This is a genomic window from Modestobacter altitudinis (assembly GCF_005930475.1).
Classification (GTDB): domain Bacteria; phylum Actinomycetota; class Actinomycetes; order Mycobacteriales; family Geodermatophilaceae; genus Modestobacter; species Modestobacter altitudinis.
Genome location: NZ_SJEW01000016.1, coordinates 1 through 55,312 on the forward strand (window position 1 = coordinate 1; position 55,312 = coordinate 55,312).

The following is a 55,312-nucleotide window of genomic DNA, read 5'->3' on the forward strand; positions in this document are numbered from 1 at the left end:
CACCCCGACCGCCCCGGCCACGACCTCGGCGCCGGCCGCCACCACACCGGCCACGACGACCACCCGCCCGAGCCGCACCAGCGCCACCCCGACCGCCCCGGCGGAGGACGAGGAGACCTCCGCGCCGGCGACGACCACCCGGGCGCCGAGCTCGACCAGCGCGCCGTCCTCCTCCCGCGCTCCGGTGAACAGCGGCGCCCCGGCGAGCAGCCGCGCCCCCTCGTCCAGCGCGGAACCGTCGGCGACCAGGCAGCCGTCGGGCACCTCGAGCGCGCCGACCAGCTGAGCTCGGCTCAGAACGAGGTGACGACGGCGATCCCCGGCTCCCGGCCGACCGCGGCCAGCGCTGCACCGGCGTCGTCCAGCCCCAGCCGGCGGGTCACCAGCAGCTCGGGGTGCAGCCGCCCGGCCTCGATCAGCGAGAGCATCGCCGGGTAGTCGGCGGCGGCCATGCCGTGGCTGCCCAGCACCGCCAGCTCGCCGGCGATGACGACCTCCATCGGCACCTCCGGGCGGCCCACCGCGGGTGGCAGCAGCCCCACCTGCACGTGCCGGCCGCGCCGGCGCAGGCTGCGGATGGAGTTGACGCAGGTCACGGCCGCGCCGAGGGCGTCCAGGGAGACGTGCGCGCCCCCGCCGGTGAGCTCGGCGACCGCGGCCGGGACGTCGTCCGCCGTTCCGTCGACGAGGTGCTCCGCGCCGCACGCGGCGGCCAGCTCCAGCGCTCCCGGTGACACGTCGACGGCCACCACCCGGGCGCCGGCCGCGACCGCGACCTGGACGGCGGACAACCCCACCCCGCCGCAGCCGTGCACGGCGACCCACTCCCCCGGGGCCACCCGCCCGACGCCGGTGACCGCGCGGAACGCGGTCGCGAACCGGCAGCCCAGGCCGGCGGCGGTGGCGAACGGCATCCCGTCGGGCAGCGCGACCAGGTTCACGTCGGCGGCGTCCACTGCGACGTGCTCCGCGAGCGACCCCCAGTGGGTGAAGCCCGGCTGGGTCTGGTGGAGGCACACCTGGCCGGCACCCTCCCGGCACGGCGGGCAGTGACCGCACGCGCAGACGAACGGCACGGTCACCCGGTCGCCGACCGACCAGTTCCGCACCCGGTCCCCGACCGCGGCGACGGTGCCGGCCAGCTCGTGCCCGGGGACGTGCGGCAGGACGACGTCGGGGTCGTGGCCGGACCAGCCGTGCCAGTCGCTGCGGCAGATGCCGCTGGCGCCCACCTGGACGACCACGCCGTCCGGGGCGGGGCCCGGCTCCGGTACCGAGCGGACCGTCAGGGGACCGCCGAACTCCTCGAACACCAGCGCGCGCACGCCGAGAGCCTGCCTGGTGCCGCTCCGGGGGCGGCAGGCAGGCTGGGCCCGTGGACGACCTCGCTGCGTTGCGCCAGTCCTGCGACCGGGCCCTGGCCGGGCACGGCCCGCAGACCGCCGCCGACCTGCTCGCGACCGTCCCGCCGGACACCGCGGTGGACCGCTACGGCGACGGCGGGGTGGTCACCGAGCTCGAGGAGGAGGTCGCCGACGTCCTCGGGCAGCCGGCGGCGGTCTACCTGCCCAGCGGGATCATGGCCCAGCAGGCAGCGCTGCGGGTGCACGCCGAGCACCGGGGACGGCGCGCGGTGGTCTACCACCCGCAGTGCCACCTCGAGGTGCACGAGGGGCGGGCGCTGGAGCGGTTGCAGGGCCTGGTCGGTCGCCCGGCCGGCGACCGCGACCGGCTGCTGCTCCGGACCGACCTCGACGCCGTCGCCGAGCACCCGGCGGCGCTGCTGGTCGAGCTGCCGCAGCGGGACCTGGGCGGGCAGCTGCCGCCGTGGGACGACCTGGTCGCCCAGGCGACCTGGGCCCGTGAGCGCGGCGCCGCCGCCCACCTGGACGGCGCACGGCTGTGGGAGGCCGCCGCCGGCTACGGGCGTCCGCCGGCCGAGATCGCCGCGCTGTTCGACACCACCTACGTCAGCTTCTACAAGGGCATCGGCGCGCTGGCCGGCAGCGCACTGGCCGGGTCGGCCGAGGTCGTCGCCGAGGCGCGCGAGTGGCGGCGCCGGCTGGGCGGCACGCTGTTCGGGCTGTGGCCAGGTGCGGCGTCCGCGCTGACCTGCCTGCGCCGCCGGCTGCCGCTGTTCCCCGGCTACCTGGAGCAGGCCCGCGCGGTTGCCGCCGCCGTGGCGGACCTCCCCGGCGTCACCGTCGTCCCGGACCCGCCGCAGACCCCGATGCTGCACCTGCTGCTCCGCACCGACGCCGCCCGGTTCACCGCGGCGGCCCGCACGCTGGCCGCGGGCGGGCTGTGGACCTGGGAGCGCGCCGCCCCGACGGCCGACCCGGGTGTGCAGCGGGTCGAGCTCCCGGTCGGCGACGCGACGACCGCGCTGACGATCGGGGAGATCCGCGAGGCGATCGCCGCACTGGCCGGCTGACCCCTCGGCCCGACCCGGCAGCCCGACCGGCATTGCGGTACACAATCGACCGTGGACCTGCTCGCCGGCACAGGCGTCGAGGAGCGGTTCCCTGCCGGCCGTTGCCCGGCCTGCTCAGACGTCAGCCGCGCTCCACGTGCCTGATCTCGTCACCGAGGGCCGCTGCGGGGAGTCCACGCTGCACCGGTGCCTGCGGCCACGGACCAGCGACCACTGGACCCGGATCGACCTCAGGGCACTCACCTTCGCCGAACCCGTCGGGTTGACCGCGCTGGCGACCTTCGCCGAGGAGCAGCTCCGAGCCGGTCACCGGGTGCTGGTCCAGCGCCCCGAGGACGCCAGCGTGGCCCGGTACCTGGCCCGGATGCGGCTGGACGAGACGCTCACGGCCCTCGGTGCCGAGGTGGACCTCCCCCACGTACGGGCTCGGCCCCTGGGCAACGTGCTGCTGGAGCTGACCAGGTTCGACGGCCACCGGGGCGCGGGCGCGTTGGCGCAGATGGTCCACGCACTGATCGCCCCGTACGACGCCGAGGCGGCGAACGCCCTGCACAACGGCCTGTGCGAGGCGGGCATCAACGTCGTCGACCACGCACGGCGGGACGGCGGCTTCCTGGCGGCCCAGATCACCCACAACGGCCGGCGGTTGAGCTTCGCGGTGTCCGACTCGGGCATCGGACTCCTGCGATCACTGAGCCGCAAGGGGGCCCGGACCGACGCGGACGCGCTCCGGATGGCCATCCGGCCGGGCATCTCCGAGCACGACGACCCCGGGCGGGGCGTCGGGCTCTCGGACATGGTCCGCGAGCTGTCCCGCCTAGGGGGACACCTGCACCTGACCTCGGGACGCTCCTCGCTCCTGGCCCCGGACACCTCGGAGGAGACGCATGTGTGGCCGCAGGGCATCACGGGCACGCACCTGCAAGGTGTCATACCACTACGACACGCCGTCCCCCTGGGGTGACGTACCGGCCCCTGGGTGGGCGAGGTGCTGACCGGCGTGATGGGATCAGCGGGCGTGGTCCGACGCGATCGCTGGTCCCGGGACGAGGGCGAGGTCCTCGGGACCAGGCCGACGTCCTCCGAGCGAGGACAGAGTGCGGGGGTTGAGGAGCCGGGTGTTCGTGCTGAGACTCCCTCGACTGGTGGGGACACGGGAGGCCGCGGTCGACCTCCTGGACGAGCAGGCCGTCCCCCGCGACCTCCGGCACGCTGACGTCATCGTGTTCTGCGACGACCTGGCCACCGGCTCGGCCTCCTTCGCCGACGAACTGGTCCGGCAGGTGCTCGCCGAACGCCACGGGGGTCACCTCGTCCTCGTGGGCGCCCCCCAGCTGTTCTGGGCGCGGGTGTGCGAGTCGGCAGAGCGCCGAGGGGTCCCGCACCGGGTCACGCAGAAGTCGGCCGCCGAGGTGACCCGGTAGGGGGTCACCCGTAGGCCTGCCGCAGGCAGCGCTCGATCTCATCGGCGAGGGCCTGGAAGGCCGCCGCCTCCTCCTCGACGTTCACGTCGGGGTCCTTCGCGGCGTAGGACCCGCCGACGTCCTGGTAGGCAGCAGCCAGCGGCCGCAGGGCCTCGCCGTGCAGCGACTGGGCGATGGCCTCGTCCAGGGCCATCACCTGGTCCTCCAGCGCGTCGTCCCGCACCCGGCGCTGCAGGCGACCGGTGCGCCGCTTCCGCTGGTACAGCCGTCGCAGCCGGAGCAGCGCCGACTGCGCGTCCTTGAGCGATCGAGCGGCGCTGTCGTCGCGACGGGTACGACGCTTCTCCCTGAGCTGCAGCCAGGTGCCGATGTTGGACGCGCTCAGCACGGCCGTCACGGCCCAGTGCAGCCAGTCCGCCCAGGTCATGAAGATGACGTTACGTGTCCCCACCGTCACAAAATCGCTCCGCCGACGAGCGAGCGGTGGTCCACCTGTCGCTGGACGACCTGCTCACCGCGCTGCTGCCGGGGGCCCGGCCCGCGTCCGACCGGGCGACGTCCTAGGATGGGCGTGGCTCACGAGAGGCAGCGACAAGCACCTGGCTGGCTGCCCGGCAACCTCAACTCCGTCTGAGGTGCTCCAGGGGAAGAGCTGGCCGGACAGCACCCGCCGCCCGGCAAGGACGGAGCCCTCCGCGCTGTGGGTGCTCCGGCGACCCAGGAGGTGCTCAGCGCATGACCGAACCCAGCGGCTGGAGCTTCGAGACCCGGCAGATCCACGCCGGAGCCGCTCCCGACCCGACCACCGGCGCCCGGGCGCTGCCGATCTACGCCACCACCAGCTACCAGTTCCGGGACAGCCAGCACGCCGCGGACCTGTTCGCGCTGGCCGAGATGGGCAACATCTACACCCGGATCATGAACCCGACGCAGGACGCGCTCGAGCAGCGGGTGGCCTCGCTCGAGGGTGGCGTCGCGGCGCTCGCGGTGGCCAGCGGCCAGGCCGCCGAGACCCTGGCGATCCTGAACATCGCCGAGGCCGGCAGCCACGTCGTCGCCTCGGCCTCGCTGTACGGCGGCACCTACAACCTGCTGCACCACTCGCTGCCCAAGCTGGGCGTCCAGGTCTCCTTCGTCGAGGACCCCGACGACCCGGAGAACTGGCAGTCCCTGGTGCAGGAGAACACCAAGGCCTTCTACGCCGAGACCATCGGCAACCCCAAGGGCGACGTCCTGGACATCTCGGCGGTGTCGGAGGTCGCGCACCGCAACGGCGTCCCGCTGATCGTGGACAACACGATCGCCACGCCGTTCCTGATCCGGCCGATCGAGCACGGCGCCGACATCGTCGTCCACTCCGCCACCAAGTACCTCGGGGGGCACGGCACCGCGATCGCCGGGCTCATCGTCGACTCCGGCAACTTCGCCTGGACCGGCGGGAAGTTCCCCGGCTTCACCACTCCCGACCCGACCTACCACGGCGTCGTCTACGCCGACCTCGGTGCGCCGGCGTACGCGCTCAAGGCCCGGGTGCAGCTGCTCCGCGACCTCGGCCCGGCGATCTCCCCGTTCAACGCCTGGCTCATCGTGCAGGGCATCGAGACGCTGTCGCTGCGCATGGAGCGGCACGTGGCCAACACCCAGCGGGTCGCCGAGTGGCTGGAGTCCCGCGACGAGGTCGAGTCGGTGCACTACGCCGGCCTGGCGTCCTCGCCCTGGCACGCCGCGCAGCTGAAGTACGCCCCGAAGGGCGCCGGTGCGGTGCTGGCCTTCGAGATCCGCGGCGGCATCGAGGCCGGCAAGCGCTTCGTCGAGGGGCTGGAGCTGCACAGCCACGTGGCCAACATCGGTGACGTGCGCAGCCTGGTCATCCACCCGGCGTCCACCACGCACTCGCAGCTGACCGCCGACGAGCAGCGGACCACCGGCGTCACCCCCGGCCTGGTCCGGCTGGCGGTGGGCCTGGAGGGGATCGAGGACATCCTGGCCGACCTTGAGTCCGGGTTCCGGGCCGCCAAGGGGTCCTGACGTTGTCCGGGTCCCGGGGGGCGGCACCGTCCGTCTCCGGGGCCCGGACCGGCGGCTGGGTCGAGGGCGACCCGGTCGGGATGCGGCAGTTCCTCGACCTCGCCGGTCCGGTCGAGCTCGAACGCGGCGACGTGCTGCCGGCGGTGCGGGTCGCCTACGAGACGTGGGGGACGCTCGCGCCCGACGCGGGCAACGCGGTGCTGGTGGAGCACGCGCTCACCGGCGACAGCCACGTCGTCGGCCCGGCCGGGCCGGGGCACGCGACGGCCGGCTGGTGGCCGTCGCTGATCGGTGCGGCCGCCCCGCTGGACACCGACCGGCTGTTCGTCGTCTGCGCCAACGTCCTCGGCGGCTGCCAGGGGACGACCGGGCCCTCCTCGAACGCACCGGACGGCGCCCCGTGGGGCTCTCGGTTCCCCGAGGTCACCATCGCCGACCAGGTGGCGGTCGAGGCGGCGCTGGCCGACGCCCTGGGCATCGGCACCTGGCAGGCGGTGCTCGGCGGCTCGATGGGCGGGATGCGGGCGCTGGAGTGGGCGGTCTCCCGACCCGAGCGGGTCGCCGGGTTGTTCTTCCTGGCCTCGGGGGCGGTGGCCAGCGCCGACCAGATCGGCACCCAGACCACCCAGCAGACCGCCGTGCGCAGCGACCCGGCGTGGTCCGGCGGCGACTACGCCCCCGGACCGGGACCGGTGACCGGGCTCGGGGTCGCCCGCCGGATCGCGCACCTCACCTACCGCAGCGGCCTCGAGCTCGACGCCCGGTTCGGCACGACGGTGCAGGACGACGGCCGGTTCGCCGTCGCCTCCTACCTCGACCACCACGCCGCCAAGCTGGCCGCACGGTTCGACGCCGGCAGCTACGTCGTGCTCACCGAGGCGATGAACAGCTGGGACGTCGGCCGCGGCCGAGGGGGCGTGGAGGCGGCGCTGTCCCGGGTCACCGCGCGGGCCGTCGTCGCCGGCATCGACTCCGACCGGCTCTACCCACCGGCGCAGCAGCAGCGGGTGGCGGCGGGCCTCGGCGTCCCGCTGCGGCTCATCACCTCGCCCTACGGCCACGACGGCTTCCTGGTGGAGACCGCCGAGGTCGGCGCGCTGGTCCGGGAGCTGCTGACGGGCTGAGCGGGTCCGCGCCGGGGGCCTCGCGTGGCAGGCCGGTGCCACGTCGCATACCGTCGGCCGCACGCGGTGCTCGATCCCGATGCAGCGCGGTCCCCGTCGTCGCCGGCCCGCCGGCCCCACCCGGCGTGCCCCGGAGCAGCCCGGAGCCGGCCAGAGAGAGCAGATGACCGCATCCACCCTGGAGGGCTCCACGCCTCCGCCCGCCCGCGGACCCCGTCCCGAGCGAGCCCGTGACCGGTCGGTCAGCGTCTACGCCGAGCTGTCCCAGCAGGTCAAGGACGCCGGGCTGCTGAACCGCCGCCGCCCGTACTACGTCGTGTCGATCGCGCTGACCGTCGCCGCGTTCGCCGGCGTCTGGGTCGCCATCGTCGCCGTCGGGGACTCGTGGTGGCAGCTGGCCCTCGCCGTCCTGCTCTCGCTGGTCTGCACCCAGTTCGGCTTCTTGGGACACGACACCGCGCACCGTCAGGCGTTCGGCTCGCACCGGGTCAACGAGTGGTCGGCGCGGGTGCTGTCCTGCGGCTTCGCCGGCATCGGCTACGGCTGGTGGATGCAGAAGCACAACCGGCACCACAACGCCCCGAACCAGATGGGCAAGGACCCCGACATCGTGTCGGAGGTGCTCGCCTTCACCCCGGACGACGCCGCCGAGCGGACCACCGGCCTGCGTGGCTGGTTCACCCGCCACCAGGGCTGGGCGTTCTTCCCGCTGCTGTGCTTCGAGGGCGCGGCGCTGCACGCCAACAGCATCGCCACGCTGGTCCGGGACAAGTCGATGCCGCACCGCCGGCTCGAGGTCGCCATCATCGCGCTGCGGCTCGGGCTCTTCGTCGCCGCGGTGTTCCTGGTCATGCCGCCGCTGCTGGCCGTGGGCTTCATCGTCGTCCAGCAGGCGGTCTTCGGTCTGCTCCTGGGTGGGTCCTTCGCGCCCAACCACAAGGGCATGCCGGTCGTCCCGAAGAACGCCAAGGTCGACTTCCTGCGCCGCCAGGTCCTCATGTCCCGCAACATCCGGGGTGGCCTGCTGACCGACTTCATGATGGGCGGGCTGAACTACCAGATCGAGCACCACCTGTTCCCCAGCATGCCGCGGCCGAACCTGCGCAAGGTCCAGCCGATGGTGCGCGCGCACTGCGAGAAGCACGGGATCAGCTACACCGAGACGTCGCTGGTCGGGTCCTACCGGATGGTCGTCCGGTACCTGAACCGGGTGGGCCTGGGCGAGCGCGACCCGTTCGTCTGCCCGCTGGTGCAGTCCGTCCGCAACTGAGAGGACCCCGCTGCCCCCCACCACTCACACGCTCGCGGCGGGGCCCTGCAACGGGGCCGCTACAAGCTCAGCGCGACCAGCACGACGATCGCGACCAGCACCGCGGCCAGGGCGAGCAGGCCGAGCCGGTGGCTGCGCCGGTCGCGGGCGCCCTCCCGGACCCAGCGGAGGGCGTCGTCCGGGGTGGTGACCTGCTCCGCCCGCAGGGCCAGGCTACTGGCCAGCCGGGGACCGTCGGTGCCGAGGGCGTCGAGGCCGCGGGCGATGGCGCCGGTGACCGTGTCGACCGGGGAGCCGAGCGCGTCGGCGGTGTCGGCCACCGACAGCCCCGTCCCGTACCGGAGCACCAGGGTGGCCCGCAGCTGGGGCGCGAGCCGCGCCAGCGCGGTCGACACCTCGTCCGGCGGGCCGGGGTCGGTGGGGCGCCGGGCGAAGCCGGGGAAGCCGACGGCGTTCGCCAGGACCGGGCTGTCCCCGAGCAGGTCCCCCACCCGGGACACCCGCCGCCAGCTGGTGTGCGCGGCCACCAGCTGCCGCCGGGCGGAGGCGGTGGCGGCGTCCTGGTCGTCGAACCGGCCCCAGGCCTGCTCGGTGGTGATCAGCGCGCCCTGCAGCAGATCGCGCGCCTCCACCCGGTCGCCGGTCAGCAGGTACGCCGTCCGCAGCAGCCCGGCCGACCGGTCGGTCACGAACTCCTCGAACGACCCCGCGCTCACCCGCCCGACCCGGTCCCCGCCGGTTCGGGCCAGCCGGCCAGCGAGCCGATCCAGGCCAGCGCCAGCCACGCACCGGTCAGCTGCCCGGTGCCCCTCCCGTCGGTGACGTCCAGCCGCCACGGCGCCGAGGCGTGCCGCGGCCGGCGTGACCCGCTGCCCGGCACCGCTGCGACCACCCGCCACGTCTGGACCGGCAGTCGCCGGGGCGGCCGCTCGGCGCGCCCGGACGTCGCCCAGACGCCCTCGCGGCTGGCCTGCACCTGCTCGGCGGGCGCGTCAGCCGGCCAGTGCAGCCGGACGACGCCCAGGTCCAGGTAGGCCGCTGGGTCGGCGGGCAGCGTCCAGGTCGCGGGTCGGGCGCCGGTGGACGCATCAGCGCCCAGCGTGACCACGGTCGAGACGCCCTTCAGCAACGCACCCAGCGCCCGCCCGACCCGGACCTCCGGCGGCGCGTCGTCCACGGTCCAGCCGACCAGCCGGCGCAGGTCCTCGTCGCTCACCCGGCCAGCCTGCCGCACGGGCTACTGCTGCACGCGGCGGACCGCGCGGTGGGCGTCGAGGCGGTCGGTGTAGCTGGTCGCGTTGGCCCGGATCGCGGCCCGGTCGCCCTCGGTGGTCTCCCGGCGCACCTTGGCCGGCACCCCGGCGACCAGTGAGTTCGGCGGGACCTCCGCGCCCTGCATGACCACGGCCCCGGCGGCGACGATCGAGCCGGAGCCGATGTGCGCGCCGTTGAGCACGGTGCTGCCCATCCCGATGAGCACGTCGTCGTCCACCCGGGCGCCGTGCAGCACCACGTTGTGGCCCACGGTGACCCCACGCCCGATGACCAGCGGGGCGCCGGGGTCGCTGTGCAGGGTCGAGCCGTCCTGCACGTTGGAGTCCGCGCCGATCTCGATGACCTCGGCGTCGGCACGGGCGATCGCGCCGTACCAGATGCTCGACCGCGGCCCCATCGTCACCTTGCCCACGACGACCGCCGTCGGTGCCACGAACGCCTGCTCGTCGATCTCCGGGGCGCCGAAGTCGAGCTCTCCGATGTAGCTGTCAGCCACGCTGCTGCACTCCTCGCCGAGGTCGCGGGCGGGTCCCGCTGCTCGGGAGCAGCAGATCACACCCCGCCGTCGGCACCCCACTCGGCGAGGAAGGCGGCCGGGGTGAGCTCGGCGAGGTGGCGCTGCACCAGAGCGAGCATCTCCCCGGGCACGTTGGGGTCCCCGGCCGGCACCCGCACCACCTCGGCGCCGCCGGCGCGGCGGGTCACCACCACGTCGCTGAGCGAGGGCTGCGGGAGCAGCCCCCAGGCGAGCTCGGCGGCGAACGCGGCCAGGAACCGGGCGCTCCGGGCCAGCCGGCCACCGCGGCGCGGCTGCAGCGTCGCCTCGTACACGTCGCTGGTCCGCTGGTCCGCTGCTCCGGTCACCGGGCCAGCCTGGCCGACGCAGGGGTCAGAGGTCGACCTCGGCCAGCACCCGGGGGATCTGCGCAGGCAGCTCGCGGGCCAGGAAGCCGAGCCGGCCGACCGTGGCGGCCAGCCGCTCCCCTGCCCGGCCGTGCAGGTAGGAGGCCCACACCGCGGCCTGGTCGGGCTCGGCCCCGCGGGCCAGCAGGCCGGCCACCACCCCGGCCCGCACGTCGCCGGAGCCGGAGACGCCCAGCCCCGCGCCGCCGCTCTCGTCCTCCCACAGCCGGCCGTCCGGACCGGCGATCCAGCTCGTCGCCCCGCCCAGGCCCACGGTGGCGTGCGCCTGCTCGGCCAGCCGCCGGGCCGCACCGGCCGGGTCGTCGTCGACCTCGTCGGGCTCCACGTGCAGCGTCAGCCCCAGCTCGGTGGGGTTGGGGGTGAGCACCACGCGGCCGGCGAGGTGGTGCAGGCACTGCGGGTCGGCGGTGACGGCGGCCAGGCCGAGGGCGTCGAGCGCGACCGGCCCCTCCAGCTCCGGCAGCAGCGCCTCGACCAGGCCCCGGGTCTCCGGCTCGTCGGCCATGCCGGGGCCGATGAGCACGGCCGAGGCGCGCTGGGCCAGGTCGAGCAGCAGCTCCGCCGAGTCGGCGCGGATGGCACCGGCCTCGGTCGACGGGACGCCGCGGACCAGCGCCTCGGGGAGCGCGATGGACACGTGCGGGGCGACCTTCGACGGGACGACGACCTGCAGCTTCCCCGCGCCGGAGCGCAGTGCCGCCTCGGCGGCCAGGGTCACCGCGCCGAGGGTCTCCGTGCTGCCGCCGATGACCAGGATCGAGCCGCGGGACTCCTTGCCCCCGGTCGGCTCGGGCAGCCGCCAGCCCCGCAGCACCTGCGGGGTGACCAGGGTGGCGTCAGGCTGGGGACGGGACATCGTTCTCCTCGGTCACGGGGGCCTCGTCGTCCGGGTGGTCGTCGAGGTGCTCGACACCGTTGAAGGTGACGAGCCGGAAGCGCCCGTCGGACGCCTCGTAGCGGGTCACCGAGGTGTTGGCGATCTGGTCGCCCCGGTCGATCTCCAGCAGCTGGCTCTCGGTGAGCTCCTCCAGCACGTACCGGAAGACCATGACCACGGCCTGGTGCGAGACGCACAGCAGCCGCTCGCCGTCGTGCCGCAGCGCCTCGGTGGCCAGCAGGCTGCGCACCCGCAGGGCGACGTCGGCCCAGCTCTCGCCGCCCGGCGGCCGGTAGTAGAACTTGCCGAGCAGGTCGCGGCGGCGCGCCTCGTCGGGGTACTCCTCGCGGATCCCCTCCCGGGTCATCCCGTCGAAGGCGCCGAAGTCCCGCTCCCGCAGCCGTTCGTCGTACCGGATGGTCAGCTCCGCCCCGCTGGCCGCCACCGCCCGCTGCGCCGTGGCCGCCGCCCGGGCGAACGGGGAGCTGAGCACGGTGGTCGGCCGGTCGCCGGCGGGCAGCCCCGCCAGCCACGCGCCGAGCGCGTCGGCCTGGGACTCACCGGTGGGCGACAGCGGGACGTCGGGGTCCCGGACGTCGAGCTCGAGCCGGCCCGAGCCCTGCTCGTGGGCCTGGGCATCGGCCAGGTTGCCCATGCTCTCGCCGTGGCGGACCAGCCACAGCGCGGTGGGGCCCGGTGACTGCGCCATGGAGAGTCCCCGTCCGTCGTCGCGGCGCCGCTGCTCGGCCCGTCCGCTGGGCCGTAGCCGAGGGGGACGGCGGTCAAACCGCCGGGTGCTGGACGGCGGCGGGCGCGGTCACCACGATGGGGCCGTGGCCGACGACACGACCTTCGAGACGCGCGCGTTCCCCAGCGCGGCCGACTTCGACGCCTGGCTGGCCACCGAGCACGACCGAGCGCCCGGCCTCTTCGTCAAGATCGCGAAGAAGTCCGCGGGGATCCCCTCGCTCACCGCGGCCGAGGCGGTCGAGGTGGCGCTGTGCCACGGCTGGATCGACGGCCGCGGCAACCGGGTGGACGACGACTGGTTCACCGTCCGGTACACCCCGCGGCGGCCCAGGAGCGTCTGGTCGCAGAAGAACGTGGAGACGGTGGCCCGGCTGATCGCCGACGGGCGGATGCGACCGGCCGGGCTGGCGGCGGTGGAGGCCGCGCAGGCCGACGGGCGCTGGGACCGCGCCTACGCGGGGCCCGCGACGATCACCGTGCCCGACGACCTGGTCGCCGCACTGGCCGCCGAGCCCGCGGCGGAGTCGTTCTTCGCCGGGCTGGACAGGACGAGCCGGTACGCCGTCCTGTGGCGGGTGCACACCGCCGCCACCCCGCAGACCCGGGCGAACCGCATCGCTGCCTGCGTCCAGATGCTCGCGGAGGGTCGCCGCTTCCACGGTTGAGGCGCGTGTCGCGCCCGCGAGGTCGTTCCGGACGACGACGACCACCTCACCTGCAGGTCCGCTCCGCTAGGAACGCCCAGGACCCGTGCCCGGCGGGACGGCAGTGGGACGACCCAGGAGGCTCCTCCGTGACCAGCACGCTCGACCAGCTCACCGGCACCGTGCACCGCCCCGGCGACCCGGGGTACCCGGCCGCGGTGACCGGGTACAACCTCGCCGTCGTGCACGCGCCCGCCCTCGTCGTGGAGGCGCAGACGGTCGACGACGTCGTCACCGCCGTCCGGTACGCCGCCGCCGAGGGTCTCGCGGTGACGGTGCAGAACACCGGTCACGGCGCCCGCCACCCCGTCGGCCCGGACACCCTGCTGCTGCGCACCGGCGCGCTGGACGGCGTGGCGGTGGACCCCGTCGGCCGCACCGTGACCGTCGGCGCCGGCGTCACCAGCGGCCAGGTCGTGGCCGCCGCCGCGCCGCACGGGCTGGCGCTGGTGGCCGGCGCCGCACCCTCGGTCGGCGTGGTCGGGATGGCCACCGGGGGCGGCATGGGCCCGCTGGCCCGGGCGCTGGGCTTCGCCGCGGACCGGGTCCGCAGCTTCGAGGTGGTGACCGCGGACGGCGAGCAGCGGCACGTGGCCGCCGACAGCGAGCCTGACCTCTTCTTCGCCCTGCGGGGCGGCGGTGGCGGTGTCGCCGTGATCACCGCGCTGACCGCGGACCTGGTCGAGCTGCCCGGCTTCTGGGGCGGTGCGGTGTTCTTCCCCGGCGCGCACGCGGCCGCCGTCCTGCACGCCTGGCGGACCTGGGCGCCCACGCTGCCCACCGAGGTGACCACCTCGATCGCGCTGCTCCGGCTGCCGGACCTGCCCGACCTCCCCCCTCCGCTGCGCGGGCAGTTCCTGGTCCACCTGCGGATCGCCTCGACCGGATCGCCGGACGACGGCGCGGCCCTGCTCGCGCCGATGCGGGCGGTGGCCCCGGTGGTGGTCGACACCGTCGGCCCGAGGCCGTACACCGAGATCGGTGCCGTCCACCTCGACCCCGAGCAACCAGCCCCGACCGCCGATTCCGGCTGCCTGCTCGGCGGGCTGCCCGCCGCGGCGGTCGACGCGCTGCTCGCCGTGGCCGGGCCGGGGGTCGAGACCCCGCTGCTGGCGGTGGAGCTGCGTCAGCTCGGTGGCGCGCTGGCGGTGCGCCCGGAGGTGCCGGACGCGGTGAGCGGCCGGGACGCCGCCTTCTCGCTGTTCGCGGTCGGCGTGCTGGCCCCACCGGTCGCCGCGCAGGTGCCGGCCGCCGTCCGCGCTGCGGTGGCCGCGCTGGCGCCGTGGCGCTCCGGTCTGCAGTACGGCTTCGCAGCCGGCCAGGACCTCACCGAGGCGTGGACCCCCTCGGTCCTGGCGCGGCTGCGTCGGGTCACCCGCGACCGCGACCCGGACGGCCTGTTCCGCGCCGCCCAGCAGCTCCCGGCCTAGCCCGTGCCGTCCGGGATCAGGTCACCTGATCATGTGTGCTCCTGGCTCACCGCACACCGTGAGCCAGGAGCAAGCACGATCAGGTGACCTGATCCCGCGCGAGGGGCAGGAGAGTTCCCGGCTACCCCGTGACGCGGCGGGCGCCGACGTAGCCGCCCTTGTCCACGCTGGTGACGGCGACCGGCTTGCCGGTCACGCTGGCGTGCACCATCTGGCCGTTGCCGATGTAGAGGCCGACGTGGCTGACCGGGGAGTAGAAGAACACCAGGTCACCGGGCTGCAGCTCGGCCCGGGAGACCGCCACGCCCATCGTGGACTGGGCACGGCTGGAGTGCGGCAGGGTGATCCCGGCAGCGGCGTAGGCGTACATCGTCAGGCCGGAGCAGTCGAAGGTGTCCGGGCCGCTGGCGCCGACGCCGTACATGTCCCCGACCTGGGCCAGCGCGGTCCGCACCGCGGCCCCGGCGGCGGCGGTCGGCGCGGGGGCCGGGCTGGCGGTGACCTCGGGGCCGGCCAGCACGGTCTGCACCCGCACCTGGTCGGCGGCCGACAGCCGGGACAGGTCGGCCTGGTAGCCGGCCAGCTCGTCCTTCAGCTGCGCCTTCTGCGACTCCAGGTCCGCCGCGGCCGCGGTGGCGGCGACAGCGGCGGCGTCGGCGGACCGCTGGGCCTCGTCGGCGGCGGTCCGCGCGGCGGTCGCCTGCGCGACGATCGCGTCGGCGTGCGAGGCCAGCTGGTCGAGGGTGTTCATCTGCTGGATCAGGTCGTCGGCCGAGCCGCTGGTGAGGAAGGCGGCCAGCCGGCCGCGGGTGGTGCCGACGTACCCGGTCTGCGCGATCGCCCGCAGCTCCGGCTCCAGGGCGTCGAGCTGCACCTGGGCCTGGGCGGCCGCTGCGGCGGCGGCGGTCGCGGCCACCTGCTGCTGCTCGGCGGACGCCGCGGCCTGGTTGACCTCCTCGCCGACCTGCTCGAGCTGCTGCCCGGTGTCGGCGACGGCCTGCCGGGCCTGCTCGGCGGTTGCCGGGGCGGCGGAGCTGGTCGTCGGGGTGAGGACGACGGCGACACCGGCGGTCAGCGCGAGGGCGGCGGCGCGCGTCCACCGTCGCGTGGTCGATCGGGTCACGAGGGGCCTCCGTCTGCGCGCGTCGCGCCCGGGGAGGGGCGACGGGCTCCGCGCGCGTCAGACGGAAGGTAGGGAGATCGTGCCGTTGTCAAGAGCTCCGGCGCGCCGGGACCGATCGGTCCGCAGCGGACCTCAGTCCCACAGGCCCCGTGGGCCACTCCCGCCCCGGGCGGAGGGGATGAGCCGGTCCGCCACGGCGCCGGTGGCGAAGGAGTAGACCGCCTTGTGCGCGACGTCGACGACCTGGTCGCGGCGGGACCAGGTCCACGGCGGCGCGCCGACGCCGGTCACGTTCTCCAGCGTCTGGTCCACCGCGAGCCGCACCACGGTGTGCCAGGCCGAGGCGCGGGGACCGCGCAGCCCGGCGGCGGACCAGATGCCCCGCAGCGCCCCGACGACGGCGCCGGTGCCCCAGTGCATGAGGTGGTTGCGCACCGGTGGGCGCGCGGACCCCGGCAGCCGACGTCCGGTGGTCAGCGCGGTCAGCGTGCGTCCCGGCACGTAGGAGTCCGGACGGTGGGTGAACTGCTGCTCGAGCTTCTCCCCCGCGGTCATCACGGCGACGCCGGCGAGGCCGGCCACTGCTCCACGTGCTGCTGCTCGCGCCCACATGGCCGGAGGACTACCCCGGGTGCGGGGCCGGACACGCGACGAGCCGCCCACCGGTTGCCCGGCGGACGGCTCGTCGTGAGTCGGTGCGGTCAGCCCGCGGCGGGCTCGGAGGCCTCGAGCGCCTCGAGGGCGGCGACGTCGCGCAGGATGGCGGACAGCTCCGCGGAGCTCCAGGACTCGCAGCAGTCGCAGTCGCCGGTGGCGGTGAAGCTGCGCAGCCCGAGGCTGCCGCCGGCCTGGTCCTCGGCGAGGGCGAGCTGGCCGTCGTCGGGGTTGCGGTGGCACCGGCACGACGAGGCGCACATGCCCAGCCCCCAGCCCGACACGATCACGGACGGGCCGTTCTCGTGGACCTTGCCCAGCTGGAAGATCGAAGGCTTCTGGCAGTACGTCATGTCGGGCTCCCCTCGCCGTCCTGCCACGGTGGGCAGGGGGTCGTCATCGGCGTTCGGGGAGAAGTAGACACGAAGGGGGTTTCATGTCCGCGTCGGCGGGGCATGAAACGCGGCTTCGACAGCTCGTCCTGCTCATCCGTCCCACGGGTCGCTGGGGAACCTCCCGCACCGGCACCGGACGAGGCGACCACCCGGGACCGGTGGCAGGACATCGGACCGCTCCTCTTCGGCTCGCCACCGGCGGCACCCTGGCCGCCCACCGCGCCCAGGAGCTGTTCGGCTGGTTCGGCGGCCGCCGCGGCGCCGGCCGGTCGAGCGCGGGTCAGCGCCCGGAGAGGTCGACCTCCGGGTAGAGCGGGTGGGCGCCGACCAGCTCCTCGGCCCGGGCCCGCACCCGCTCGGCGACCGCGGCGTCGAGCCGGTAGCGGACCTTCGAGTCGCCGTCGGGCTGGGTGCTGGTCAGCACGTCGACGAGCAGCTCCCCGACCTCGGCGAGCTCGGCCTCGCGCAGGCCGCGGGTGGTCAGCGCCGGGGTGCCGAGCCGGATGCCGGAGGTGTACCAGGGACCGTTCGGGTCGGCGGGCACGGAGTTGCGGTTGGTCACCAGCCCGGCGTCCAGCAGTGCCGCCTCGGCCTGCCGGCCGGTGAGCCCGAAGCTGCTGACGTCGACCAGCACCAGGTGGTTGTCGGTGCCGCCGGTGACCAGCCGTGCGCCACGGCGCAGCAGCCCGTCGGCGAGCGCCTGGGCGTTGTCGACGATCTGCTGGGCGTAGCCGGCGAACTCCGGACGGCGGGCCTCGGCCAGCGCGACCGCCTTGGCCGCCATCACGTGCGGCAGCGGACCGCCGAGCACCATCGGGCATCCCCGGTCGACCTCCGGGGCGTACTCCTCGGTGCACAGCACCATCCCGCCGCGCGGGCCGCGCAGCGACTTGTGCGTGGTGGTGGTGACGACGTCGGCGTGCGGCACCGGGTCGAAGTCCCCGGTGAGCACCTTGCCCGCCACCAGACCGGCGAAGTGCGCCATGTCCACCAGCAGGGTGGCGCCCACCTCATCGGCGATCTCCCGCATCGCGGCGAAGTCGACCCGCCGCGGGTAGGCGGAGTAGCCCGCGACCAGGACCAGCGGCCGGAACTCGCGGGCCCGCTCGCGCAGCGCCGCGTAGTCGAGCAGCCCGGTCGCCGGGTCGGTGCCGTAGCTGGACTGGGAGAACATCTTGCCGGAGATGTTCGGCCGGAACCCGTGGGTGAGGTGGCCGCCGGCGTCCAGCGACATGCCCAGCATCCGCTGGTCGCCGAGCGCCCGGCGCAGCTGCGCCCAGTCGGCCTCGCTGAGCGCGTCGACGTTCCTCACGCCGGCCTCGGCCAGCGCCGGGCTCTCCACCCGGTGGGCCAGGATGGACCAGAAGGCGACCAGGTTGGCGTCGATGCCCGAGTGCGGCTGGACGTAGGCGTGGTCGGCGCCGAACAGCTCGCGGGCGTGCTCGGCGGCCAGCCGCTCGACGGTGTCGACGTTCTGGCAGGCGGCGTAGAACCGCCGCCCCGGCGTGCCCTCGGCGTACTTGTCGCTGAACCAGTTGCCCATCGCCAGCAGGACGGCGGGGCTGGCGTAGTTCTCGCTGGCGATGAGCTTGAGGCTCTCGCGCTGGTCGGTGAGCTCCTGCCCGATGGCGGCCGCCACCCGGGGCTCGACCTGCGCGATCACGTCCAGCGCGCCGGCGAAGGCGGCGGTCTCACGGCTGACGGTGGTGGTCATCGGGCACTCCTGGCGTCGACGGGGGCCCAGGCGCGCGGCGGTCGACGGAGCCGCTCCCCGGTGGTGGTCCACCTGTCAGCGCCAGTCACGGCCCACGGCGAGGATAGCGGCGGTCCGCCACCGACCCCGCGGCCGGCGGCCGGCGGCCCCGGATGGTCATCTGCCGGTGGTGCGGCGGCCATCCCGCTGGGTACTGCACCGGCATGTCCATGAGCGCACCGTTCGACCCGGTCCAGCCCTCCACCGACGACGGGATCCCCGCCGCGGACGCCGGGACCGGCGCACCGCCGCCGGCCGAGGGCTTCGGGGTCGGTGGCGAGGAGCCGGACCGCCCCGAGCAGACCGACGAGGAGAGCCCGGCCGCGACGCAGAGCGAGACCCCGTTCCGGACGCCGGACCCCACCGAGGTCGGGCCGGAGCCGACCGGCAACCCGGTCGACCCGGCCATCTCCACCGCGACGCCCGACCCCGGGCAGACCGGCCGAGACGAGCGCTGAGGGCCCTCCCCTGGGGCAGAAGTGGCCACTTCTGCCCCAGGGGGTCAGGACGCGGGCGAGACCGAGCTCATGTTGAAGTCCGGGATCCGCAGCATCGGCATCGCCGCCCGGGTGAACCAGTCGTTCCACTCCCGCGGCAGCGTCCGCTCGGTGCGGCTGGCCTCGGTGGCCCGCCCGAGCAGGTCGACAGGCGACTCGTTGAACCGGAAGTTGTTCACCGCCCCGCTGACCTCGCCGTCCTCCACCAGGAAGACGCCGTCGCGGGTGAGCCCGGTGACCAGCAGCGTCTGCGGGTCGACCTCCCGGATGTACCAGAGCGTGGTCAGCAGCAGCCCACGCTCGGTGCGGGCGATCATCTCGGCGGGCGACGCGGTCGCGGTGCGGTCCTCGAGCACGAGGTTGTCCAGCGCCGAGGTGGCCGGGGCCTCCGTCTTCAGCGCCCAGGCCCGCGGCCGGACCAGGTTGGTGAGCACGCCGTCGCGGATCCAGTCGACCGCCGGCGTGGCCATGCCGTTGTCGAACACCGACGCGCTGCCCGAGGAGCCACCGACCACCTGGAACGGCGAGGTCTCCAGACCGGGCGCGTCCGGGTCGCTGCGCAGGGTCAGCGGCAGCTGGGCCAGCCGGTCGCCGATCCGGTTGCCGCCGCCGGGCCGGGCGTAGACGCTGCGCCCCTCGTCGGCGTCCCGGGCCTCCATCGACCAGTAGGCGACGACCATCAGGTCGCTGACCGTCGACGGCGGCAGCAGCGTCTCGTAGCGGCCGGCCGGCAGGTCGATCCGCCGCCGCGACCAGGCCATCTTCTGCTGCACCTCGGCGGCCAGGTCGGCGACCCGGACGTCGGTGAAGTCGCGGGTGCCCACGCCGGCCCACACCGACCGGCCGAAGTCGGTGCTCTTGCCGTTGAGCTCCACCCGGCCGGTGGGCTGGTCGTGCCGCAGCCGTAGGCCGGTGGAGCTGCCCAGGTAGGTCGTCGCCAGCTGGTGCTCGGCGAACCCGAACAGCAGCTCGTCCCGGCCGCGGGCCTCGCCGAACGCCTGCCCGAGGGCGGGGGCGAAGTCGGCGAAGACGTCGATCGAGGTCTCCGCCGCGTCGGCGTCCCAGTCCCCGGCGCCGGGCGGCACCTCGCTGACCAACGGCATCGCGTCCTCGGCCGGGCCGGCGTCCCGGGCGGCTTGCTCGCTGGCCGCCACCAGCTCGGCGACGTCCGGGGTGCCGGTGCGGGCGACCGTGCCGGTGGCCATCCCGGCACCACCGTCGACGAAGGAGATGACGACGACCTGCCGGGAGCGCATGGCGCCGTTGGTGGTCAGGCTGTTGCTCGCCCAGCGGAGGTTGGCCTCCGAGCTCTCGGTGACGTAGGTGATCTGCCCGTCCGCCGTCGACGCCGCCAGCGCCCGCTCGACCAGCTCCTGCGGGGTCATGACGTCATCGCTCCGCTCCTCGCTCGCTGGCGCTCGCTGCGATGCTCACTCGTCGTCTCGCTGGCGCTCATCGACGTCACCGCCCGCCCTCCTGCTTGGTGTTGAGGATGGTCGTCTGCTCGAACAGCGCGGTCGGGCAGCCGTGGCTCACCGGCGCGACCTGGCCCGGCTGGGCCTTGCCGCAGTTGAACGCGCCGCCCAGCACGTAGGTCTGCGGGCCGCCGACCGCGGTCATCGAGCCCCAGAAGTCCGTCGTCGTCGCCTGGTAGGCCACGTCCCGGAGCTGCCCGGCCAGCTGCCCGCCCTCGATCTTGTAGAACCGCTGCCCGGTGAACTGGAAGTTGTACCGCTGCATGTCGATCGACCAGCTGTTGTCGCCGACCACGTAGACGCCGCGCTCGACCCCGGCGATGATCTCCTCCGTCGAGGGGCCGTCGGGGGTCGGCTGCAGCGAGACGTTGGCCATCCGCTGCACCGGCACGTGGGCGGCGGAGTCGGCGAAGGAGCAGCCGTTGGAACGCTCTGCACCCATCTTGGACGCCGTGTTGCGGTCGACCTGGTAGCCGACGAGCACACCGTCGCGGACGAGGTCCCACTGCTGGCCGGCGACGCCCTCGTCGTCCCAGCCGACGGTGGACAGGCCGTGCTCGGCGGTGCGGTCACCGGTGACGTTCAGCAGCGGCGAGCCGTACTGCAGGGTGCCCAGCTGGTCAGGCGTGGCGAAGGAGGTGCCGGCGTAGGCGGCCTCGTAGCCCAGCGCCCGGTCCAGCTCGGTGGCGTGGCCGATGGACTCGTGGATGGTCAGCCACAGGTTCGAGGGGTCGACGACCAGGTCGTACCGGCCGGGGTCGACCGAGGGGGCCTTCACCTTCTCCCGCAGCAGCTCCGGCAGCTCGGCGAGCTCACCGCGCCAGTCCCAGCCGCCGCCGGCGACGAACTCCCAGCCCTGGCCGACCGGTGGGGCGAGCGTGCGCATCGACTCGAAGGTGCCGGTGGTCCGGTCGACGGTGAGCGCGGTGAACTCGGGGTGCACGCGCACGCGCTGCTGACGGGTCCGGGTGCCGGCCGTGTCGGCGTAGAACTTCTGCTCCTTGACCTGCAGCGCGCTGGTCTGCACGTGCTCCACGCCGTCAGCGGCCAGCAGCTGCTCGGAGAGCTCGACGAGCAGCCCGGTCTTCTCCGCGTCCGGGACGGCGAACGGGTCGACCTCGTAGGCCGACACCCACTCGCCGTCGGCGTGCACCGGCTCGGGCGCCAGCTCGACGCGGTCGGTGTTCATCGCTGCGGACACCTGCGCGACGGCGACCGCCTCCTCGGCGAGCCGGACCGCCTCCGCCGCGGTCAGCACGACGCCGGCGGCGAACCCCCAGGTGCCCTCGTGCACGACGCGGACGGCGAGCCCCAGGTCCTCCCCGTTCCCCAGCGCCTCCAGCCGCGCATCGCGCAGCCGGATGCTCTGCGTGCGGATCCGCTCGACCCGCAGGTCGGCGTGCTCGCACCCCAGGTCGACCGCCCGGGTCAGCGCCGCGTCGGCGAGCGCGGACAGCGGGAGGGCGAGGAAGGACTCGTCGACGGACCGGGTCTGTGCCACGAGGTGGTGTCTACCCCATGCCCCGGCCTCGGCCCTGCTGCAGGGGCCCGCCGCGAGCTCGCGAGCGGTGGGGGGCAGCGGGGTCCTTCAGCCGAGCTCGCTGTCGACCCAGCACCAGCGCCAGGCCTCGTCGGGCTCGGCGCTCACCACCACCGGGTGCCCCTCCGCCCCGAAGTGCGCGCGGGAGTGCCGGCGCGGCGAGGAGTCGCAGCAGCCGACGTGGCCGCAGGTCAGGCAGGTGCGCAGGTGCACCCACGTCGTCCCCTCGCGCAGGCAGTCCTCGCAGGCCGACTCCGGGTGCGCCGCGCCCACCGGCGCCAGGCGCAGGTGCGCGCAGCGCTCGTCGCTGGGCCGGGGCGCCAGCGGTCGCTCGCGGTCCAGCGACTCCAGCTCCTCGTGGCGGTCGAGCAGCGACTCCTCGACGTCGATGGCGTTCAGCGCGGCCTCCAGCACCTCGGCCGGAGCGGTGCCGGCGTCGCGGGCGCGCACCACGACCTCCCGCTCGGCGTCGAGCATCGCCATCCTCAGCCGCGCGTAGATGCTGGACGGGGTCTGCTGGTCGGCCAGCGGCCGGCCCAGCCGCTCCCAGCTGGCGTGCGACCGCGCGGTGGACCGGTCGCGCAGCCGGTCGACGACGCCGTCCGGCTCGTCACCGGTGGTCAGCTCGGTGAGCCGCTGCTGCCCGGCAGCGTTGGCGGCGTCGCCGATCACCGCTGCCTGCAGCGCGTCCTCGGCGGGGTCGGGTGGCGGCAGGCCGACCTTGCGCACCAGCCAGGGCAGGGACGAGCCCTGCACCAGCAGGGTGCCGACGACGACGGTGAACGCCGCCAGCAGCAGCACCTCCCGGTTCGGCAGGTCCTCCGGCAGCACCTGGGCGGCGGCCAGCGTGACGACGCCGCGCATGCCCGCCCAGGAGACCAGCCCGGCGACCGCGGGGCTCCAGGCCAGCCGGCGCATCCCCGGCGTGCCGACGGTCAGGATCCCGGCCAGTCCGAACACGAACACGAAGCGCACGACCACGGTGGCCACCAGCACCCCGACGCAGACCGCGACGATCCTCCCCGTCCCCAGGCCGCTGTCGGCGGCGCCGGAGAGCAGCCCGGGCAGCTGCATCCCGATGAGCAGGAACACGCCGTTCTCCAGCACGAACGCGACGGTGCGCCAGGTGATCGCCTCGGTCACCCGGGCCGTCGCCGTCTGCACCTTCGGGGAGACGTGCGCCAGCGCCAGCCCGGTGACGACGGTGGCCAGCACACCCGAGGCGTGCACCTCCTCCGCGGCGAGGAAGGCCAGGTAGGGGGCCACGAAGGAGACCAGGGTGTCCAGCACGGGGTCCTGCACCCGGGCCCGCACGACGGCGAGCACCGCGGCGACCACGCCGCCGACGAGCACCGCGCCCACGACCGCCCAGGCGAACTCGCCGGCGACCTCGACGGGTGAGGGCTCCGTGGTCAGCGCCGAGACGGCGACGCTCAGCGCGATCAGCGCCGCCGCGTCGTTGACCAGGCTCTCGTGCTCCAGCAGGGTCGCGACCCGCCGCGGCAGCCCCAGCCGGCGGCCGATCGCCGAGGCCGCGATCGCGTCGGGTGGCGCGACCACCGCGCCCAGCGCCAGCGCGGCCGCCAAGGCCACGCCGGGCAGCAGCAACCAGGTGACCCAGCCGACGAACAGCGTGGTGACGACGACGAGCACCACCGACATCGAGACGATGCTGGCCTTGTTGTGCTTGAAGTCGAACAGCGACGTCCGGGCGGTGGTGGCGTACAGCAGCGGCGGGAGGATGGCGAAGAGCACCACGTCCGGGTCCAGCTGCACGTCCGGCACGTGCGGCAGGTAGGACGCCGCGGCGCCGACCACCACGAGCACCAGCGGGGTCGGCCAACCGAACCGGTTGCACATGCCGGCGACGACGCCGACCGCGATCACCAGCGCCACCAGCTGGGCGGTCAGCTCCATGCTCGGTCCGTCTCCACGGACACCGATCCTCTCAGTGCAGGTGCTCAGCCCAGTCGGCCGGCACCCGGCCGGCCGGGCCGGGCACCGGCTGCCCCGCGGGGTGCGCGGTCGGGGGCGCCAGCTGCGGACCGTCGGCGAACTCACCTTCCACGTAGTCCCAGAACCAGCCCTCGCCCGGCTCGAAGCTCTGCACGATCCGGTGGCCGGAACCGTGGGCGTGCGCCGTGGCGTGCTGGTTGGGCGAGGAGTCGCAGCAGCCGACGTGCCCGCACGCCGCGCACCGGCGCAGGTGCAGCCACCACGCGCCGCTGGCCTCGCACTCCACGCACCCCGTGCCGCTGGGCGGGGCGGTCGGGTCGATCTGGTCCATGGGTGCTCCTCGTGAGGTCGATGCGCCGCCGTGAGTCTCACCCAGCGGCGGCTCCTCCGGAAGCTCGTGCTCTGCTGCCGCCCGGGCAGCAGAGCACGAGCCCTCGCGATCAGACCTGGGCCGTGCGGAGGAGTGGACCGCCGCCGCGGGCTTCAGGCGTCGAGCACGGTCCACAGCCGGGCGATCCGACCGTCGACCACCTGGGCGACGTCCAGGCCGCCGAGCACCGGCTCCCCACCCGGCGGGCCGAGTCGCCAGGCCCGCATGCCCAGGTCGCCCACGCCACGGAACGACCCGGCCGGCGTGAAGACCAGACCCGGCCCCTGGGCCAGCAGCCCGGTCACCGTGGCCGCCAGCTCCTCCCGGCCGGTCGCGGTCTGCCCGGCGTCGACGAACACCACGTCCGCGGTGAACACCGCGGCGATCACCTCGGCGCGCCGCTGCGGGTCCGGCTCGTTGAAGACGCCCTGGAGCATGCGCTCCAGCAACTGCTCACTGCTGGGCTCGGACACGGGCGCCTCCCGGCTCGACGTCGGCTGGACGGCGATGCACGGTCGACACCGACGGGGCCGTCACGGAGGAAGCTACATGACATGTCACCCAATCCGAACGGTCCTCCGGTCCCGCCGGCGCTCAGCCCCGAGCAGCAGGGGACCTGGTTCGCCTACATGCGGGTGATGCTGCGGCTGGGCTACGAGATGAACCGGCAGCTGCAGACCGACAGCGACCTGTCCCTGCCGGACTTCGACGTCCTCAACGCGCTGGCCGACTCGCCGGACGGGCGGCTGCAGCTGACCGGGCTGGCCACCCGGCTCGCCTGGGAGCGCAGCCGGCTGTCCCACCACCTGCAGCGGATGAGCGCCCGCGGGCTGGTCGAGCGGAGCCCGTCGGCCACCGACCGGCGGGCGACCGACGCCGTCCTGACCGACGCGGGCCGGGCGGCGCTGACCGCGGCCACCCCGGGTCACACGGACCTGGTGCGGCGGATGTTCTTCGACGGGCTGGACCCGGCACTGCTGCCCGCGCTGCGCACCGCCCTGGAGCAGGTGCACGAGCAGGTGCTCGTGCACGGCACGCTGCCGCGCCCCGGTCAGCCGCAGCGGCGACTGCCGGGGTTGGAGCCCGCGGGCTGACGGGTACCCGCCGCGGCATGGCCGGCGACGAGCACGACGTCACGCTCACCTTCGGCGGCAACGCGACGACCCTGCTCCGGCTGGGACCGTTCACGCTGCTGACCGACCCCAACTTCCTGCACCGGGGGCAGCGCGCCTACCTGGGCTACGGGCTGTTCACCAAGCGGCTCACCGAGCCCGCGCTGCAGCCCACCCAGCTGCCGGTGCTGGACGCGATCCTGCTGTCCCACCTGCACGACGACCACTGGGACGCGATCGCCACCCGCTCGCTGCCCAAGGACACGCCGGTGGTGACCACCCCGGCGGCCGCGCGGGAGCTGGCTGAGAAGGGCTTCGGCGCGACCAGCGACCTCACCGACTGGCAGACCCACGAGCTCACCTCCGGGACGACGACGCTGCGGATCACCTCGGTGCCCGGCGTGCACGGCCCGGGCCTGCTCGGCCGGCTGCTGCCGCCGGTGATGGGCAGCGTGCTCGAGCTCGTCGACGACGGCACGGTCACCTGGCGGGGCTACATCAGCGGTGACACGCTCTACCGCCGGGACATCGGGGAGGTGCTGCAGCGCTGCGGCCCCCTCGACGTCGCCATCCCGCACCTGGGCGGCACCAAGGCGTACGGCTTCACGGTGACCATGGACGGCCGCCAGGGCGCCGACCTGGTCGAGCTGCTCCGGCCCGCGGTCGTCGTCCCGGTGCACTACGACGACTACACGGCGTTCAACAGCCCGCTCGGTGACTTCGTCGCCGAGGTCGCCACCCGCCGCGCCCCGGGGGAGATCCGCACCGTGGGCCGCGGCCAGACCATCTCACTGCGCGCCACCTGAGTGGAGTCCCAGCGCATCGTGTTCCGAGCGCTGGGACTCCACTCAGCGGCCGGCCAGCCGCATCGCCCGGGTCTGCACGTCCGCCCGCAGGGCCGCCTCGTCCACGGTGGTGCTGATGCCGTCGCGCACCACCTGCCGGCCGGCGACCCAGGTGTCCCGGACGTGCCGGGAACCGACCGACCAGACCAGGTGGGTGACCAGGTCGGTCACGTCGCCGACGGGGGTGAACGCGATGTCCTCGGTGTCCACGTGCACCAGGTCCGCCCGCCGTCCGGCGGTGAGCTGACCCAGGTCCTCGCGCCCGATGGCCGCGGCCGCCGCCCCGGTGGCCAGCCAGAGCGCCTCCGGGGCCGTGAGCGCGGTCGCGTCCCGCTCGCGGAGCCGGGCCAGCTGAGCGGCCAGCCGGAGGTCCTCGAAGAGGTCCAGGTTGTCGTTCGACGCCGGCCCGTCGGTGCCCATGCCGACGCGGATGCCCAGATCGAGCATGTCCCGCAGCCGCGCGGTGCCGCTGGCCAGCTTGCTGTTGCTGCCCGGGCAGTGGGCCACCGCGACGTCGTACTCCCGCCACAGCTCCAGGTCGCCGTCGTCCATGTGCACGCAGTGCGCGCCGAGCACCCGGCCGCCCAGCACGTCGTGGGCGGCCAGCAGCGCCGGGACGCTCAGCCCGTGGGTGGCCAGCAGCTCGTTTCCCTCGGTGGCGGTCTCCGCGACGTGCACGGTGAGCAGCAGGCCGTGCTCGCGGGCGGCCTCGGCTGCCTGGGTGAGCACCGGGAGGGGGACCGTGTACGCCGAGTGCGGACCGATGCCGAACTCGACCTGCTCGTCGCTGTTCCCGGCCAGCCCCACGGCGGTGGCCAGCTGCTCGTCGAAGGTGCCGAAGCCGGGCAGCCCGATGAGCGGGTTGGCCACCACCGCCCGGGCGCCGGTGGCCCGGACCGCCGACCCGATCCGCTCGGGCTGGAAGTACATCTCCACGCTGGTGGTGACCCCGTGCCGGAGCATCTCCGCCGACGCGGCGGTCATCGCCACCTCGACGTCCTCGGGGGTGAGCCTCGCCTCACGCGGCCACATCACCTCCCGCAGCCAGCGGTCCAGCGGCAGCCCCTCGCCCTGCCCCCGGAACAGCACCATCGGGGCGTGCGAGTGGGTGTTCACCATGCCCGGGGTGAGCACCCCGGGCAGCTGCCTGACCTCGGCCTCCTCCGGCACGGGCGGTGCGTCCGCGGCCGGGCCGACCCAGCTGATCACGCCGTCGCCGACGTCCAGCACGGCATCGGGGACGACGGTGCCGGCACGGTCGCCGACGACGACGGCGCGGGCGGTGAAGCGCTGCAGCATGGACGCTGAACCTACTGGCGCGGCCGCGGCCGGGCCCGGCGACGCACGCGGACCGCCGATACCGTGGGTCCCATGCCCGTCCTCGCCGCCGCCTCGTCCGACCAGGGGGGCATCACCGGCTTCCTGCTGGACCTCGTCGACAAGCTGGGCGCGGTCGGTGTCGGCCTCACCATCCTGATCGAGACCGTCATCCCGCCGATCCCCAGCGAGGCGGTGCTCGGCGCCGCCGGGGTGCTGATCAACGACGGTCGGCTCTCCGTCGTCCCGGTGGTCCTCTTCGCCACCCTCGGCTCGGTGGTCGGGGCGCTGGTCCTCTACTGGGTCGGCCGGGCCCTGGGCCCCCGCCGCTCGCACGCCTTCCTCGACCGGCTGCCCCTGGTCGCCACCGAGGACGTCGACCGGACCTTTGAATGGTTCGAGCGGCACGGGCGCTCCGCGGTCTTCTTCGGCCGCATGGTCCCGATCGTGCGCAGCTTCGTGTCGGTGCCGGCCGGTGTGGTGAAGATGCCGCTGCCGCAGTTCCTGGCGTTCACCACCGCAGGCAGCCTGATCTGGAACAGCGTGCTGATCGGGCTCGGCGTCGCCGCCGGCGACTTCGTCGAGGCCAACCTGCACTACCTGGACTACGCCGTCGTCGCGGCGGTGGTCCTGGGCGTGGGCTGGTTCGTCTACAAGAAGGTGACCGGCGGGTTCAGCCGTCCCGCGGACGCCGGCGTCGACCTGCCGGTCGACGAGCGGGACGAGGCCTGACGCGGTGCGCACCCGCCCGGACGTCGTCGCCTTCGACGTCAACGAGACCCTGCTGGACCTCGCGCCGGTCGGCGCCGCGCTGGTCGAGCACGGCCAGTCCGAGCAGCTGCTGCCCTCGGTCTTCTCGCGGACCCTGCTCACCGGGTTCGCCGGCGTGGCCCTGGGCACCTGGTTCCCGTTCCGGGCCGCCTTCGAGACCTCGGTGGCACAGCTGACCGGCTTGCCGCCGGCCGCCTGTTCCGCGGTCGCCGACGCCTTCGGTGAGCTCTCCCCCCATCCGGACGTCGAGCCCGCGCTGCGCCTGCTGACCGAGGCCGGCGTGCGCGCGGTGACGCTGAGCCACGGGTCCCCGGGGGTGGCGGAGGCGGGGCTGGCCCGCGGCGGGGTCGCCGCCCTGGTGGAGCAGACCCTGACCTCGGAGTCGATCCGCGCCTGGAAGCCCGCCCGCGAGGCCTACCTGTGGGCGGCGGGGACCTGCGGCGTCGCCCCCGACCGGATGGCCCTGGTCGCCGCGCACTCGTGGGACGTCGCCGGCGCCCGCCGGGCGGGGCTGACGGCGGCGTTCACCTCGAACCGGGCCGAGCGGGTGTACGCCGAGGTCCTCGAGCCCCCGCACGTGCAGGGCGCCTCCCTCGTCGAGGCGGTCGAGGCGCTGCTCGCCCTCCCCCGCGGGTGACCGCCCGCGAGGTCCGCACCCCGCTGGGCCCGGCGCGGGTGCACTGCACCGGGCCGGCGGCCGGGGTCGCCGGCACGCTGGTGCTCGGGCACGGTGCCGGTGGCGGGGTGGACTCCGCCGACCTGCGTGCCGTCGCCGCGGCCGGGGCGGCGGCTCGGTGGCGGGTGCTGCTGGTCGAGCAGCCGTGGCGGGTCGCCGGACGCCGGATCGCGCCCGCGCCGCCGCGGCTGGACGAGGCCTGGACGGCGGTGCTGGTAGAGGTGCGCGACCTGCTCGGCGGCCCGCTGGTGCTCGGCGGCCGCAGCGCCGGGGCGCGGGTGGCCTGCCGGACGGCGGCGGCGCAGGGTGCGGCCGGGGTCCTCGCCCTGGCCTTCCCGCTGCACCCGCCCGGCAGGCCGGAGAAGAGCCGCGCCGCCGAACTGCACGGCGTCGACGTCCCGCTGGTCGTCGTGCAGGGCCAGACCGACGCCTTCGGCCGCCCGGCCGAGGTGGAGGCGGCCCTGGCCGGGCACGCCGGCACCGTCCGCCCCGTCCCCGGTGACCACGGGCTGCGCAAGGACCCCGCCGCCGTCGCCACCGCCGCCGTCAGCTGGCTGGGGCGGCTCTGACGGCGGGTCCGCTCACTTCCGGAACTGGCGGATGATCAGCAGCAGGAGCACCAGCACGGCCGCCCCGCCGGCCGCGGGGGCCGCGTAGCGGGTGAGCGCCGCGCCGCCGGCCACCTCCAGCAGGTCGATCGGCTCCGGCTCCACCGGCGCGAGCGGGCGCTGCGGCGCCGACGGCGTGCTCCGGGCCGGGCCCCCGCCGGCGGGCCGGTTCGGCGGGGCGGTGGTGCCCGTCGGCGGCTTGCTCGGTGCCTTCTTCGCCGCGGTGAGGGGGGTGGCGGCGGGCTTCGTCGGCGGGAGCGTCGGATCGGGCACCGACGCGGCCGGTGCGGCCTCGGCGGGCGCGGCCTTCGCCGGGGCGGCCTTCACCGGTGGCGTGACCGCCGACTCGGTGGTCGCGGCGCCGTCGGCAGCCGCGGCCGCGGTCTTCTTCGCCGCCGCGGCGGCCTTCTTCGCCGGCCCACCGGACGCCGAGCCCTCCACGGAGGTCGCGACCTCCTCGACGACGCCGGCGGTGGTCGCCGCGGCCTTCGCTGCCGCGGTGCTGACGGTGGTCGCGACGGTCGGCTCCTGCTGCACCTCGGCCGCTGCCGAGTCCACGAGGCCGGCGTCCCCGCTGGCCAGCTGGGCGGAGAGCTTGTCGGCGAACTGCCCGAGGAGCTTGTTGCCCACGTCGGTCATCACGCCGCGGCCGAACTGCGCGGGGCGGCCGGTGATGTTCAGGTCGGTCAGCACGTCGACCCGGGTGACGCTGCCCTCGGCAGCCAGCGTGGCGGTGACGATCGCCGCGGCGGTGCCGTTGCCCCGCTGGTCCTTGCCGCGGGCGTCGATGACCGCCTTGTGCGCGGTCTCGTCCTTCTCGATGAAGGAGCCCTTGCCCTGGTAGGTCAGGTTGATCGGCCCCAGCTTGACCTTCACCCGGCCGGTGAAGTCGTCCCCGGTGACCGAGTCGAGCACCGCCCCGGGCATGCACGGGGCGATCCGGTCGATGTCCAACAGCACCCGCCACGCCTCGTCGACGGGCAGGGGCACGGTGAACGAGTTCTCCAGCTGCACTGCAGGACCTCCGAGGATGTGCGGCCCGACGCCGTCCGGGGGGGACGGCGACACCGGCGGCGAGCCGAGCCGGGACGTGCGGGGATGGGACGAGAAGGCGACGCTACCGCGCTCCGCACGCCCCTCCCGCACATCCGATCACGCGCGGGACGACGGCGCAGGTGGGGAACGGCGACGGCGCGCCGGCCCGGCCCGCCCACGAGGGACGGACCGGTCCGGATCGCTTCCTACAGACCTGCGGCCGCAGCCAGGGCGCGCCGGGTGAGCACCTGGGCGAGGTGCTGCCGGTAGTCGGCCTGGGCGTTGAGGTCGTTGCTCGGGCTGGTGCCCTCGGCGGCCTGGGCGGCGGCAGCGGTGACCGTCTCCAGGCTGACGTCGACCCCGACCAGGGCGGCCTCGGTGGCGCTGGCCCGCAACGGGGTCGGCCCCATGTTGGTCAGCCCGATGCGCGCCTCGGTGATCCGGCCACCCTCCCGCCGGACGGCCGCAGCCACCGCCACGATCGACCAGGCCTGGGCGACCCGGGTGAACTTCTCGTAGCGGACGCCCCAGCCGTCGGCCGCGGCGAGCTTGGGGAGCCGGATCTCGACGAGCAGCTCCCCCTCCTCGAGCGCGGTGGTCAGGTAGTCGACGAAGAACTCCGAGGCCGGCACCGTCCGCCGTCCGGCCGGGCCGGCGATGACGAACTCGGCGTCCAGCGCCAGCGCCACCGCCGGCAGGTCACCGGCCGGGTCGGCGTGCGCCAGCGCGCCGCCGAAGGTGCCCCGGCGGCGCACCTGCCGGTCGGCCACCGTCTCGGTGGCCTGCACCAGCAGCTGGGCGTACTGGGCCAGCAGCGGGTCGGTGAGCACGTCGGCGTGCGTGGTCATCGCGCCGACGACCAGCTGGTCGCCCTCCTCCCGCACCCCGCGCAGCCCCTCGACCCGGGTGAGGTCGACGACGACCTCCGGCGCGGCCAGCCGCAGCCGCATCACCGGGATGAGCGACTGACCGCCGGCGAGGACCTTCACGTCGTCCCCGCCGTCGGCGATGGCCTGGAGCGCCTCCTCGACGGTGGTGGGGCGGGAGTACGCGAACGCTGCGGGTATCACTGCTGGTCTCCTTCGGTGGCAGAAGCGGTGGCCGCCTCACTCGAGGTGACGCCCTGGGCGTTGGACGTGGCCGCGGCCCGGTCGCCGCCGTCCCCGCCCTCGTGGATCGCCCGCCAGACCCGTTCCGGGGTCAGCGGCATGCGCAGCTCGCTGACGCCGAGGTGCCGGACGGCGTCGATCGCGGCGTTGACCACCGCCGGGGTGCTGGCGATGCAGCCGGCCTCCCCGACGCCCTTGGCGCCCAGCGGGTTGCTGGTCGCCTCGTGCACGGTGTTGCCGGTGTCGAAGTGCGGCAGGTCGGCGGCCGAGGGGATCAGGTAGTCCACGAAGCTGCCGGTGGTCAGGTTGCCCTCGGCGTCGTAGATCGCCTCCTCGAACATCGCCTGGGCGATCCCCTGCGCCAGGCCGCCGTGCACCTGGCCCTCCACGATCAGCGGGTTCACGATCGTCCCGACGTCGTCCACGCAGGCGTACTTGCGGATCTTGGCGAACCCGGTCTCGGTGTCGATCTCCATCGCGCAGATGTGCGTGCCGTGCGGGAAGGAGAAGTTCTCCGGGTCGAAGGTCGCCTCCGAGTCGATGGAGGGCTCGATCCCCTCCGGGTAGTCGTGCGCGGCGAAGACGGCCAGGGCCACCTCCTGGATGCCGATGGAGGCCCCCGGCGTCCCCTTGACGGAGAACTTCCCGTCGGTGAACTCCAGGTCGTCCTCGCTGGCCTCCAGCAGGTGGGCGGCGATCGCCCGCGCCTTCTGCACGACCTTCTCCGCCGCCTTGACCACCGCCGTGCCGCCGACCACCAGGGACCGGGAGCCGTAGGTGTCCAGGCCGCGGGAGGAGATCGCGGTGTCGCCGTGCAGCACCTCGACGTCCTCGAAGGGCACGCCGAGCTGGTCGGCGACGATCTGGCTCCACGCCGTCTCGTGGCCCTGCCCGTGCGGCGTCGAGCCGGTGACGACCTCGACCTTGCCGGTCGGCAGCATCCGGATCGAGGCCGACTCCCAGCCACCCGCGCCGAAGGAGAGCGACCCGAGCACCCGGGAGGGGGCCAGGCCGCACATCTCGGTGAAGGTGGAGAAGCCGATGCCCAGCTGGACGGGGTCGTTCGACTCCCGGCGGCGCTGCTGCTCGGCCCGCAGCTCGTCGTAGCCCAGCAGCTCCAGCGCCTGACTCGTGGCCTGGGCGTAGTCGCCGCTGTCGTACTCGAGCCCGGCCACCGTGGTGAACGGGAACTCGTCGGCGTTGATCCAGTTCTTCCGGCGCAGCTCCAGCGGGTCCATGCCCAGCTCGACGGCGAGCTCGTCCATGATCCGCTCGATCGCGAACGTCGCCTCCGGTCGGCCTGCGCCGCGGTAGGCGTCGGTGGGCACCATGTTGGTGAACACGCCGTCGCACTCGAAGCGGTAGGCCGGGAACTTGTAGATGCCGGGGAACATGAACGCGCCCAGCGCCGGCACGCCCGGGGTGATCAGCCGCAGGTAGGCGCCCATGCTGGCGAGCAGCCGCACCCGCAGCCCCCGGACGGTGCCGTCCCGGTCGGCAGCGATGTCGACGAACTGCACCTGGTCGCGGCCGTGGTGGGCGGTCATCAGCGACTCACCGCGGGTCTCGGTCCACTTGATCGGCTTGCCGAGCCGGCGCGCGACCAGCAGGGCCAGGATCTCCTCCGGGTTGACCTGCAGCTTCCCACCGAAGCCACCACCGACGTCGGGGGCGATCACCCGCAGCTTGTGCTCCGGGATGCCGGTGACGCTGGCCGCCATGACCCGCAGGATGTGCGGGATCTGGGTGGCCGACCACATCGTGTAGTTGTCCCGGGTCGGCTGGACGACGACCGACCGGGGCTCCATGAAGGCCGGGATCAGCCGCTGCTGGACGAACCGGCGGCTGACGGTGACCTCGGCGTCGGCGAAGGCCTGGTCGGTGTCGCCGCCGGTCCCGGCCTCGCCGGCGTCGAAGACGAAGTGGTAGCTCGTGTTCGACGAGGTGGAGTCGTGCACCAGGGGCGAGCCGTCCTTGACGGCCTCCTCCATGTCCAGCACGACCGGCAGCGGCTCGTAGTCGACGTCGATCGCCTCGAGGGCGTCCGCGGCGGCCGTCCGGGTGCGGGCGACGACGATGGCCACGGCCTCACCGACGTGGTTGACCTGGTCCACGGCGATCGAGGGGTGCCCCGGGTTGACCATGTCCGGCGTCACCGGCCAGGCGCAGGGCAGCGACCCCTGCTCCTCGGCGAGGTCGGCACCGGTGAAGACGGCGACGACGTTCGGCCGGTCCTTGGCCGCGCTCACGTCGAGGTGGGTGATCCGCCCGTGGGCGACCGGGCTGCGCAGCATCGCCATGTGCAGCATGCCCGGCAGCACGATGTTGTCGGTCCACTGCGTCTCGCCGGTGATCAGGCGCGCGTCCTCCTTGCGCAGGCGCGCCTGCCCGATCTCCTTGGCCGGTGCGAGGTCGACTGGGGTGTCCGGGACGGCCGGGTCCTCGACCGCGGTCACGACTGCGCCACCACGTGCTCAGCAGCGGCGGTGTCCACCGCTGCCGGTGAGGCGTCCGGGTCGCCGGGTGCCTGCCCACGCATCTCGGCGGCCGCGTGCTGCACTGCCTTGACGATGTTCTGGTAGCCGGTGCAGCGGCAGAGGTTGCCCTCGATGCCCTCGCGGACCTCGGTCTCGCTCGGGTCCGGGTTCTCCTTCAGCAGGTCGATCGAGGCCATGATCATCCCCGGGGTGCAGAAGCCGCACTGCAGCCCGTGCATCTCGTGGAAGGCCCGCTGGACCGGGTGCAGGGCGCCGCCGATGCCCTCCTCGGCGACCCCCTCGATGGTGGTGACCTGGCTGCCGTCGGCCTGCACGGCGAGCACGGTGCAGGACTTCACCGCCTGCCCGTCCAGGTGCACGGTGCACGCGCCGCAGTTGCTGGTGTCGCAGCCCACGACGGTGCCGACCTTGCCGAGCTGTTCCCTGAGGTAGTGGACCAGCAGGGTCCGCGGCTCGACGTCGTCCGTGTAGGACTCCCCGTCGACCCGCACGTTGATCTGCGTCACGTGTCCTCCGCTTCGTTGCATCGGCTCTGTACCGCGGTCAGCCCGCGGATCCTGCGGCAGTGTGACAACCGACACGCGCGCGAGTCCACACCTCCTGCCCCGGGCCGCCGGCCCCGATCCGCAGGTGCGGTCCCCCGACGGCCTCCAAGGCTCAGGCGCGGAACGGATCGCTGCGTCGGACCGCAACCTGCGCCCCGGGCAACGTTGCACCGCGTTGCAGCGGTGCGGTCAGCGGCGGACCGGACCCCGGGGTCCGCCGCGCAGCCGCTGCACGTGCCCGGCGGCGGCGGTCCGCCGCGTCCCGGGCGGGAGCACGGCCAGGCACGCCTGCCAGGTGCCCAGGTCGTCGGCGGCCTCGGGCAGTTCGCTGTAGCGGACCAGCAGGTCCGGGCGCCCGCTGGTCAGCACCGCCGTGCGCACCTCGTCGGCGAGGCGGGCACGGGCGGTCCGCACCCCCGGTGCCGTCGACCCCGGCAGCAGCGGCCCCCGGTAGCGGTCCAGCGCCGAGCCCACCGCGCCCCGGGCGATCAGCCCGCGCACCTCCTCGGCGTCCGTCCGCACCGGTCCGAGCAGCCGGTAGGGCCGCGACCCGACGAGCTGGTCGCCCACCAGCCGCCGGAGCCGGGAGAGCTCGGCGCGCACGGTGACCGCGGCGGCGTCGCCGGCGTGGCACTCGGCGGCCAGCTGCTCCGCCGTCCGCCCGGTGCCCGCCGCAGCGGCCTCGGCGAGCAGCACCATCAGCTCCGAGTGCCGCAGCGACAGCTCCTGCGCGCCGGCGGCCGTGCGGAGCCGGGCCCGGTCGCGCCCCAGGGCCTCCAGCACCGGGACGGCGGGCCGCTGGCCGGAGGGGAGCCGGTCGGTGCGCAGGCCCCGGTCTCGGCCGAGCCAGCGGAGCTCGGACTCCGCGGCGGCCGCCGTCGCCCGGACCAGCGTCAGCACGTGCGGACTGGCCACGTGGTCGCCGCCGGTCACGTCGATGGCGCCCAGCAGGGCACCGGTGAGCGGGTCGTGCACCGGTGCCGCCGAGCAGCTCCACGGCTGGACCGGACGGCGGTAGTGCTCGCTGCCGTGGATCTGGACGGCGTGGTCGAGGGCGAGGGCGGTGCCCGGCGCGTTGGTCCCGGCGGCGCTCTCGCTCCACGAGGAGCCCTCCACGAAGTGCACCCCGGCGGCCCGGTCCTTGAGCCGCGAGTCGCCCTCCACCCACAGCATCCGGCCGGCCGCGTCGGTGACCGCGACGATCATCTGGTCCACCTCGGCGTCGGCCACGAGCAGCCGTCGGATCACCGGCATGACCGCGGCCAGCGGGTGGGCCGCCCGGTAGGCGATCAGGTCGTCGTCGAGGAGGTCCACCGGGGGCGGCGCCCCGTCGGGGTCGACGCCGCTGCGCAGCGACCTGCGCCAGGAGTTCCAGACGACCGCGCGGACCTGGTCCCCTGGTGGGGCCTCGACCTGGGTGACGAGTGCCTCGTGCGCGGCCCGCAGGCGCCGGGCGAGCACCGGACCCGGGTCCCCGTCGGGGAGCGCGAGCCACGGGTTCAGGGTCGTCACGGCGCGGGGTCCCCGGGGCTGAGGGTCATGGTCGCCCCATCGTGACCGCTGTCACCCGATCGCGCCAGCAGGTGACCCGCGACCGGGGTCAGACGGCGGCGAGCTCACGGCGGCGCAGCACCGCCGAGGCGGCGAGGAAACCGAGCCCGAGCACGGCCAGCCCGGCACCGACCAGGCTCGGGGCCCGGTAACCGAAGCCGGCGGCGATCACCAGACCACCCAGCCACGCACCCAGCGCGTTGGCCAGGTTCAGCGCCGAGTGGTTGAGCGCCGCGCCCAGCATCTGCGCGTCCCCGGCGACCTCCATCAGCCGCAGCTGCAGGCAGACGGCGAGCACCGAGCTGGCACTGGCGGTCAGGAACACCGCAACCAGGAGGGCGCCGGTGCTCCCGGCGAGGACGACGACGGCGACCAGGAAGACGCCCAGCGCCACCACCGCGCCGAGCAGCGACGGGAACAGCGCCCGGTCGGCCAGCCGGCCACCGAGCGCGGTGCCGATGATCATGCCGACGCCGAAGACCAGCAACGCGACCGGGACGAAGCTCGCCGAGGCCCCGGAGACGTCGGTGAGCAGCGGGGCGATGTAGCTGTAGAGGGCGAACATGCCGCCGAAGCCGACGATCCCGAACAGCAGCGTCAGGACCACCTGCGGCCGGCGGAGCGCGCCCAGCTCGGACCGGATGGTCGCCTCGGCGCGGCCGGGCAGGGCGGGGACGACGAGCAGGACCGCGAGCACGGTTCCCGCCCCGAGGAGCACGACGGCCCAGTAGGCCGAGCGCCAGCCCATCGCCTGGCCGAGCCAGGTGGCCGCCGGGACGCCGACCACGTTGGCGATCGCCAGGCCGAGCATGACCGAGCTGACCGCCCGGCCGCGGAGCCGGTCGGGCACCAGCGAGGCGGCGATGAGCGAGGCGACACCGAAGTAGGCACCGTGCGGCAACCCGGCCACGAACCGGGCGAGGACGAGGGTCCCGAAGCCCGGGGCCAGCGCGCTCAGCGCGTTGCCGACGACGAACGCCGTCATCAGACCCACGGCCAGCCCGCGGCGCGGCAACCGCGCGCCGAGGGCGGCGATGACCGGCGCGCCGACCACCACACCCAGGGCGTAGGCGGAGATCAGGTGACCGGCCGAGGGGATGCTCGCGTCGACCCCGTCGGCGATGTCGGGCAGCAGGCCCATCGTGACGAACTCGGTGGTGCCGATGGCGAAGGCGCCGATGGCCAGCGCGCCGATGGCGAGGACCGCGGTGCGGGTGGAGGGGACGGTCGGGGCCGGCGTCGTCTCGACGGCGGGAGCGGCACTCACACGTCGAGCCAAGACAGCAGCGGCAGCCGGCATTCCCGCACCCGTTGGTCTCAAGGAGCTGTCCCCGGGTGCCGATGACCAACCGAGGACCGGGGAGGGGGCTGTCATGGCCGAGCAGGGACGCCGCACATCGCACACCGCCGTGCGCCGCACGCCGAGGAAGGCCGCCCGCCGCGCGTCGCGGAACGGTGGGCTGACGCGCTGGCTGACCCCGGTGCTGGCGGTCGCCGCCGGCGGGCTGTTCGCCGCCTCGCAGCTCACCCCGGTGCTGGTCGAGCTCACGGCGTCCAGCACCATCGCCGACGAGGGGGCCACCTCGGGAGGCAGCTCGGCCGTCTCGCTCGGAGACGGCCTGATGTCCTGGTCCACCGGCCCGGTGGCCGGCGACTCCAACGGCGCGACGGTGACCGACGGCGACGCGGGAGGCGGCCTCGTCGTCCCCCAGCCGCCCCGGCCCGGCGGGATCACGCTGCAGCCCTGGGCGGCCCGCGGCGTCGCCCCCACGCTGACCCCGCTGGAGCCGGCCTGCGGCGGCTACAGCACGCCTGAGCGGATCACCCCGGGGGTGGTCGCGGGCACCGGCTCGGCCACCGTCACCTGGATGTCCGACGCCCGCGGGGAGGTGCAGTCCTACCAGGTCTCCGCGGTCGACCAGCAGCCGGTGAGCGGGGTCCAGCCGGCACCGCTCACCGCCACCGCGGCCCAGCCCGAGGGGTGCCAGCAGGTCTCGGCGACGGTGACCGGGCTGGTGTCGGGGCAGTACTACGTGTTCTGGCTCGAGGAGCAGGTCGTAAGCGCGACCACCGGGCGGACCAGGCTGGACCAGGTCGGCAGCTCGGCGCCGGTCCTCGTCGGCTGAGTTCCCCGGTCGGCTGGGTCACTCGGTGCTGGCGAACAGCCGTGCCCCGAGCCCGATGAGTGCGAGGGTGACCACCCCGACGGTGAGCAGCTGCACCCCGATCGGCACCGCCCAGCCCGCCCAGGTCAGCGGTGGCAGCAGCTTCTGCTCCGCCGCGGCGGTCAGGTCCAGGTGCTGGAGCACCAGGTGCCGCATCGGCTGGACGACGTAGGTCAGCGGGTTGAGCCGGGTGACCACGCTCAGCCAGGCCGGCAGTCCACCCAGCGGGAACAGCGACCCGGACAGGAACATCATCGGGGTGATCAGCAGCTGGAGCATCGGCATCGCGCCCTGGATGGTCTTCACCCGGGTCGAGAGCAGGACCCCGAGCGCGGTCAGGAACAGCGAGCCCAGGAACAGGCAGCCGACCAGCTCCACCAGCAGCAGCGGGTCGTAGGGGATCCCGACGGTGCCGACCAGGGCCAGCAGCACCAGGCTCTGCCCGGTGGCCACGATGGCCCCGCCCAGGCACTTGCCCCAGATGATCGACGCCCGGGAGATCGGCGCCACCATCATCTCGCGGAGGAAGCCGAACTCCCGGTCCCACACCAGCGAGATGCCGGCGAAGGCGGCGGTGAACAGCACCGAGGTGGCCAGCACGCCCGGGAAGAGGAAGGTGCGGAAGCTGATCCCGCCGCCGGTGTCGACGATGCTGCCCAGCCCGGTGCCCATCACGAAGATGAACAGCAGCGGCTGCAGCAGCATCGACAGCATCCGGGCGCGGTCGGACCGGAAGCGCAGCAGCTCGCGGCGGGTGACCACCCAGGTGGCCCGGGCGTGGTGCGCCAGGTCGCTGCGCACCTCGCCGAGCGGCTCCGGGAGCGCACGCAGCGTCGTCGTCCGGTCGGTGGTCATCGGGTCATCACCCTTCCCGTGGCGGCCCGTGGCGCCTCGGAGTCGCGGATCGTGCGGCCGGTGTAGGTCAGGAAGACGTCGTCCAGGCTGGGCCGGGTGACGGTCACCGACCGGATGTGCAGGTCGAGCTCGGTGAACAGCCGGGGGACGACGTGCGCGCCCTCCGGGACGGCGAGGGTCACCTGCCCCTCGTGCACGCCCGCCTCCAGCCCGAGCCGCTCCCGGATCCGGGCGAGGGCGAGCTCGTCGTCGTCCGTGCGCAGGGCGATCCGGTCGGTGCCGACGCTGGACTTCAACGCCTCGGGCGTGTCCTCCACGACGACCTGGCCGTGGTCCATGATCGCGATCCGGTCGCAGTGCTCGGCCTCGTCCATGTAGTGCGTGGTGACGAAGACGGTGATCTCGGTGCGCTGTCGGAGGTCGCGCAGGTAGTCCCAGATGGCCGCGCGGGTCTGCGGGTCCAGCCCGATCGTCGGCTCGTCGAGGAACAGGACCAGCGGCGCGTGCACCAGGCCGCGGGCGATCTCCAGCCGGCGCTTCATGCCCCCGCTGTACTTCACCACCGGGTCGCGGCGCCGGTCGGTGAGCGCCACCATCTCCAGCACCTCGGCGATCCGGCGGTCGGCGTCGGCGCGGGAGAGCCCGTAGAGGTCGGCGTGGAAGCGCAGGTTCTGCTCGGCGGTGAGCTGCTGGTCCAGGGTCTGCTGCTGGAACACCAGGCCGATCCGGCGGCGGACCTCGTTCCGCTCCCGGACGACGTCGAACCCGGCCACCCGCGCCGTCCCCGACGTGGGGTTGCGGATGGTGCAGAGCATCTCGATGGTCGTGGACTTCCCGGCGCCGTTCGGGCCGAGGAAGCCGTAGGTCTGCCCGGCCTCGACGCGCAGGTCGAGGCCGCGGACCGCCTCGACGACGCCGTCGGCCGCCGGGTAGCTCTTCGTCAGCCCCACCACCTCGATGGCGGGCTCTCTAACGGTGTTAGACACGACGCAGACAGTCCTCTACCACGGTTAGGCTGTCAAGCGTGACCGCCACCCGCGCGCCGGTGACCCGCGAGGCCGTCGTCAGCACCGCCCTGGCGCTGCTGGCCGACGGCGGACTGGAGGCCGTCTCGTTCCGCCGGATCGCGACCCGGCTGGGGGTGTCGGCGCCCACGCTCTACTGGCACGTGGACAGCAAACGGCAGCTGATGGACCTGATGGCCGAGGAGCTGGTCCGCCGGAACGAGGCGTCCTCAGCCGGCCCGCGGCCCGGGCAGCCGTGGTGGGAGTGGCTGCGCGAGGACGCCCGGCAGCTGTTCACCGCGCTGATCGCCACCCGCGACGCACCCCGGGTGGTCGCCGGGAACCGGCCCAGCGCCGAGGCGTTCGCCGGCATCGAGCGGGTGCTCGGCGTGCTGGTCGAGGCCGGCATGACCCCGGGACAGGCGCAGCAGACGCTGTTCGCGATCGGCGCCTACGTCATCGGCAGCGCGACCGAGTGGCAGGCCGAGGCCGACCGGGCGGCCGCCCAGCCACTGCCCGACGGCGACGACGAGGCAGCGAACGCGGCCCGGGCCCGGGCACTGGCCGAGCAGCCGCTGCTGCTGTCGGCGATCAGCGAGCTGCTGCACCAGCCGCACTCGGCGGCGTTCGAGCACGGCCTGGACCTGCTCGTCGACGGACTCCGCGCCCGCTACAGCTGACCCGCGGGGTCAGTGGACGGCGACCGGTGCGGCCTCCGGGTCGGGGTCCTCGAGCTGCCACGGGCGGACGACGACCACCAGGACGACGATCGCCAGCACCAGCGACGCGAGGACGACCGTGCCCATCGCGACGGCGTCGTTGCCCAGCATGCCGACCAGCGGCGACACCGCGGCACCCACCCCGAACTGGACGGCCCCGAGCAGTGCGGCGGCGGTCCCGGCGGCGTCGCCGTGCCGGGACAGCGCCAGCGCCGGGGCGTTGGGCAGCGCGAGACCGCAGGCGAACATCACCGCCCACAGCGGGAGGACGACGGCGACCAGGCCACCGGTCCCCGTGGCGGCCAGCACGAGCAGTGCGGCGCCGGCGACCGCACCGGCCACGGTGCCGGCGACGAGCACCTGGGCCGGGGAGGACCAGCGCAGCAGCACCGGGTTGAGCTGGGTGGCGGCGATCAGCCAGACGGCGCCGGCGCCGAAGAGCAGCCCGAACTGCTGCTCGTCGAGGCCGAACTCGTCCTGGAAGACGAAGGAGGACCCGGACACGTAGGCGAACAGCCCGGCCATGGTCAGGCCGGCGACCAGCACCAGCCCGACGTAGGCCCGGTCGCGGAACAGCGAGCCGTAGCTGCGCAGCGTGCCGGCGAGGCCGCTGCTGGTGCGGCGCTCCGGCGGCAGCGTCTCGCGGACGGCGAGGGAGCCCATCACCACCAGCAGCACGCCGTAGAGGGCCAGCAGCGCGAACACGCCGCGCCAGGAGGTGAACCGGAGCAGCTCACCGCCGATGGTGGGGGCGAGCACCGGCGCGACGCCGAGCACCAGGAAGAGCCGGGAGAGCATGGTGGCGGCGGCGCGGCCGTCGAAGAGGTCGCGGACGACGGCGATGGCGATCACCGCACCGGCCGCGGCGCCCACGCCCTGCAGCACGCGCAGCAGCCCGAGGACGGCGACGCTGGGGGCGAGGAGCACCAGCAGCGAGGCGAGCACGTGCAGCGCCGTCCCGGCCAGCAGCGGGCGGCGGCGACCGAACCGGTCCGACAGCGGGCCGAGCACCAGCTGGCCGAGCGCGAGGCCGACCAGGGTGCCGGTGAGCGTCAGCTGGACCGCCGAGGAGGTGGTCTCCAGCTCGTCGGTGATCGTCGGCAGCGCGGGCAGGTACATGTCGATGGTGAGCGGCCCGAGCGCGACGAACGCGCCGAGCACCAGCGCGGTGCGCGCCGTCCTCGGCTTCTCGATCCGCGGGTCGGGCAGCCCGACGCCGGTCGGCGACGGGACGGTCGGGCGGGCGGTGCAGTCCTGCGTGGCGGTCATGGGCCCCTCGGGTGGTGCGGTGACGCGGGGCCTCCGTTGGCCGGGACGCGGGTACGAGGCCGACAGCACCGCACAGCGGCGACACATTCCGCCGGACCGATGAGCGGCGCCCGCACCGGCGGTCTGGAGGTGCATGAGCCGCACGACGTGCCACGTGACGATCTCGCTGGACGGCCACCTCGCCGGACCGCAGCAGAGCCGGGCGGACCCGCTGGGCGTGGGCGGCGAGCGCCTGCACGAGTGGATGTTCGCCGACGAGCCCCGGCCCGCGGCCGACGAGGCCGCCCGCGCCGACCTGCTGCGACCCCGCGGCGCCTTCGTGATGGGCCGCAACATGTTCGGCCCGGTCCGCGGCGGGTGGGACGAGGACTGGCGCGGCTGGTGGGGCGACGAGCCGCCGTACCACGCACCGGTGTTCGTCCTCACCCACCACCCGCGGGACCCGGTCGAGATGGCCGGCGGGACGACGTTCCACTTCGTGACCGCGGGGTTCGACGCGGCGATGGAGCAGGCGCGAGCCGCGGCCGGCGACGCCGACGTGACCATCGCCGGCGGCGCGTCCACGATCCGGCAGGCACTGGCGGCGGGAGCTCTGCACGAGCTGGTCCTCGATGTCGCGCCCGTCCTGCTGGGCGGCGGGGAGCGCCTGTTCGACGGCGTCGCCGACCCCGGGCTCACGCAGCTGGGGGTCACCTCCTCACCGCGAGTGACGCACGTCCACTACCGCGTGGGCTGACGCGGCGGGCTGACCGGCGGCGGCGCGGCGGGCAGCAGCGCCCGGGGGTCCCGGGCGCGCAGCGCGCCGAGCCACAGCCCGGCACCGTAGGCGAGGTCCTCCAGGCGCCGTCCCGCGGCGAAGGTGGGCAGGTCGATCTCCTGGCGGAGCGGCCGCCAGCCGCTGACCGCGTCGGCGACGGCCACCCCGGCGACCAGCCACCGGGCCCGCCGGGACACCAGTGCCGCCGCCGCGGCGAGCGGCCAGTGGTGCCGGGTGACCGACCGGGCCAGGGTGCGGCCGGATGCCGCCGTGCCGCGCAGCACCAGCCCGGCCGCCAGCCGTACGGGCGGCCGGTCGCCGGGGGCGGCGAGCCGACCGGCCAGCTGCCACGAGGCCCGGCCCAGCACCCCACCGGCGGCGAGCACGCCCACCGGCGTCCCGGTCAGCGCCAGCGCCCAGGCCGCGGCCGACCACGGCGAGATCACCACCGGAGCGACCGCCGCGCCGTGCCGCTGGGCCAGCAGCGCCGCCCCGGTGCCGTAGAACGCCCGGCGGCGCAGCCACGCGGCCGGTTCCACCCGGTGGTCGTGCGCCACCCGAGCCGACGGTTCCAAGCGCACCCGCCAGCCGGCGCCGGCCAGCCGCCACACCAGGTCGACGTCCTCGGCGACCGGCATCGTCTCGTCGAAGCCACCTCGCAGTGCCGCCCGCCGGGCCAGCAGCGCGGCACTGGGCACGTAGGAGACCGTCGTCAGCGGGGCGACCCGGGCCGGCGTCGTCCCCATGTCCAGAGCGCTGCTCAGCGACTCGTACCGGGCCACCCAGCCGCTCGCGCCGGCCGGCAGGGCGGTGATCCGGGGGGCGACCAGCGCCACCCGGGGGTCGCTGAGGTGCCCGGCCAGCACCTCCAGCCAGCCGGGCTCCGGCACGCAGTCGGAGTCGACGAAGGCGACCAGCTCGGTGCCGGCGACCCGCAGCCCGGCGTTGCGGGCGGCCGCCGGACCGCGGGCGACCGGGTGCCGCAGCAGCCGGGCACCGGCGGCGACCGCCGCGACCGCGGCAGGGTCCGCCGAGCCGTCGTCCACCACGACCACCGGGCAGCCCGCCGTCCCGGGGTCGGCGCGCAGCGCGGCCAGCAGTCGGGCCAGCCCGTCGGTGCGGTCCCTGACCGGGACGACCACGGTCACCTCGGGGAACGGCGCCGGCGGCAGCTCCGGGTCGGCGACGCCGGTGTCGAGCAGCCGCGCGGCCAGCGCCGCGGTGCGGGCGTCGGTCACCTCGAGCCGGTCGCCGGCCAGCAGGGCCTGGGCCGCCGGCGCCAGCCGCAGCATCCGGAACGGTGACCCGCCGAGCAGCGTCGTCCCGCCGTCCCGGCACTGGGTCCCCGGTGCCAGCCGGACGGCGAACCCGTCCGGCAGCCGGTCCGGGGGCGGGGCGGGGACGGTCATCGCCCGGCGAGCACCACGTCGGACGTGGTCAGGGTGATCAGCGGGGCGTACAGCGCCATCGCGGCGAGCGCCCGGTCGTGGTCGGCGTCGCTGGCCCCGGCGCAGGCGTCGGTGACCACCTGCACGGGGACCCCGGCGTCGGCGGCCGGCAGGGCAGTGGAGAGCACGCAGCAGTCGGTCGAGACGCCGGCCAGCAGCAGGGGGCCCTCACCGACGAGCGCGGCGAGATCCGGGCCCCACTTGCCGAACGTGGTGGCGTCCAGCACCGGGGCGTCGCCGGGGTCGTCGACCAGCGCGTACAGCGGGGCGTCCGGGGGCCGGAGGGCGAAGGGGAACTGCTCGTAGTAGGGCACCCAGGCGCCGGTCGGCGTCGCCGGCGCGACGAACCGGGTGTGCACCACCCGGCCGGCGAAGGCCGCGGTCAGCCGGCGGATGGCCGGGTGCACCTCGGCGAACCGGGGCGCCCCCCACGGGGAGTCGCGATCGGCGAAGACGTGCTGGACGTCGATGACGCAGAGGGTCACGCCGCCTCCTGCGCCCGCACCGCACCCCGGCGGAGCAGCAGGGTGCCCCCGAAGCCGACCACCAGGGCGACCAGGACGCCGAGGTTGGCGAACGCCCAGTCGCCGTCCTTGCCGCCCAGCCCGAGCAGGCCGAGCAGGTAGCCCTGCCACTGCAGCCAGCCGGCGTAGGTGTTGGTGACCAGACCCCAGCCGAGCACCGACCCGAGGACGAGGAGCGCCAGCGGGACCGGCGGGACGGCGCCGTAGCGGCCGCGCGGGTCGTAGAGGTCCGGCTCGGAGTAGTCGCGGCGGCGCAGCAGCAGGTCGGCCAGCACGACCCCGCACCAGGCGGCGACCGGGACGCCGAGGGTGATCAGGAAGCCCTGGAACTGGACGAAGAAGTCGCCCTCGGCGAGGAAGACGACCCAGACGGCCCCCAGCACCATGAGCACGCCGTCGATGGAGGCGGCGACCGGCCGGGGGATCCGCACGCCGGCCGACAGCAGCGCCAGGCCGGAGGAGTAGATGTCCAGCAGCGCGCCGCCGACCAGGCCGAGCACGGCGACCAGCGCGAACGGGACGAGGAACCAGGTGGGCAGCAGGGTGGCCAGCGCACCGATCGGGTCCGCGCCGATGGCGGTGGACAGGTTCCCGGAGGAGCCGGCCAGCAGCAGCCCGACCACGAGCAGGACGACCGGGGCCAGCGCCGAGCCGAACGTCGTCCAGCCCACGACGCCGCGGGTGGAGGAGGACCGCGGCAGGTACCGGGAGTAATCCGCGGCGGCGTTGACCCAGCCGAAGCCGTAGCCGGTCATGACGAAGACGAGCGCACCGATGAAGGCCTGGGTGGAGCCCGCCGGCAGCCCGCTGACGGTGCCCCAGTCGATCTCGTCGGCCACCAGGACCAGGTAGACGACGGTCAGCACGCCGGTGACCACGGTGATGACCGCCTGCATGCGCATGATCAGGTCGAAGCCGAGCACCCCGCCGACGACGACCAGCGTGGCGACCACCAGCAGGGCGACGACCTGCGTGGCCGTCCCGCCGCCCCACCCCAGCTCGGTGAAGACCGTCGCGGTCGCCAGCGTGGCCAGCGAGGTGAGCACCGTCTCCCAGCCGACGGTGAGCACCCAGGCCAGGACCGCGGGGACGCGACCCCCGGTGACGCCGAAGGCCGCCCGGCTGAGCACCAGCGTGGGGGCCGAGCCGCGCTTGCCGGCGATCGCGACGAACCCGCACAGCAGGAAGCTGACGACGATCCCGACCACGCCGGCCACGACGGCCTGCCAGAACGAGATGCCGAAGCCGAGGGTGAAGGCGCCGTAGGCCAGACCGAGCACGCTGACGTTCGCGCCGAACCAGGGCCAGAACAGCTGCCGGGGCGTGCCCTTGCGCTCGGACTCGGAGATGACGTTGATGCCGTTGGTCTCCACCGCCACCCGCGAGGTGGGTGCAGCCGGCTCCCCGGTCGCCTGGTGCGCCATCGCGTGCTCCGTCCTCACCGGCGGGTCCGTCCCCGCTCCCGGGCCGAGACCCTAACCGCGTCATGCACCCCGCACGGTTTCGCGCGCGAAAGTACCGCGGTGCGCGCGCGGACCGGGGGAACGCAGCGACGCCGCCGGCTGGTCCCGGGAGGGACCTGCCGGCGGCGGCGTCAGGGAGTGCCGCGGGTCAGCTGCGGGTGCGGTTCCGCGCGCCGTAGCGCTGGTTGAACTTCTCGACCCGGCCGGCGGTGTCCAGCACGCGCTGGTTGCCGGTCCAGAACGGGTGGGAGGACGCGCTGATCTCGACCGGGACCACCGGCAGGGTCTCGCCGTCGAGCTCGATCGTCCGGCTCGTCTGGACCGTCGAGCGGGTCCGGAACGTCTCCCCCGTCGAGGTGTCCTGGAAGACGACGGTGCGGTACTCGGGGTGGATGCCGTTGCGCATGGCTGGTCCTCTCGGTCTGCGCGGGACGTCCGCCCCCGGTGGGGCGGGCTGATCGCGTCGGTACGGACAACAAACCGACGGCCCTGTTGTTCCCTCCCCGCAGTCGGCGCGCTACCGGGACCCGGTCGGTGAGCGCAGCTCCTCGACGAGCTCGTGGCGGGGCGGCGCGGCCGGTGCGCCCGGAGCACCGCCCGGGGTGCGTTCCGGTCCCGGCGACGCCGCCCCGGGCACGGGCCGTCCCGGCAGCCACCCCTGCGCCAGCAGGTCGGCCACCCGCGGGTGCACCGACTCCAGCGCCGCGGGCGGGTCCACCAGGTGCATGTGGCGCAGCACCGCCCGGGCGACCGTGCGGTCGGCACCGGCAGCCGCCAGCACCATCAGGTGGGGGACCTCGGCCGGGCCGCCGCGGGCGGTGGGAGGCACCCCGGTCGGGAGCCGGCCGTCCCGCACGGTCCGCCACATCGCGGCGCGGGCCTGGTCGGTGCACCGCGCGTCGTCGAACCAGGCCCGCAGCTCCCCGCGCTCCCAGGCGTCGAGCTGACCGCGCCACGAGCGGGCGTCCTCGGGAGCGGCGGCGACCGCGTCGGCGAGGCGGAGGGCGTGCGCGACCGCGAGCGAGGAGCCCCGACCGAAGTGCGGGTTCGTCGTGCACACGGCGTCGGCGAGCGGCTGCAGCCCCAGCGGGGCCGACTCGTGCAGCACGCGGAACGAGTTGCGCAGCCCGCCCATGACGACCACGTCCGAGACCGGCTCGGCCCGCTGGGCATCGGTCCAGTCGGCGGTGAGCGGCACCTGCCGGGTGGCTGCCTCGAACACCGGCGTCTCGCGCAGCACGGCCAGCTCAGGGTCGTCCGGCAGCCGGGTGAAGCAGACGGTGAAGACGCCCGCGTCGTGGGGGAACACGAGCACGGAGTAGCCGTCGCCCTCGGCCACGGAGATGACGCCGCGGTTCACCGGCCCGAACGAGGTGCTCGGCAGGGTGCGGTAGCGGCGCGAGGTGTACACCTCGTCGGCGGGCTCGTCGACGGTCTCCCGCAGCCAGCGGCGGGACACCCGGCCGCGGCGCCCGGTGGCGTCGACCACCAGGTCGGCGGGCAGCACGCGCCCGTCGGCCAGGCCCACCCCGGTGACCGCTCCGTGCTCGACCCGCACGTCGGCGACCGCGGCGTACACCACGGTCACGCCGGGCTCGGCCTCGGCCATGCCCCGCATCACCCACTCCAGGGTGCTGCGGCGGCACCACATCGCCTGCAGGCCGTCGATCAGCTCGACCTGCGGCACGCCGATCGCCCGCAGGCCGTCCAGGACGTCGGGGAGCCCGTGGTCCAGTTCCTGGAAGAGGCGGGCCAGGAACGCGTGCGGTTGCTGGAACTGCGCCACCCCCCGCCGCGACCACTCGGCAGCGGCGGTCACGTCCGCCGGCCGGGGGGAGTCGTCACGGTCGACGACCTGCACACGATGTCCCTGGCGGGCGAGGGCCAGAGCCGCCGTCAGCCCAGCCACGCCGCCACCTGCGATGACCACCTGCATTGCCGTTGTCCGTTCCCCGTGTCGACGCCCAGCTGCCCGTGCCGTCGCCGAGCGTCGGAGCAGGACGCCAGATGCACTCGGCCCTCGTGCGACCTGCGGTCGGCATGACCTCCCTCGGACACGGGGAGCCCGCCGATGTCCGGCCCCACCTGGGGAATTGCAAGCTACAACCAACGCCCGGGGCACGCCAGAGACCTGGGCACGGGGCCGCGCGGCCGGACGGGGAGCCGGCCCCGGTGCCCCGGGGCAGACCGCGCGGGTGGCCGACGACCGGGGACCCAGCCAACCCTGACCGGGCCCCGGGTCTGACCGACCGGAGGACGCCCGGTGACCTCCTCGTGACCTCCTGCTGGTTAGGTGAGCCTCACCTGACCGACCCGAGGAGCACGCCGCCGTCTCCCCGCCCACGGTGCCCGCCGCCCGACCACCGCACCCATCCCGACCAGGAGCCCTCATGTCCTCCCGACCCGCACTCCGCGGCGCCGCTCTGCTGGCCCTCGCCCTCGCCGTCACCAGCTGCAGTTCCGACTCCGGGGACGACCCCGCCGAGGGCAGCAGCGCCGGCAGCAGCTCCACCGGCGCCTTCCCGGTCACCATCGGCACCGCCTTCGGCGACGTCAGCGTCGAGGAGGAGCCCACCCGCGTGGTCGCCCTCGGCTGGGGCGACGCCGAGACCGCGCTCGCGCTCGGCGTGCAGCCGGTCGGCGCCAGCGACTGGCTGCAGTTCGGCGGTGAGGGCGTCGGCCCCTGGGCCGCCGGGGAGTACGACGAGGCGCCCGAGATCATCGACAGCCTGGAGCCGAGCTACGAGGCGATCGCGGCGCTCCAGCCGGACCTGATCCTGGACACCAAGTCGCCGGCCACCCAGGACCGGTACGACAAGCTCAGCGCGATCGCCCCGACCGTCAGCCAGCCCGAGGGCGCGGACCCCTACCTGACCTCCTCGGCCGACCAGCTGCAGATGATCGGCGAGGCACTCGGGAAGAGCGACGAGGCGACCGCGCTGCAGCAGCAGGTCGACCAGGCCTTCACCGACGCGGCCGCGGCCAACCCGGAGTTCGCCGGCACCTCGGTGGCCGTGGCCGCCTACAGCGCCGAGGGCTTCGGCGCCTACGTGGAGGGCGACGCCCGGGTCGACTTCATGGAGCAGCTCGGCTTCGCGCTGAAGCCGGAGATCCAGGCCCTGGCCACCGACAGCTTCTTCGTCTCGGTGAGCGAGGAGCAGCTGCCGCTGCTCGACGCCGGGCTGACCGTCGCGTTCCCGATCTTCGTCGACGCCGGACAGATCACCGGCAACCCGCTGTGGCAGGCCATCCCGTCGGTGCAGGCCGGGCATGCGGTCGTCCTGGAGGACGAGACGCTGACCAGCGCCTTCTCGATCGGCACGCCGCAGGGCATCCAGTACGCCCTGGACAACGCCGTCCCGCTGTTCGCCGACGCGCTCAGCTGACCCGCGCGACGCCGCCGGGGAGCAGCCGACCGGCGGCGTCGACGTCCCAGCGGGTGGCCGCGGCGATCAGCCGGGCCCGGAGGTCGGCCAGCAGCTCGGCCCCCTCCGCCGCCGAGGCACCGGTCGGGTCCCCGAGGACGCCGTCCGGGCTCACCGCCCGCACCCCCTCGGCACGCAGCCGGGGCAGCAGCTCGCTGATCGGCGCCGTCTCCCCCGTCGCGGCCAGCGTCGTGCGCACCGCCCCGGGTTGCACGTGCAACATCAGCGACGTCTCGGTCCGCCCGGCGTGCGCGTCCCCGCCGGGCGCGCCGCACGGGAACCAGGCGACGTCCCGGCCCTCGGCCCGGAGCAGCGGCACCGCCGTCCGGAGCGCGTCGAGGTTGCCGCCGTGCCCGTTGACCACCAGCAGCCGGCCGGCCCAGCGCCCCGCCGAGCGGCCGTACTCCACCAGCAGCGCACCGAGCGCCTCGGTGCCGATCGAGATCGTGCCGGGGAAGCCCTCGTGCTCCCCGCTGGCGCCGTAGGCCAGCGCCGGGGCGAGCAGTGCACCGGTCAGCCGGGGGACGACGCCCTCCGCGACGGCCTGCGCCACGACCGTGTCGGTCGCCATCGGCAGGTGCCGGCCGTGCTGCTCCACCGACCCCAACGGGACGACGACCAGCGGCGCGCCCGTGGCCTCGGGCCAGGTGGCGTCGGTCAACCTCACGACCGCGACCCTGCCAGACCCGGGCGTCACACCCGGGTGGGGACTCCCGACAGGTCGGCGTCGGGCCGGCAGTGCTCGGCAGGCTGCGGTCGGGCGAAGAGGTAGCCCTGCGCCGAGCCGCAGTGCAGGTCGGCCAGCGCCTGCCGCTGACCCTCGGTCTCGACGCCCTCCGCGACGACCCCGAGGCCCAGGCTGCGGGCCAGCTCCACCATCGAGGCGATCAGGGTGGTCGACGACCCGCCGGTGGCGAGGTCGGTGACGAAGCTGCGGTCGATCTTGATGATGTCCGCCGGCAGCCGGCGGAGGTAGGAGAGCCCGGCGAAGCCCGTGCCGAAGTCGTCGATGGCGATCAGCACCCCCAGGTCCCGCAGCTGCTGCAGCCGGCCGACCACCGCATCGACGTCGTGGACCAGGATGCCCTCGGTCACCTCGAGGGTGAGCTGCTCGGCGGGGAACCCCGAGTCCAGCAGCGCCGCGGTCACGTCGGCGACCACCTCGCTGTCCATCAGCTGCCGGGGCGAGAGGTTGACCGCCATCCGGAGCGGCTGGTGCGTCTCCGCGGTCCAGGCCGCCCCCTGCCGCAGGGCCTGCTGCAGCACCCAGCGCCCGATCCCGGAGATGGTCCCGGTGTCCTCGGCGAGCGGGATGAACTCCGCCGGCGGGATCATGCCCCGGTCCGGGTGGTGCCAGCGGACCAGCGCCTCGAAGCCCGTCGTCCGGCCGTCGCTGAGCCGCACGGTCGGCTGGTAGTAGACCTCGAGCTGCCCGGCCAGGACGGCGAGCGGGAGGTCCTGCAGCAGCCCGGCGCGCCGGCTGGCCGCCTCGGCCATGCCGTCGGAGTAGGCCACCAGCTGGTCGCCGCCCTGCGCCTTCGCCAGGTACATGGCCAGGTCGGCGTCGCGGAGCAGGGAGTCCGCGGTGTGCTCGCCCGGGTCGGCCGAGGTCGCCAGCCCGATGCTGGCGTGCACGGTGGCAAGACCGGCGTCCAGCTGCACCGGGAGCGCGAGGGCGTTGCGGACCCGCTCGCCGACGGCCCGGGCGGTCTTCGGGTCGGCGGTGAGCAGCACGGCGAACTCGTCGCCGCCGATCCGGGCGACCAGGTCGCCCGGGCGGACGCTGCGCTGGAACCGTTCGGCGACGGCCAGCAGGACCTGGTCGCCCGCCGCGTGCCCGCGGCTGTCGTTGACGTCCTTGAAGCCGTCGAGGTCGATGAAGAGCAGGCTCAGCGGGGCGCCCTCCCGCAGCAGGCGCTGGGTGCGCTCCTCGAGCTGGGTGCGGTTGGCGACCCCGGTCAGCGCGTCGTTGAGCACCTGGTCCTCGTTCAGCCGCCACGCCGCGAGGTGCGCCAGGCTGGCCGCGAGGACGAAGACGGCGTGGATGCCAGCCCACAGCCACGGGTCGTGTTGGCCACCGTGCCCGAAGACCGCGTGCGGGTACAGCGTGCCGACGACGCCATGGTGCAGGGTGACGACGACCAGCGCGATGCCGAAGGGCACCCAGTGCTGGTACAGCGAGACGACGCCGACCATCACGAAGAAGGCGAAGTGGGCCTCGGTGACCCCGCTCCACAGGTGCACGAGGGCGACCGAGGCGGCCATCAGGCTCAGCGTGGTCGCCGAGGACCGGGTGGACCGGCCGAAGGAGGGCGTCACCGCCACCAGCAGCGGACCCCCGACCGCTGCCAGCACCGTGACGGCGGCGAGCTGGCTCTCGCCCCAGGCCCAGCACAGCACGACCAGGACCAGCGCCGACAGCATCGCCAGTCGCACGATCATCTGGTGCCGCCGCTGCCAGACCGCTCCGGGCAGGAGCCGGCCCTGCGGCAGCAGCGCAACGAGCCGGGCACAGACTCTGGTGATCACCGCTCCGTGATCGACACGCCCCGGCGGGCGCTTGAGCAGCGGCGAGCCGGTACCCACCCCTGGGAGGGATCGACAGGATCATGACCTGCGCCTCGTCGCGGTAGCGTGGCACTCAGTGCCAGCGTCGGCCGCCCCCGCTGCCCTGCGCTGTCACCCGGCCCGCGCGACCATGGGGCCCCTGCTGGGCGGCGACCCGTCACCCGGCGCGATCACGTACCAGGACGGCAGGAGCAGTCGATGGCCAACCCGTGGTTCGAGTCAGTGGCGGAAGCACAGCGTCGGGCGAAGAAGCGCCTGCCCAAGGGCGTCTACGGCGCGCTGGTGGCCGGCTCCGAGCGCGGCGTCACCGTCGACGACAACACCGCCGCCTTCGCCGAGCTCGGCTTCGCCCCGCACACTGCCGGGCTGGCCAACGACAAGCAGATGGCCGTCCGGGTCATGGGCCAGGACATCTCGATGCCCGTGCTGATCAGCCCCACCGGCGTGCAGGCCGTGCACCCCGACGGAGAGGTCGCCGTCGCCCGGGCCGCCGCCGCCCGCGGCACCGCCATGGGGCTGTCGTCCATGGCGAGCAAGCCGATGGAGGAGGTCATCGCGGCCAACCCGCAGACCTTCTTCCAGCTGTACTGGGTCGGCGATCGCGACGTGATGGCCGCCAAGGTCGAGCGGGCCCGCAAGGCCGGGGCGGCCGGGCTCATCGCCACCCTGGACTGGTCGTTCGCCTACGGCCGCGACTGGGGCAGCCCGTTCATCCCGGAGAAGGTCAACTTCGAGGCGGTGCGCCGGTACGCCCCGCAGGTGGCCCTCAAGCCGCGGTGGCTGTGGACCTTCGCCAGGACCGGCAAGCTGCCCGACCTGACCGTGCCGAACATGGTGGGCGTCCCCGGCGAACCGGCGCCGACGTTCTTCGGTGCCTACGGCCAGTGGATGCAGTCGCCGATGCCGAGCTGGGAGGACGTCGCCTGGCTGCGCGAGCTGTGGCCCGACGCGCCGTTCATGCTCAAGGGCGTCATGCGGGTCGACGACGCCCGCCGCGCCGTCGACGCCGGGGTCACCGCGATCTCGGTCTCCAACCACGGCGGCAACAACCTCGACGGCACGCCGGCCTCCATCCGGGCCCTCCCGGCCGTGGCCGAGGCCGTCGGCGACCAGGTCGAGGTGCTGCTCGACGGCGGCATCCGCCGCGGCAGCGACGTCGCCAAGGCCCTGGCCCTGGGCGCCAAGGCGGTCATGATCGGCCGCGCCTACCTGTGGGGCCTCGCGGCCAACGGCCAGCCCGGGGTGGAGAACGTCCTCGACCTGCTGCGCGACGGGCTCGGCTCCGCGCTGATCGGGCTGGGCCACACCTCGATCGACCAGCTGAACCCCGGCGACCTGGTCATCCCGCCGGGCTTCGAACGCCACCTGGGCACCCCCGGCCCCGACGCCCCCGTGGGCAACCCCGCGTCCGGCCAGGCCTGACCCGCCGCGGTCCGCCTTTGTGGCCACTTTGGCGGAGGAGGCCGCGGCACGGTCCGCCTTTGTGGCCACGATGGCGGCCGGGGGGCTTCCTCAGTCGGCGAAGACGGCGGTGAGGGCGGCGGCGACGTCGCGGTGGTCGCGGACCAGGCGCAGCCGCCCCCGCCCTGCCCGGGCCAGGTCGCGGCCGAGCTCGACATCGTCCTCCCCCGAGGTGTCCAGCAGCACGTCGAGCCGGGGCAGCCGGGCGGCGGTGAGCCGCGGGTCGGGCCCGGCGTTGTGCACGCAGTCGGACAGCAGCAGCACCCGCGCGTCCCGCGGCGGCACCCCGGCGAGCTGCCGGGCCGCCGTCTCCAGCGCGAAGGTCACGTTGGTCAGCCCCTGGGTCGGCACCCGCAGCAGCAGGTCGAGCACGGCCAGCGGGGCCACCTGCTCCCCCATCGGCACCAGCACCGCCGCGTCGGACCAGAAGGCGACGACGGCCAGCCGGTCGCGGGCGAGCTCACCGGCCAGCGCGCCCACCGTGGCCGCCGCCGTCTGCACCCGTTCGCCCTTCATCGACCCGGACACGTCGACCACCAGGACCACCGACCGCCGCTGCCGGACCCGCTCCCGGACGACGATGTCGGTCTCCTCGGGGTAGGGGTCGCCGGCGATCACCTCCAGGGTCCGCTCCAGGTCCAGCTCGTCGGACCCCCCGCTCCACGGCGTGCTGACCAGCTCACCGACCCCGCGCCGGGACCGCCGGTCGCGGGCCGGCCGCGGCACCGCCAGCCGGCGGGCGATCTGCCGCGCCCGGGCCCGCGTGAGCTGGTCGACGGCGTTCTCGGTGGCCAGGTCGGCGAGCGGGATCAGGTCGGCCGGCTCGTCCGTCGTCCCGGACGCCGTGCTCCCCGGCCGGGACGGACCGGTCCGGTCCCGCCGCCGGTCACCCGACGACAGCGCCAGCCCACCCCCGCCGCGGGACGGCTCGTAGAGCGACGGCTGCTCGGTGAGCTGCTTGGGCCGGCGCCGCAACGGCCGCATGCCCCGGGCGCGGGCCGCGCCCGGACGGTCCCGCCGGGTGACCGGCGAGTCTGCTTCGACGGCTCTTCAACCAGGCGCGGCCGCGGCCGGCTGGAGCAGGAAGTGGTCCTCCCAGATCTCCCGGAGCACCGTCTCGGGCGTGCTCTCCAACGTCTCGTCGAGGAAGATCCGCCCGGACAGCGCGAGCAGGACGGCGTCCAGCACGACGTCGGTGTACTCCTCCGGCAGCCCGCGGGGCGGCGCGACCGACGGCTCGTCGGGCAGTGGCACCCCGCGCATCGCGGCCAGCTGGGCGGCGACCAGCGCGGTGTCGATGGCGCCGCGGACGCTGCTGCCCTGCCGGACGTCGTCGCGCTCGCGGGTCGCCCGGGTCAGCGCCACGGCGTCGGCGACCAGCCGGGGCGACTCGACGCCGGTGCGCCGGCCGACGATCCCGCGCTCGGCCTCGGCGTCCTGGTAGCCGATCGCCAGCCGGCACAACCGGTCGTGCACCGAGGTCGACAACCGCGTCGTCCCGACGTTGTCGAAGGGGTTCATCGAGGCGATCACCCGGAAGCTGGGCAGCGCCTCGACCACGCCCACCCGGGGGATGGTGATCCG

At 74.8% G+C, this 55,312-nt stretch carries 57 protein-coding genes and 2 riboswitches (1 of these 59 cut by a window edge); of the genes, 20 read left to right on the forward strand and 37 right to left on the reverse strand.

The window, feature by feature from the left end:
• The coding region (locus FHL79_RS25045; protein ID WP_171058076.1) for a hypothetical protein at positions 1-264 on the reverse strand (264 nt) is incomplete at its 3' end.
• A gap of 29 nt (positions 265-293) precedes the next feature.
• Positions 294-1,325, reverse strand: a complete 1,032-nt coding sequence (locus FHL79_RS08215; protein ID WP_138758125.1) for a zinc-binding dehydrogenase — start codon at positions 1,323-1,325, stop codon at positions 294-296.
• A 50-nt stretch (positions 1,326-1,375) separates the two neighbouring features.
• Here FHL79_RS08215 and FHL79_RS08220 point away from each other — a divergent pair, with 50 nt between their 5' ends.
• The 3 genes from FHL79_RS08220 to FHL79_RS08230 all read left to right on the forward strand — a co-directional run bounded on the left by FHL79_RS08220 (position 1,376) and on the right by FHL79_RS08230 (position 3,858).
• On the forward strand, positions 1,376-2,434 hold the full coding sequence (locus FHL79_RS08220) for a threonine aldolase family protein (protein WP_138758126.1): 1,059 nt from the start codon (positions 1,376-1,378) through the stop codon (positions 2,432-2,434).
• Between the two features lie 136 nt (positions 2,435-2,570).
• Positions 2,571-3,398: an ATP-binding protein gene (locus tag FHL79_RS08225; RefSeq protein ID WP_138758127.1), complete on the forward strand. Its 828-nt coding sequence runs from the start codon at positions 2,571-2,573 to the stop codon at positions 3,396-3,398.
• 181 nt (positions 3,399-3,579) lie between these two features.
• On the forward strand, positions 3,580-3,858 hold the full coding sequence (locus FHL79_RS08230) for a hypothetical protein (protein ID WP_138758128.1): 279 nt from the start codon (positions 3,580-3,582) through the stop codon (positions 3,856-3,858).
• Positions 3,859-3,862: 4 nt separating this feature from the next.
• Here the strand turns inward: FHL79_RS08230 and FHL79_RS08235 are convergent, their stop codons facing one another.
• Positions 3,863-4,285, reverse strand: coding sequence for a hypothetical protein (locus FHL79_RS08235; protein WP_138758129.1), 423 nt, complete (start codon positions 4,283-4,285; stop codon positions 3,863-3,865).
• Positions 4,286-4,299: 14 nt separating this feature from the next.
• Between FHL79_RS08235 and FHL79_RS26130 the strand changes: the two genes are divergently transcribed.
• From FHL79_RS26130 to FHL79_RS08250, 4 genes are all read left to right on the forward strand, one after another.
• On the forward strand, positions 4,300-4,422 hold the full coding sequence (locus FHL79_RS26130) for a hypothetical protein (RefSeq protein WP_281283861.1): 123 nt from the start codon (positions 4,300-4,302) through the stop codon (positions 4,420-4,422).
• Positions 4,423-4,432: 10 nt separating this feature from the next.
• A riboswitch (SAM riboswitch) is annotated at positions 4,433-4,548 on the forward strand.
• Positions 4,549-4,593: 45 nt separating this feature from the next.
• Positions 4,594-5,886, forward strand: a complete 1,293-nt coding sequence (locus FHL79_RS08240; RefSeq protein ID WP_138758130.1) for a bifunctional o-acetylhomoserine/o-acetylserine sulfhydrylase — start codon at positions 4,594-4,596, stop codon at positions 5,884-5,886.
• A 2-nt stretch (positions 5,887-5,888) separates the two neighbouring features.
• Positions 5,889-7,010 (forward strand): homoserine O-acetyltransferase MetX, encoded by a 1,122-nt coding sequence (gene metX / locus FHL79_RS08245; protein WP_138758131.1) that lies wholly within the window; start codon positions 5,889-5,891, stop codon positions 7,008-7,010.
• 163 nt (positions 7,011-7,173) lie between these two features.
• On the forward strand, positions 7,174-8,280 hold the full coding sequence (locus FHL79_RS08250) for a fatty acid desaturase family protein (RefSeq protein WP_218938379.1): 1,107 nt from the start codon (positions 7,174-7,176) through the stop codon (positions 8,278-8,280).
• A 59-nt stretch (positions 8,281-8,339) separates the two neighbouring features.
• Here the strand turns inward: FHL79_RS08250 and FHL79_RS08255 are convergent, their stop codons facing one another.
• Genes FHL79_RS08255 through FHL79_RS08280 form a run of 6 tightly spaced genes read right to left on the reverse strand, consistent with a single transcriptional unit; the run spans position 8,340 to position 12,065 of the window.
• A complete protein-coding gene (locus FHL79_RS08255) occupies positions 8,340-8,996 on the reverse strand; it encodes a sigma factor-like helix-turn-helix DNA-binding protein (RefSeq protein WP_138758132.1) in 657 nt (218 codons plus the stop codon).
• Positions 8,993-9,496 (reverse strand): hypothetical protein, encoded by a 504-nt coding sequence (locus FHL79_RS08260; RefSeq protein ID WP_138758133.1) that lies wholly within the window; start codon positions 9,494-9,496, stop codon positions 8,993-8,995. Before FHL79_RS08260 ends, FHL79_RS08255 begins: the two co-directional genes overlap by 4 nt.
• Before the next feature lie 21 nt (positions 9,497-9,517).
• Positions 9,518-10,051: a gamma carbonic anhydrase family protein gene (locus FHL79_RS08265; RefSeq protein WP_138758134.1), complete on the reverse strand. Its 534-nt coding sequence runs from the start codon at positions 10,049-10,051 to the stop codon at positions 9,518-9,520.
• A gap of 56 nt (positions 10,052-10,107) precedes the next feature.
• The gene (locus FHL79_RS08270; protein ID WP_138758135.1) at positions 10,108-10,419 is read right to left on the reverse strand and encodes a hypothetical protein; all 312 of its coding nucleotides are present in this window, start codon (positions 10,417-10,419) and stop codon (positions 10,108-10,110) included.
• Between the two features lie 25 nt (positions 10,420-10,444).
• Positions 10,445-11,335: an NAD(P)H-hydrate dehydratase gene (locus tag FHL79_RS08275; RefSeq protein WP_138758136.1), complete on the reverse strand. Its 891-nt coding sequence runs from the start codon at positions 11,333-11,335 to the stop codon at positions 10,445-10,447.
• Positions 11,316-12,065 (reverse strand): histidine phosphatase family protein, encoded by a 750-nt coding sequence (locus tag FHL79_RS08280; protein ID WP_138758137.1) that lies wholly within the window; start codon positions 12,063-12,065, stop codon positions 11,316-11,318. The genes FHL79_RS08275 and FHL79_RS08280 overlap by 20 nt, the downstream gene beginning before the upstream one ends.
• 124 nt (positions 12,066-12,189) lie before the next feature.
• On the opposite strand from FHL79_RS08280, the gene FHL79_RS08285 reads away from it, so the two are divergent.
• Entirely contained in the window at positions 12,190-12,771 is a 582-nt protein-coding gene (locus FHL79_RS08285) for a YdeI/OmpD-associated family protein (protein WP_138758138.1), read from the forward strand.
• Positions 12,772-12,899: 128 nt separating this feature from the next.
• A complete protein-coding gene (locus tag FHL79_RS08290) occupies positions 12,900-14,240 on the forward strand; it encodes an FAD-binding oxidoreductase (protein WP_138758139.1) in 1,341 nt (446 codons plus the stop codon).
• Positions 14,241-14,361: 121 nt separating this feature from the next.
• Here FHL79_RS08290 and FHL79_RS08295 read toward each other — a convergent pair whose 3' ends face one another.
• The 4 genes from FHL79_RS08295 to FHL79_RS08315 form a co-directional block, all read right to left on the reverse strand.
• Positions 14,362-15,363 carry a C40 family peptidase gene (locus FHL79_RS08295; protein WP_138758140.1) on the reverse strand — a complete coding sequence of 334 codons (1,002 nt, stop codon included), beginning with the start codon at positions 15,361-15,363 and terminating at the stop codon, positions 14,362-14,364.
• Positions 15,364-15,495: 132 nt separating this feature from the next.
• Positions 15,496-15,945: a hypothetical protein gene (locus tag FHL79_RS08300; RefSeq protein WP_246080516.1), complete on the reverse strand. Its 450-nt coding sequence runs from the start codon at positions 15,943-15,945 to the stop codon at positions 15,496-15,498.
• 119 nt (positions 15,946-16,064) lie between these two features.
• Positions 16,065-16,370 (reverse strand): hypothetical protein, encoded by a 306-nt coding sequence (locus FHL79_RS08305; RefSeq protein ID WP_026847734.1) that lies wholly within the window; start codon positions 16,368-16,370, stop codon positions 16,065-16,067.
• Positions 16,371-16,692: 322 nt separating this feature from the next.
• Complete coding sequence (locus FHL79_RS08315; protein WP_138758142.1) at positions 16,693-18,126, reverse strand: glycine hydroxymethyltransferase; 1,434 nt, start codon at positions 18,124-18,126, stop codon at positions 16,693-16,695.
• Between the two features lie 17 nt (positions 18,127-18,143).
• Positions 18,144-18,225: riboswitch (ZMP/ZTP riboswitch) on the reverse strand.
• 110 nt (positions 18,226-18,335) lie between these two features.
• On the opposite strand from FHL79_RS08315, the gene FHL79_RS08320 reads away from it, so the two are divergent.
• Positions 18,336-18,623, forward strand: a complete 288-nt coding sequence (locus FHL79_RS08320) for a hypothetical protein (RefSeq protein ID WP_246080517.1) — start codon at positions 18,336-18,338, stop codon at positions 18,621-18,623.
• A gap of 44 nt (positions 18,624-18,667) precedes the next feature.
• On the opposite strand, the gene FHL79_RS08325 is transcribed toward FHL79_RS08320, so the two are convergent.
• From FHL79_RS08325 to FHL79_RS08345, 5 genes are all read right to left on the reverse strand, one after another.
• Entirely contained in the window at positions 18,668-20,047 is a 1,380-nt protein-coding gene (locus tag FHL79_RS08325; protein ID WP_138758144.1) for a metallopeptidase TldD-related protein, read from the reverse strand.
• A 76-nt stretch (positions 20,048-20,123) separates the two neighbouring features.
• Complete coding sequence (locus FHL79_RS08330; protein ID WP_138758145.1) at positions 20,124-21,638, reverse strand: TldD/PmbA family protein; 1,515 nt, start codon at positions 21,636-21,638, stop codon at positions 20,124-20,126.
• An 87-nt stretch (positions 21,639-21,725) separates the two neighbouring features.
• Positions 21,726-23,594, reverse strand: coding sequence for a cation:proton antiporter domain-containing protein (locus tag FHL79_RS08335; protein ID WP_138758146.1), 1,869 nt, complete (start codon positions 23,592-23,594; stop codon positions 21,726-21,728).
• Positions 23,595-23,625: 31 nt separating this feature from the next.
• The gene (locus tag FHL79_RS08340; RefSeq protein ID WP_138758147.1) at positions 23,626-23,964 is read right to left on the reverse strand and encodes a UBP-type zinc finger domain-containing protein; all 339 of its coding nucleotides are present in this window, start codon (positions 23,962-23,964) and stop codon (positions 23,626-23,628) included.
• Positions 23,965-24,116: 152 nt separating this feature from the next.
• Positions 24,117-24,476: a nuclear transport factor 2 family protein gene (locus tag FHL79_RS08345; RefSeq protein ID WP_138758148.1), complete on the reverse strand. Its 360-nt coding sequence runs from the start codon at positions 24,474-24,476 to the stop codon at positions 24,117-24,119.
• 81 nt (positions 24,477-24,557) lie between these two features.
• On the opposite strand from FHL79_RS08345, the gene FHL79_RS08350 reads away from it, so the two are divergent.
• Positions 24,558-25,097, forward strand: a complete 540-nt coding sequence (locus tag FHL79_RS08350) for a MarR family winged helix-turn-helix transcriptional regulator (RefSeq protein WP_138758149.1) — start codon at positions 24,558-24,560, stop codon at positions 25,095-25,097.
• Positions 25,098-25,114: 17 nt separating this feature from the next.
• Complete coding sequence (locus tag FHL79_RS08355; protein ID WP_138758150.1) at positions 25,115-25,921, forward strand: MBL fold metallo-hydrolase; 807 nt, start codon at positions 25,115-25,117, stop codon at positions 25,919-25,921.
• Positions 25,922-25,963: 42 nt separating this feature from the next.
• Here FHL79_RS08355 and FHL79_RS08360 read toward each other — a convergent pair whose 3' ends face one another.
• Positions 25,964-27,259: an amidohydrolase family protein gene (locus FHL79_RS08360; protein WP_138758151.1), complete on the reverse strand. Its 1,296-nt coding sequence runs from the start codon at positions 27,257-27,259 to the stop codon at positions 25,964-25,966.
• A 72-nt stretch (positions 27,260-27,331) separates the two neighbouring features.
• Here FHL79_RS08360 and FHL79_RS08365 point away from each other — a divergent pair, with 72 nt between their 5' ends.
• From FHL79_RS08365 to FHL79_RS08375, 3 genes are read left to right on the forward strand one after another with little or no spacing between them, the layout of a single operon-like run.
• Complete coding sequence (locus FHL79_RS08365) at positions 27,332-28,009, forward strand: DedA family protein (RefSeq protein WP_138758152.1); 678 nt, start codon at positions 27,332-27,334, stop codon at positions 28,007-28,009.
• A 4-nt stretch (positions 28,010-28,013) separates the two neighbouring features.
• Positions 28,014-28,685, forward strand: coding sequence for an HAD-IA family hydrolase (locus FHL79_RS08370; protein ID WP_138758153.1), 672 nt, complete (start codon positions 28,014-28,016; stop codon positions 28,683-28,685).
• The gene (locus FHL79_RS08375) at positions 28,682-29,293 is read left to right on the forward strand and encodes an alpha/beta hydrolase family protein (protein ID WP_138758154.1); all 612 of its coding nucleotides are present in this window, start codon (positions 28,682-28,684) and stop codon (positions 29,291-29,293) included. The genes FHL79_RS08370 and FHL79_RS08375 overlap by 4 nt, the downstream gene beginning before the upstream one ends.
• A gap of 12 nt (positions 29,294-29,305) precedes the next feature.
• On the opposite strand, the gene FHL79_RS08380 is transcribed toward FHL79_RS08375, so the two are convergent.
• The 6 genes from FHL79_RS08380 to FHL79_RS08405 all read right to left on the reverse strand — a co-directional run bounded on the left by FHL79_RS08380 (position 29,306) and on the right by FHL79_RS08405 (position 37,337).
• Entirely contained in the window at positions 29,306-30,346 is a 1,041-nt protein-coding gene (locus FHL79_RS08380) for an SRPBCC family protein (RefSeq protein ID WP_138758155.1), read from the reverse strand.
• Between the two features lie 227 nt (positions 30,347-30,573).
• A complete protein-coding gene (locus tag FHL79_RS08385; protein WP_138758156.1) occupies positions 30,574-31,437 on the reverse strand; it encodes an FAD binding domain-containing protein in 864 nt (287 codons plus the stop codon).
• Positions 31,434-33,932 (reverse strand): xanthine dehydrogenase family protein molybdopterin-binding subunit, encoded by a 2,499-nt coding sequence (locus FHL79_RS08390; protein ID WP_138758157.1) that lies wholly within the window; start codon positions 33,930-33,932, stop codon positions 31,434-31,436. Before FHL79_RS08390 ends, FHL79_RS08385 begins: the two co-directional genes overlap by 4 nt.
• Entirely contained in the window at positions 33,929-34,480 is a 552-nt protein-coding gene (locus tag FHL79_RS08395) for a (2Fe-2S)-binding protein (RefSeq protein WP_171058077.1), read from the reverse strand. The genes FHL79_RS08390 and FHL79_RS08395 overlap by 4 nt, the downstream gene beginning before the upstream one ends.
• A gap of 228 nt (positions 34,481-34,708) precedes the next feature.
• A complete protein-coding gene (locus FHL79_RS08400) occupies positions 34,709-36,031 on the reverse strand; it encodes a GAF domain-containing protein (protein WP_138758159.1) in 1,323 nt (440 codons plus the stop codon).
• An 88-nt stretch (positions 36,032-36,119) separates the two neighbouring features.
• Complete coding sequence (locus FHL79_RS08405) at positions 36,120-37,337, reverse strand: MFS transporter (protein ID WP_138758160.1); 1,218 nt, start codon at positions 37,335-37,337, stop codon at positions 36,120-36,122.
• Between the two features lie 106 nt (positions 37,338-37,443).
• On the opposite strand from FHL79_RS08405, the gene FHL79_RS08410 reads away from it, so the two are divergent.
• Positions 37,444-38,196 (forward strand): hypothetical protein, encoded by a 753-nt coding sequence (locus FHL79_RS08410; RefSeq protein WP_138758161.1) that lies wholly within the window; start codon positions 37,444-37,446, stop codon positions 38,194-38,196.
• A gap of 18 nt (positions 38,197-38,214) precedes the next feature.
• On the opposite strand, the gene FHL79_RS08415 is transcribed toward FHL79_RS08410, so the two are convergent.
• Together FHL79_RS08415 and FHL79_RS08420 are read right to left on the reverse strand one after the other, a co-directional pair.
• The gene (locus FHL79_RS08415) at positions 38,215-39,090 is read right to left on the reverse strand and encodes an ABC transporter permease (protein ID WP_138758162.1); all 876 of its coding nucleotides are present in this window, start codon (positions 39,088-39,090) and stop codon (positions 38,215-38,217) included.
• Entirely contained in the window at positions 39,087-40,076 is a 990-nt protein-coding gene (locus FHL79_RS08420; protein ID WP_138758163.1) for an ATP-binding cassette domain-containing protein, read from the reverse strand. Before FHL79_RS08420 ends, FHL79_RS08415 begins: the two co-directional genes overlap by 4 nt.
• A 38-nt stretch (positions 40,077-40,114) precedes the next feature.
• Between FHL79_RS08420 and FHL79_RS08425 the strand changes: the two genes are divergently transcribed.
• Positions 40,115-40,774 (forward strand): TetR/AcrR family transcriptional regulator C-terminal domain-containing protein, encoded by a 660-nt coding sequence (locus tag FHL79_RS08425; RefSeq protein ID WP_218938380.1) that lies wholly within the window; start codon positions 40,115-40,117, stop codon positions 40,772-40,774.
• A gap of 9 nt (positions 40,775-40,783) precedes the next feature.
• Here FHL79_RS08425 and FHL79_RS08430 read toward each other — a convergent pair whose 3' ends face one another.
• Positions 40,784-42,082, reverse strand: coding sequence for a multidrug effflux MFS transporter (locus FHL79_RS08430; protein WP_171058078.1), 1,299 nt, complete (start codon positions 42,080-42,082; stop codon positions 40,784-40,786).
• 133 nt (positions 42,083-42,215) lie between these two features.
• Here FHL79_RS08430 and FHL79_RS08435 point away from each other — a divergent pair, with 133 nt between their 5' ends.
• The gene (locus FHL79_RS08435) at positions 42,216-42,818 is read left to right on the forward strand and encodes a dihydrofolate reductase family protein (RefSeq protein WP_138758164.1); all 603 of its coding nucleotides are present in this window, start codon (positions 42,216-42,218) and stop codon (positions 42,816-42,818) included.
• Here the strand turns inward: FHL79_RS08435 and mftF are convergent.
• From mftF to FHL79_RS08460, 5 genes are all read right to left on the reverse strand, one after another.
• Positions 42,803-44,248, reverse strand: a complete 1,446-nt coding sequence (mftF, locus tag FHL79_RS08440) for a mycofactocin biosynthesis glycosyltransferase MftF (RefSeq protein WP_138758165.1) — start codon at positions 44,246-44,248, stop codon at positions 42,803-42,805. The two genes, FHL79_RS08435 and mftF, sit on opposite strands and share 16 nt — an antisense overlap.
• Entirely contained in the window at positions 44,245-44,772 is a 528-nt protein-coding gene (locus tag FHL79_RS08445) for a cysteine hydrolase family protein (RefSeq protein ID WP_138758166.1), read from the reverse strand. The genes mftF and FHL79_RS08445 overlap by 4 nt, the downstream gene beginning before the upstream one ends.
• Positions 44,769-46,253, reverse strand: a complete 1,485-nt coding sequence (locus tag FHL79_RS08450; RefSeq protein ID WP_246080519.1) for a purine-cytosine permease family protein — start codon at positions 46,251-46,253, stop codon at positions 44,769-44,771. Before FHL79_RS08450 ends, FHL79_RS08445 begins: the two co-directional genes overlap by 4 nt.
• 169 nt (positions 46,254-46,422) lie before the next feature.
• On the reverse strand, positions 46,423-46,680 hold the full coding sequence (locus FHL79_RS08455; RefSeq protein ID WP_138758167.1) for a type B 50S ribosomal protein L31: 258 nt from the start codon (positions 46,678-46,680) through the stop codon (positions 46,423-46,425).
• A 111-nt stretch (positions 46,681-46,791) separates the two neighbouring features.
• A complete protein-coding gene (locus tag FHL79_RS08460; RefSeq protein WP_138758168.1) occupies positions 46,792-48,210 on the reverse strand; it encodes an NAD(P)/FAD-dependent oxidoreductase in 1,419 nt (472 codons plus the stop codon).
• Positions 48,211-48,664: 454 nt separating this feature from the next.
• Between FHL79_RS08460 and FHL79_RS08465 the strand changes: the two genes are divergently transcribed.
• A complete protein-coding gene (locus FHL79_RS08465; RefSeq protein ID WP_138758169.1) occupies positions 48,665-49,660 on the forward strand; it encodes an iron-siderophore ABC transporter substrate-binding protein in 996 nt (331 codons plus the stop codon).
• On the opposite strand, the gene mftE is transcribed toward FHL79_RS08465, so the two are convergent.
• Both mftE and FHL79_RS08475 read right to left on the reverse strand, forming a co-directional pair.
• Positions 49,653-50,366, reverse strand: a complete 714-nt coding sequence (mftE, locus tag FHL79_RS08470; protein WP_138758170.1) for a mycofactocin biosynthesis peptidyl-dipeptidase MftE — start codon at positions 50,364-50,366, stop codon at positions 49,653-49,655. The two genes, FHL79_RS08465 and mftE, sit on opposite strands and share 8 nt — an antisense overlap.
• Positions 50,367-50,392: 26 nt before the next feature.
• The gene (locus tag FHL79_RS08475; RefSeq protein WP_138758171.1) at positions 50,393-52,228 is read right to left on the reverse strand and encodes a putative bifunctional diguanylate cyclase/phosphodiesterase; all 1,836 of its coding nucleotides are present in this window, start codon (positions 52,226-52,228) and stop codon (positions 50,393-50,395) included.
• A gap of 237 nt (positions 52,229-52,465) precedes the next feature.
• Between FHL79_RS08475 and mftD the strand changes: the two genes are divergently transcribed.
• On the forward strand, positions 52,466-53,689 hold the full coding sequence (gene mftD / locus FHL79_RS08480; protein ID WP_138758172.1) for a pre-mycofactocin synthase MftD: 1,224 nt from the start codon (positions 52,466-52,468) through the stop codon (positions 53,687-53,689).
• Between the two features lie 90 nt (positions 53,690-53,779).
• Here mftD and FHL79_RS08485 read toward each other — a convergent pair whose 3' ends face one another.
• Entirely contained in the window at positions 53,780-54,712 is a 933-nt protein-coding gene (locus FHL79_RS08485; RefSeq protein ID WP_138758173.1) for a vWA domain-containing protein, read from the reverse strand.
• 66 nt (positions 54,713-54,778) lie between these two features.
• Positions 54,779-55,312, reverse strand: partial view of an AAA family ATPase gene (locus FHL79_RS08490; protein ID WP_439331124.1) — the 3' portion only. The gene runs 453 nt beyond the window's last position; the window shows 534 of its 987 coding nt (coding positions 454-987); the start codon falls outside the window, past its right edge — the gene reads right to left on this strand; the stop codon is at positions 54,779-54,781.

Bases quoted from the DNA above. Each gene is read 5' to 3' on its own strand.
- FHL79_RS08335 (WP_138758146.1), bottom strand. From the start codon at position 23,594: ATGGAGCTGACCGCCCAGCTGGTGGCGCTGGTGATCGCGGTCGGCGTC.
- FHL79_RS08275 (WP_138758136.1), bottom strand. From the start codon at position 11,335: ATGTCCCGTCCCCAGCCTGACGCCACCCTGGTCACCCCGCAGGTGCTG.
- FHL79_RS08465 (WP_138758169.1), top strand. From the start codon at position 48,665: ATGTCCTCCCGACCCGCACTCCGCGGCGCCGCTCTGCTGGCCCTCGCC.
- FHL79_RS08410 (WP_138758161.1), top strand. From the start codon at position 37,444: ATGGCCGAGCAGGGACGCCGCACATCGCACACCGCCGTGCGCCGCACG.
- FHL79_RS08325 (WP_138758144.1), bottom strand. From the start codon at position 20,047: ATGACCCCGCAGGAGCTGGTCGAGCGGGCGCTGGCGGCGTCGACGGCG.
- mftF (WP_138758165.1), bottom strand. From the start codon at position 44,248: ATGACCGTCCCCGCCCCGCCCCCGGACCGGCTGCCGGACGGGTTCGCC.
- FHL79_RS08435 (WP_138758164.1), top strand. From the start codon at position 42,216: ATGAGCCGCACGACGTGCCACGTGACGATCTCGCTGGACGGCCACCTC.
- FHL79_RS08305 (WP_026847734.1), bottom strand. From the start codon at position 16,370: ATGACGTACTGCCAGAAGCCTTCGATCTTCCAGCTGGGCAAGGTCCAC.
- FHL79_RS08340 (WP_138758147.1), bottom strand. From the start codon at position 23,964: ATGGACCAGATCGACCCGACCGCCCCGCCCAGCGGCACGGGGTGCGTG.
- FHL79_RS08460 (WP_138758168.1), bottom strand. From the start codon at position 48,210: ATGCAGGTGGTCATCGCAGGTGGCGGCGTGGCTGGGCTGACGGCGGCT.
- FHL79_RS08235 (WP_138758129.1), bottom strand. From the start codon at position 4,285: ATGACCTGGGCGGACTGGCTGCACTGGGCCGTGACGGCCGTGCTGAGC.
- FHL79_RS08280 (WP_138758137.1), bottom strand. From the start codon at position 12,065: ATGGCGCAGTCACCGGGCCCCACCGCGCTGTGGCTGGTCCGCCACGGC.
- FHL79_RS08320 (WP_246080517.1), top strand. From the start codon at position 18,336: ATGAGCGCACCGTTCGACCCGGTCCAGCCCTCCACCGACGACGGGATC.
- FHL79_RS08350 (WP_138758149.1), top strand. From the start codon at position 24,558: ATGTCACCCAATCCGAACGGTCCTCCGGTCCCGCCGGCGCTCAGCCCC.
- FHL79_RS08365 (WP_138758152.1), top strand. From the start codon at position 27,332: ATGCCCGTCCTCGCCGCCGCCTCGTCCGACCAGGGGGGCATCACCGGC.
- FHL79_RS08455 (WP_138758167.1), bottom strand. From the start codon at position 46,680: ATGCGCAACGGCATCCACCCCGAGTACCGCACCGTCGTCTTCCAGGAC.
- FHL79_RS08355 (WP_138758150.1), top strand. From the start codon at position 25,115: ATGGCCGGCGACGAGCACGACGTCACGCTCACCTTCGGCGGCAACGCG.
- FHL79_RS08485 (WP_138758173.1), bottom strand. From the start codon at position 54,712: ATGCGGCCGTTGCGGCGCCGGCCCAAGCAGCTCACCGAGCAGCCGTCG.
- FHL79_RS08360 (WP_138758151.1), bottom strand. From the start codon at position 27,259: ATGCTGCAGCGCTTCACCGCCCGCGCCGTCGTCGTCGGCGACCGTGCC.
- FHL79_RS08250 (WP_218938379.1), top strand. From the start codon at position 7,174: ATGACCGCATCCACCCTGGAGGGCTCCACGCCTCCGCCCGCCCGCGGA.
- FHL79_RS08430 (WP_171058078.1), bottom strand. From the start codon at position 42,082: ATGACCGCCACGCAGGACTGCACCGCCCGCCCGACCGTCCCGTCGCCG.
- FHL79_RS08240 (WP_138758130.1), top strand. From the start codon at position 4,594: ATGACCGAACCCAGCGGCTGGAGCTTCGAGACCCGGCAGATCCACGCC.
- mftD (WP_138758172.1), top strand. From the start codon at position 52,466: ATGGCCAACCCGTGGTTCGAGTCAGTGGCGGAAGCACAGCGTCGGGCG.
- FHL79_RS08315 (WP_138758142.1), bottom strand. From the start codon at position 18,126: ATGACCACCACCGTCAGCCGTGAGACCGCCGCCTTCGCCGGCGCGCTG.
- FHL79_RS08415 (WP_138758162.1), bottom strand. From the start codon at position 39,090: ATGACCACCGACCGGACGACGACGCTGCGTGCGCTCCCGGAGCCGCTC.